Source organism: Cypionkella aquatica (genome assembly GCF_030161095.1).
Classification (GTDB): Bacteria; Pseudomonadota; Alphaproteobacteria; order Rhodobacterales; family Rhodobacteraceae; genus Cypionkella; species Cypionkella aquatica.
The window spans coordinates 1-42055 of the sequence record NZ_BSPP01000014.1; the positions used below are offsets into that span (position 1 = coordinate 1).

Below are 42055 nucleotides of genomic sequence, written 5' to 3' on the forward strand. Positions count from 1 at the left end.
CCCGACATTGGCATCTTTCGCGCTCATCAGATAGGCGGCCATCATCGGTGTGATCAGGCGTTTTTTTAATGATACGGCGACCACCGAGATCTACACCGTCAAGCCAAATTGTCGGAAATATTGCCCCGGAATCCCGCCCATGAACGACACCGGCATGAACACCGCGATGATGGTGGCGGTGGTCGCCATCACGGCCAGACCGATTTCATCCGCCGCTTCAATCGAGGCACGGTAGGGCGATTTGCCCATGCGAATATGTCGCGCAATATTTTCGATTTCCACAATCGCATCATCGACAAGGATGCCTGTCGCCAACGTCACCGCCAGAAACGACACAAGGTTCAGCGAGAACCCCAGCATATCCATCACCCAGAACGTCGGCACCGCCGAAAGCGGCAAGGCCACGGCCGTGATCAGGGTGGCACGCCAGTTGCGCAGGAAGGCCATCACCACCAGCACCGCCAGCAAAGCACCCTCGATCAGGGTGTGCAGCGCGGATTCGTAGTTGCCATAGGTGTAGAACACGGTCTCATCGACGATCTTGATGCCGACTTTGGGATAATCAGCGCGGATCTGGTCCAGCGTCTGGTTGACGGTCTCTGCCACCGAAACCTCAGACGCCCCTTTGGCGCGGAACACGGCGAATGTCACAACCTGCTCGCCGTTCAGCCGCGAAAAGCTGCGCAATTCCTTATAGCTGTCCTGCACATCGCCCAGATCGGTCAGCCGCACATGCCGCCCCGAAGGCAGCGCAATCGTGGTTTCTGCCAGCCCCTGCACGGTGCGGGCATCGCCCAGTGTGCGGATCGCCTGCTCGCCTGTGCCGATCTCGGACCGGCCCGAACCGAGATTGGTATTGGTTGCACGCAGCTGCGCATTCACCGCAGCGGCAGATATACCAAAGCTGTTCAGCTTGACCGGGTCCAGTGCCACCAGAATCTCACGATCCGCCCCGCCGTAACGGTCGATCTTGCCGACGCCGGGGCGACCCTGAAGGCCGCGCACCACCACATCATCAACGAACCACGACACCTCTTCGATGGTCATATCGGGGGCCGAGACCGCGAAGGTCATGATCGCATTGCCTTCAACGTCGATCTTGGTGATCTTCGGTGTTTCCACCGCAGCGGGCAGCTGACTGCGCACCCGGTCCACTGCGTCTTTCACATCCTGCAATGCCTTGTCGGTCGGCACTTCGATGCGAAACTCAACCGCCGTGGTCGATTGCCCATCCACCACGGTCGAGGTCACGTTCTTGACCCCGGTGATGCCCGCCACCGCATCTTCGACAATCTTAGTGACTTGGGTTTCCATCTCGGCAGGGGCGGTGCCAGCTTGCGTCACCGCAACCGCGATCACCGGCACGTCAATATTCGGAAACCTTGTGATCGGCAGCGCGTTAAACGATTGCCAGCCCAGCACCATCAGGATGAAAAACGCAAGGATCGGGCCCAGCGGATTGCGGATCGCCCAAGCAGAGATGTTCATGCCCAAAGCCCCTTAGTTGGTTTCAGCGGCAACTGCCGCAACCGGGTTGATGTGATCGCCTTCGCGCACAAAGGCGCCCGCTTTGGTCACGAGATCGTCGCCCAACTGCAAGCCGTCCAACACCTCGATCCAGCCGCCATCGCGCACGCCCGTCGTGATCAGCCGCTGCGACACCACACCTGCCTGCACCAACATCACCGAGCTTTCCGCGCCCGAAGATTTCACTGCTGTGATCGGCACAGCCGGGCTGTCGCCTTCATGCACCAGAATACTGGCCTCGACATACATGCCCGGACGCACTGCGCTTGCATCATCAATCGCAATCCGCACCCGTCCAAGCCGGGTCACGGCATCAATGCTGGGCTCCACCAATGAGATTTTGCCGCTCAGCGGTTTGCTCAGGCCAACAAGGTTTAGCGTTGCCGTCTGGCCAGCCATCAATCGGGTCAGATCGGCTTCGGCCACATCGGCGCGCAATTCCAACGCGCCATCGCGGATCAGGGTGAACATCGGCTGGCCCGCCGCCGAGGCAATCGCGCCAAGCTGGGCATTGCGCGCGGTGATTTCACCCGCGAACGGGGCTGTCACTTCGGTGCGCGACAATTGCAGATCGACATTGGCAAGCTGCGCTTCGACCAAGGCCTGTTGCGCCTTTGCGGCCTCTAGCGATTGCACCGCGACCAACACCCGCGCTTGCGCTGACACCGCACCCGCAAGGGCTGTGTCCGCCGCCGCTTGGCTAGCAGAGCCTTGCGCTTTCAGCTTGGTGGTGCGGTCTGACGTGCGCTTGGCTTCGTCTGCCGAGGATTGCGCTTCGATGTTTTGCGCTTCGGCCTGCGCAATCTGCGCTTTGGCGGCGGCAAGCGATGCCGCAAGCTGTGCCTTTTGCAAGGTCAGGGTCGAGGTTGACAGCCGTGCCAGCACTTGGCCCGCGGTCACCCGGTCGCCAATATCGGCAAGCAGGGCTTCAATCGGCTGGCCCTCGATCAGCGGGGCGACCTGAATGGTTTCTTGCGGGGCGACCAGACCCGAGGCCAGCACCACATCGCGCAAATGCCGGGTTTCCACTTTTGACACCGTGATGGCTGGCAGCACTTGGGTTGCGGCCGCGTCCTTGGCAGGTTCAGCGCCTTCGGCAAACGCCACGCCGACCGCCACGCTTTGCAGCGCCAGAAAAACCGCAATCACTTTAGACATAAACATAGATCAGCCTTTCGCGCCGCTGGCGGCAATTTCGTCCAAGGTTTGGTCAATAATACGCAAAATCATTGCGTTCAGATCATGGCGCAGCTGTTCATCCTTTTGCGGCATCATCGCCGAGGATTTCACCAGCATCACCATCAGGGCAGCATGGGCGGCAAAGCGCGTGCGGGCTTGCTCAAGACTGAATCCTGTGGCTGCCGCGAACGCCTGTATCAGATAGCCAGCAATGGTGGTTTCCATCAGCCCGCAGGCAAGGCCAATCTCGGGCTTGCGCAGGGCTGTCGCAGTAATCTCGGCCCAAAGCGCGCCGTCGTGGTTGCACTGGTGCTGCACCAGCCTGACGCGCACTTGCTGGCGCATCGCCTCAATCGGATCATCCGACGCAAAAACCGGCTCAAAATCACGAGCCATGTCCTCAATGTCCAGCGCGATCAGAGCTTGCACGATGGCAGCCTTTGACGGGAAATAGCGGTAGAAATTGCCAACGCTCATTCCCGCCGCACGCGCCAGATCCTGCATCGACGCGCCATCAAAGCCTTTTTCGGCAAAGGCTTGCCGCGCTGCCGCCAAAATCTCGCCGGTGCGGGCGTCAGCGGTTTCCGAGGCAGCGGCAGAAGACGATGACAGCACGGGTGCTAAACCTTTGGAATGAACGTTCATTCATTAGCATCGCTGCGCCTGCACGGTCAACATATTTCACATCGCAACCATTGCCGCCGCTTGGCGCTGCCTTGCCGCCCCGCAGCGGCTTAAGTTGCGCATGGGCTTGGGGCCGTGTATCACGCGGAAAACCACTGCGAGGGATATAGATGCGTCGGGTTGTTATCACGGGTCTGGGAATGGTCACGCCGCTGGCTTGCGGCGTCGAAGAAACGTGGAGCCGCCTGCTGGATGGCCAATCCGGGGCAGGGCCGATCACCCGCTTTGACGCTTCTGGCGTGATCACCCAATATGCCTGCGAAATCCCGTTTGGCGATGGCACCGACGGCACCTTCAACCCGGATGCGTGGATGGAGCCAAAAGACCGCCGCAAGGTCGATGATTTCATCCTCTATGGCATGACCGCCGCCGTGCAAGCGGTGCGCGATTCTGGCTGGGAACCCGTCACCGAAGAAGACCGCGAGCGCACAGGTGTGATGATCGGCTCTGGCATCGGAGGCCTTACCTCTATCGCCGAAACCGCCGTGCTGATCAAAGAAAAAGGCGCGCGCCGGGTGTCGCCGTTTTTTATTCCCGGATCATTGATCAACCTGATTTCTGGCCAAGTCTCGATTCGCTTTGGCTTCAAAGGGCCGAACCATGCGGTTGTTACCGCCTGTTCCACCGGCGCGCATGCCATCGGCGACGCGGCTCGGCTGATCCAATGGGGCGACGCCGATGTGATGCTGGCAGGCGGTGCCGAAGCGCCGATCAGTGAAATCGGCATCGCGGGCTTTAACGCCTGCAAGGCGCTGTCTACCAAACGCGCCGACGATCCCACCAAAGCCTCCCGCCCCTATGACGCCGACCGCGATGGCTTTGTGATGGGCGAAGGTGCTGGCGTGGTGGTGCTGGAGGAATACGAACACGCCAAGGCCCGCGGTGCGAAAATCTATGCCGAAGTCCTCGGCTATGGCCTCACCGGCGACGCCCACCACATCACCGCCCCGGCGGAAGATGGCGACGGCGGCTATCGCTCGATGAAAATGGCCCTGAAACGCGCCAATCTGGAACCCGCGTCCATCGACTATATCAACGCCCACGGCACCTCGACCATGGCCGACACCATCGAACTTGGTGCGGTGGAGCGCATGATGGGCGATGCCGCCGCCAATGCCACGATGTCGTCGACCAAATCCTCGATCGGCCATCTTTTGGGGGCAGCCGGCTCGGTAGAGGCGATTTTCTGTGTGCTGGCGATCCGCGACCAGATCGCACCGCCGACCATCAACCTTGATAACCCCGCCATCGCCCCGAAACTTGACCTTGCGCCAAACAAAGCGGTCAAACGCAAGATTGACATTGCGCTGTCGAACTCGTTCGGCTTTGGCGGCACCAACGCCAGCTTGGTGCTGGGCAAGGTCGCCAACTGATGTGGCGCTCTATCGCCTCCAACGCGCTGACCTTGTTCATCGTGGTGCTGATCCTCGCCTTTGGGCTGATCGCTTGGGGGCGGCAAGCCTTCACCGGGCCGGGGCCGCTCACGCAAGCGATCTGCTTCAAGGTCGATAAGGGCGCCAGCCTGTCGCAAGTCAGCCGGGGGCTGGAGGCAGAGGGTGCTGTCAGCGATGCCCGCATCTTCCGCATCGGTGCCGATTATTCCCAAGTCGGTAACAGCTTGAAATTCGGCTCTTATCTGATCCAACCGCAAAGCTCGATGGGCGATGTGCTGGCGGCGCTGACCGCGGGCGGCCAATCCACCTGTGGCCGCGAAGTGAACTTCCGCATCTCGGTTGCCACCGCCGAAGTGGTGCTGCGCGAGCTTGACCCGGCCACCAACCGCTATGTCGAGGTGGTGAAATTCGACCCCGCCAAAGACGCCGCCCCCACCGCCTATCTTGATGCTGCACAGGCGTCCGACATCCGCTGGCGCATCACTTTGGCCGAAGGTGTGACCTCGTGGCAAGTTGTCGATTCGCTGAAACGCGCTGATTTCCTGGCCGGTAACATCGACAAGCTGCCCGCCGAAGGCACGCTGTCGCCGGACAGTTATGAGGTCGAAAAGGGCTTTGACCGTCCGACCCTGATCGCCGATATGGAAGCCCGCCAAGCCAAAACCTTGGCCGAACTTTGGGCCACCCGCGCCGAGGGGCTGCCCTATGCGACCCCGAAAGAAGCCCTCGTGATGGCCTCGATTGTCGAGAAGGAAACCGGCATCCCGACCGAGCGTAAACAGGTCGCATCGGTGTTCATCAACCGTCTCGCCAAGGGCATGAAGCTGCAAACCGACCCGACGGTGATCTACGGCGTCACCAAAGGCGAGGGCGTCTTGGGCCGCGGCCTGCGTCAGTCTGAGCTAAAACGCGAAACCCCGTGGAACACCTATGTCATCAACGGCCTGCCGCCGACCCCCATCGCCAACCCCGGCCGCCTGAGTATTGAGGCGGCGCTCAACCCGGATACGACGCCGTTCCTGTATTTCGTCGCGGATGGGTCAGGGGGACATGCGTTTGCCGAGACTTTGGCACAGCACAATGAAAATGTGGTCAAATGGCGGGCGATTGAGGCGGCGAAGGGTGAAGAAGCGGCGGTTGGGGTGCAAGAATAACCACGCTTTTTTAGTTCCAAACCGAAAGAAAACGGGCGAGCCCCTGATCCACCCTTTGCCATCTTTCCCAGAACCGAAAGAAAACTCTGCGGGGCAGAGTTTTCCGGTTCATTGCGCATAAGGCGGCACGCCGTCGCGCAAGGGGCGCCGTGCCACAACCCAACGCATCAGAAATCGGGTCCCGCCTGACTGGGCTGGCGCAATTCGCGCCTGCCGGGGGCAGTCAGGCGCGCCCCGATTTGTTTGGAACATATCGGGCAACAACCCTGCGCCGTCGCGCTCAATTTCAAACCCGCTCAGCTCAACTGCGCCCCTCCAGCCCGGCCTGCGCGTCAGTATCAGCCCCCGGAACCCGCATCTCGAATGTGTCGCGGATGACTGCATAGTCGAAATAGCCCATGCGGGCGATGGGGGCGATCTGAGCTATGTCCAACCTGCCATCAGGACGGATTACCTGATCGTTAATATGGATCAGCTCTACCTGCGCGAACACAATATCCACCGTGCCTACAGCCGACGCTCCGCGCTGCGTGTGGGTGTTCAAATAGCGGCACTCAAATTTGCAGGGGCTTTCTGCCACCATCGGCACGCGGTAATTGTCGGCGTATTCGCGGGTCACTTGCAGATGATCAAATTCGCTTTCGTCTGGTGGCAGCGCCATCGCGCTTAGGTTCACTGCTTCGCGCAGCGCGTAGGTTGCCATGTTCCAGACAAACCAGCCGGTTTCTTCAGCGTTCAGCACCGTATCCTTGCGCCGCCCATCCGGGTAGCGGTTGGCGGCGAACATCACCATTGGCGGATCGAAGGTCAGGTTCTGCCACTGGCTGTATGGCGCGATATTTTCAACTCCAGTCGCACTGACGCTGGAAAGCCAGCCAATCGGGCGCGGAACGGTGCAGCTTTTGAACGGCGAGAACGGCAGCGGACAGGGTTCAAGATGCGGTGCGTATTTCATTGGTGGGGCCTTATCACGGGGGGGGGTATAAGATATACGGCCAATATATCGGTGGTGTGTCAAGCGGAATGTTTGTAAGATTGGCACCGAAAAGCCAGACAGGGCGGGATATGACCAAGACCGATCAAGCCATCGACCAGTTGCAGCGCATGATCGAACATGGCGATCTGAAACCCGGCTCGATGGTGTCGGAAAGCCAACTGGTCGAGATCATGGGGCTGGGCCGCACGCCGATCCGTGAAGCGATTCAACGGCTTGCCTCCAGCCGCATGATCCGGGTGCATCCCAGCAAGGGGCTCGAGATCCCCGCCATATCGGTGGAAGATCAACTCAGCGCGCTGGAACTGCGCCGCCCGATAGAGGTGCTGTCGGTGGAACTGGCGTCTGCCCGCGCCACTGTGTCTCAACGGGCTGCCATGCAAGATTTGGCGGGCGTGCTGGATGGCCCTTTTGCGCTGCGCGAATATACCGACACCGTGCGCAAAACCCACGCAATGATCATCGACGCATCGCAAAATCCGTATCTGAGTGCGGCGATGTTGCCGCTTCAGGCGCTGTCGCGGCGGTTCTGGATCACCTACATCCGCGATGAGGCGGACGAGATCAGGCGCGGTGGGGCGCTGCACCGCCAGATGTTGCTGGCCGTAGCTGCGGGCAATGCGGATGCCGCGCGCGCAGCGTCACTTGCGCTGAATGATTATCTTGTCGCTTACGCGCTTGCTGTGATTGCCCGTCGCACCGCCCCGCACTCTGGCGGGTGATGCGACCGCCACCTGTCGAATTGCGTGGCGCAGGCAGGGCCAAGCTTTAACACACCCTTGGATCCACCACACCCTCCCCTTGATATCACAAACATAAAAGAGGTCCCGACTTGGGACCGGCCCCGGAACCCCTCCTGGCCCCAGCGATTTCTTGACAGAAGGCCCCCCCAAGCCTAGCCTTCCTCTCATTGTATGCTCAAAGGCTTTGTCATGGTCGGATTTCCTGCAGCCCGTGTGACGGATATGCACACCTGCCCGATGTGTATGGGGGCGCTGTTGCCGATCATTCCGCCTGCGATGGTGACGGTTCTGGTGGGCTCTCTTCCTGCCGCGCGCATGACCGATCTGTGCGCCTGCATCGCCCCGATCCCGGTGCCTGTCGACGCGATCATCTTTGGCTCGCCCACGGTGTTGATCGGCGGTCTTCCCGCCGCCCGCCAGTTCGATCCGACGGTGAAGGGCGGGGCGATCATGTTGGGCTTGCCGACGGTTCTGATCGGCATCGTCGCCACCCCGGCGCCGGGGGAACCGGGGGCGCTGAATATCTGGGAGGAGGTGCTGCCTGATGGCACCACCGTCACCCATGTTGGCCCGAATATCACGATCGTCGGCACCAAAGCTTACCGCGACGCAGTGGTGCTGGATCTCAAGCGGCTGGACTCCACCCCGACCGGGCATGATCTGATCAGCAGCCTGAACGCGCCGGGCAAGGGGCCGGTGAAGATCGTGGCCTCGGCGGACGGGAACAGCGTCAACGGCACCGGGCCGGGCGCGAATTTGCGGCCTGACGGGACGGCGGGGCCGGGGTCTGGCAGCACGCTGAACTACAACCCGGATAAAACCCAGATCGGCGATGGATCTCAGCCCTATATGACCCGACCGCCGGCGGTGGGGCTTGGGCACGAATTGGTGCATTGCGAGCAGGCGCAGAACGGCACCTGGAGCGGCAACAAGACCGGCGGGGTCGAGAATGACGAGCTGGCTGCTGTGGGTCTGCCGCCCTATCAGAACAACCCGCATACCGAGAACAAAATCCGCTCGGAACTCGGCCAACCGCCGCGCACCGCTTACTAGATGCGCGGGCTGGCTTTGGCCTTTGGATTGATGACAATGAGTGCCGAGGCACAGGAGCAAACGATGGCTGAGCGAAGCGATGTCAGTGTCAGCGTGACGTGGGAGGCTGCACCTTCTGGGGTGGTCGGGCTTTACCGGGTGCAGAATGGCGGCAAGGCGGCGGTCTATGTGTTTGATCGGCTGTATCGGACTTCGGTGACCGGGTTTCGCACGGTTGACCCCGACTATGCCTGGCATTGGCTTGAGGCGGATGGGGTGTTTCGGGTGGCGAAATTTGTGCCGCAGGTGCCAGCTGGCATGAAGGTGGAAAGCCCCGAGGTCGCCTATGCGCGCCCGTTGGCGGCGGGGGGCGTGCTAGAGGGCAAGGTGCTGTTGCCGGGGCGGCTGGATCAGGATTTGCCTTATGGGGGCGCGCCACCCATGGCTGCGGTGGCCAATGTGCAATCCATTGTGTTTTCGCTGGGCTATGCCGCGCTGGACCCGGCGGTTGCCGCAAACCAGATCAAAGCCGGGGATGAGATCGTGTGGTCGCTGCCGTTCAGCTGGTTGATCGAACATCAGCGCATCATCAGCAGCGAAGTTTTCGCGCTACAATTGCCGATGCAGCCATAGGGGCGCGATCAGATTTGCGCATCTGACCTGCAGCGGCAGATGCTGTCCCCGCGGGGACAAAACCGTAAGGTAGAATCGGCTTTTGGGCGATGAGACCAGGCGCATTTGCCCCAACATTTGCGCGTGTTCTGCGTTGTCCCCGCGGGGACAGAGTGGTTTTGCCGCAGAAAACCCACAGCAATGCACCATATGTTGTGGTTTGACGCTGAAGGGCAGTTTTTCGCACCGCATGAATTCAGCCGTTTTGTCCCGGCTTTGGCGCGCGCTGCCGGAGGTGGAAGTGACCGCGACAGCGGCCGTGATTGCGCGCAAAAGTTAACGGATCGTAAACAGATAGGCCTGCAACTATCTGATATTAAACGGATTTATTGACTTTTCACGCAGTTTGATCTATTGATGTCTAATGCTGGATGAGGTGGGCGAACGGCCAAAGGTGTGTCCCTTTGCGTCGTTCTTTCATTTCACTTGTGCGGGGGCGGCATGAGAAGGCGGGCAAAACGAGCATGACAGTCAATTTCTCCATCGGAGAGTATCAGCCGCCAGATGATCTGCTGGCGGCAGCAGAGCAACATTATGAAACCGCGCTGAGCGATCTTTTGAACGCCGTCAATGCGGTGAAAGCGGGCCTGTTCGACAACACCAAAGCGCTGCCGCAAACGGTGCGCGATGTGCGGTTGGCGATGGATCTGATCCATACTGAAAGGGGACGTCTTGAAAAACTTCGCAAACAACTTGCCGGGTCTGTCGGAACCGGCATCCTCGACCTACACGCCGCACGCGATGAGATCGGGGGCAGATTGGCTCGCTTGCGCGACGCAAGCTGAAGTTGATGCGTTTCTGGATGACCTGAGCGAGAACGCGCTGTTGTCGCTGCCATGGTTGTTCGAGTTTTGGGCATTGCCGCATCAGTTGCCCCCCGCGGGGGCGTGGAAAACATGGGTGATCATGGGAGGGCGCGGCGCGGGGAAAACCCGTGCCGGCTCGGAATGGGTGCGGGCCGAGGTTGAGGGTGCGGGGCCGCTGGATCTTGGGCGCTCGCGCCGCGTGGCCTTGGTGGGCGAGACTGTGGATCAGGTGATCGCGGTGATGATCGAGGGTCAAAGCGGCATCCTTGCCTGCACACCGCCTGACCGGCGCCCGGACTGGCAGGCGACGAAAAAGCAGCTGGTCTGGCCAAATGGCGCGATTGCGCAGGTGTTTTCCGCGCATGATCCGAATTCCTTGCGCGGGCCGCAGTTTGATGCGGCTTGGGTGGACGAGCTGGCGAAATGGCCGAAAGCCGAAGCTGCTTGGGATCAGTTGCAGTTTGCGTTGCGGCTGGGCGAGAACCCGCGGCAGGTGGTGACGACGACGCCGCAGAATGTGGGCGTGTTGAAGGACATTCTGCGCAACCCCTCAACCGTGATGACGCATGCGCCGACCGAGGCGAACCGGGCTTATCGCCCGCCTGACCTGCCAAGCCGATGCCGCACACCGCTATGCCAAGCGTTTTGGCCGCGCGCATCCCGTCTGGGGCAACGGCAGCCTTATGGCGCGCGCACTTGCCGAGACTGGTCCGCGCTGCAGCAATCAAGGCTCCGCCGGTTTCCTGCAGGCCTTGGCGCTGGTCGCAAGCAGCCTTGCCGCACGCAAACAGGCTGCCTGCGCGAAATAGCAAAATCCCCCCTTGGCACTGTTGCAGACGCGCGCCATATGCTAATATCTCTGGCAGCAGGAGATTTAACATGGCCGAAACCAGCGCAAAAATCAGCTCTCTTGATCCTGTCTGGCGCCGTGTGCGCGAAGAGGCGTTCGATATGCTGCGGGCAGAACCGCTGCTGGGTGGCCTGATCCACTCTTCGCTGCTGCACCATTCCAGCCTCGAACGCGCTTTGGCCTATCGATTTTCGCTGAAACTTGCCAGCGGTGAGATGTCTGAACAGATCCTGCGCGAAATCGCGGATGAGGCTTATGCCTCGGACCCGGACCTTGGCCAAGCCGCCCGCGCCGATGTGACAGCGGTGTTTGATCGTGACCCGGCCTGCCTGCGCTTCATCCAGCCAATCCTGTTCTTCAAAGGCTATCAGGCCATCCAAGCCTATCGTATCGGCCATTGGCTTTGGCAAAATGGCCGCAAGGATATGTCGTATTTCGTACAAATGCGGGTGTCCGAGGTGTTTGGCGTCGATATTCACCCCAATGCCCGCATCGGTCGCGGCATCATGATCGACCACGCCCATTCCATCGTCATTGGTGAAACCGCTGTGGTCGGCGATAACGTGTCGATGCTGCATTCTGTCACGCTTGGCGGCACCGGCAAAGAAGATGGCGACCGCCACCCGAAGATCGGCGATGGCGTGATGATTGGGGCAGGGGCCAAGGTCCTTGGCAATATCCACGTCGGCCACTGCTCGCGCATCGCGGCAGGCTCGGTCGTGCTGCATGATGTGCCGCATAACACCACGGTCGCAGGCGTGCCCGCCCGCGTTGTGGGCGAGGCCGGCTGCGCGCAGCCCTCGGTTACGATGGATCAGTTGATCGCGGGCGAAATTTAACGCCTTAAAACCGCGTAAAACTTATCTAAAATTTATTTCATCTGTTTGGAAATATCCCACGGGGGTTCGGGGGTGTGAAACCCCCGCGCGGCATTCCCGCGCAAAACAACGCTTGATAGAAAAAGCCCGCCGAGATCACGCTCGGCGGGCTTTTCTGTGCCTCAGATCACGCCAGCATTGCCAGCGGATTCTCCAGATTGTCCTTGATCGCATTGACCAAAGTCGCCCCCAAAGCCCCGTCAATCACCCGGTGATCCACCGACAATGTCACCGACATCACCGTGCCAACCACCACAGCGCCATTCTTGACAATCGCCTTGGCAACCCCGGCCCCTACCGCCAAAATCGCGGCATGCGGCGGGTTGATGATCGCATCAAAGTTATCAATGCCGAACATGCCAAGGTTCGAGATCGCAAAACTGCCGCCCTGATATTCTGCCGGGGCCAATTTCCGATCCCGCGCGCGCTTGGCCAGATCCTTCATCTCGGCGGACAGTGCCGACAAGGATTTCGCCTCGGCATCGCGCAGCACTGGGGTGAACAAGCCGCCCTCAATCGCCACAGCCACGGCCACGTCAGACTTCTTGAACTGCAACACCCGGTCGCCAGCCCAAACCGCATTGGCCGCGGGCACCTGCTGCAACGCCAAAGCACAGGCCTTGATCACGAAATCATTGACCGACAGCTTGACACCCCGGCCTTCCAGCTTGGCGTTCAACTCGGCCCGGAACGCCATCAGCGCATCCAGCTCGATATCGCGGCGCAGGTAGAAATGCGGCACGGTCTGCTTGGCCTCAGTGAGACGCGCGGCAATGGTCTTGCGCATCCCGTCCAGCTTCACTTCGGTAAACGGGCGGTCTGCATAGGTTTTCAGCACCACTTCCGTCGACGGACCAGAGGCCATCGCCGGGGCAACAGCCGCCTTCGCCTCTGCCACAGGGGCCGCGACAGCCGCAACCGGCGCCGCAGCACCCGCCTTCGCCGCCTCAACATCGGCGCGCACGATCCGGCCGTGCGGGCCAGATCCCTGAACCGAGGCCAAATCCAAGCCTTTTTCCGCCGCAATACGCCGCGCCAAAGGTGACGCAAACACGCGCGCAGCCCCCGCCGCTTTCGGCGCAGCCACCGCTGCCGGAGCCGCCGCCGCAGCAGCCGGGGCCGCAGCCTTGGCCGGGGCAGGCGTCGCATCCGCAGACTCGCCATCCTCAAGCAACACCGCAATCGCCGTGTTCACCTTGACGCCCGCAGTGCCCTCCGCCACCAGAATCCGGCCAATCGTGCCTTCATCCACCGCCTCGAACTCCATCGTCGCCTTGTCGGTTTCAATCTCGGCCAGAATCTGACCCGATTTCACCACATCGCCTTCCTTCACCAACCATTTGGCAAGGGTGCCTTCCTCCATCGTCGGAGAAAGCGCGGGCATCAGAATTTCAATCGCCATCATCCCCTCCTTAACGGTAGCAAACAGATTTGACGGCAGCGACCACTTCCGCAGTCGTCACCAAAGCCAGCTTTTCAAGGTTGGCCGCATAAGGCATCGGCACATCCTTGCCCGTGCAGGTGATTACCGGCGCATCCAGATAATCAAACGCCCGCTGCATGATCGTGCTGGCCAGATGGTCGCCGATGGACCCAACCGGGAAGCCTTCTTCCACCGTCACACAGCGATTGGTTTTCTGCACCGAAGCCAGCACGGTATCGTAATCAATCGGGCGCAGGGTGCGCAGATCAATCACCTCGGCCGAGATGCCTTCTTTCGCAAGCAAATCAGCGGCTTCCAGCGCATACTTCATGCCAATGCTGAACGACACGATGGTCACATCCGTGCCCTCACGCCAGATGCGTGCCTTGCCGAATGGGATGGTGAAATCCGGCAGATCGGGCACTTCGAAAGACTGACCATACATGATCTCATTTTCAAGGAAGATCACCGGGTTACGATCCCGAATAGCCTGCTTCAACAAGCCCTTGGCATCCGCCGCCGAATAGGGCGACACCACTTTCAGGCCCGGAATTGCCGCATACCAAGCGGTGAAATCCTGACTGTGCTGCGCGCCAACCCGTGCCGCCGCACCATTGGCACCCCGGAACACGATCGGGCAACCCAACTGACCACCCGACATATAATTGGTCTTGGCGGCAGAATTGAGCAGATGATCAATGGCTTGCAGCGCAAAGTTAAACGTCATGAACTCCACAATCGGGTTCAAACCGCCCCAAGCCGCGCCCACTGCAATGCCGGTAAAGCCCATCTCGGTGATCGGCGTATCCACCACGCGCTTAGGCCCGAATTCGTCCAGCAAGCCTTGGGAAATCTTGTAAGCGCCCTGATACTCGCCAACTTCCTCGCCCATCAGCATCACAGCCGGATTGGCGCGCATTTCTTCTGCCATCGCCTCGCGCAAAGCCTCGCGCACGGTCATGGTCTTCATCGGGGTGCCTTCCGGCCAATCCGCGCTGGCTTTCGACACCACAGCCACCGGGGCCGCCGCTGCAGCAGCCGCAACAGGCGCCGCCGCAGCAGCAACAGGTGCCGCCGCCACGACCGGTGCCGCCGCAGGGGCAGGCGCCGCATCCGCCGACTCGCCCGCCTCAACCAACACCATGATTGCTGTGTTGACCTTCACGCCCGAAGTGCCTTCCGCGATCAGAATCCGGCCCACAATGCCCTCATCCACCGCCTCAAACTCCATCGTCGCCTTGTCGGTTTCAATCTCGGCAATGATCTGCCCGGATTTCACCACATCGCCTTCCTTGACCAACCACTTGGCCAAGGTGCCTTCCTCCATCGTCGGAGAAAGCGCCGGCATCAATACGTCTACTGCCATGGTTCTCTCCCCTCAGGCGTAAATATCGGTCCAAAGCTCGCTCAACGCGGGCTCCGGGCTGGCCTTGGCGAATTCAGCCGAGGCATTCACAACTTCCTTGATCGACTTATCAATCGCCTTCAGCTCTTCATCCGACGAAAGCCCAGCGTTCAACAGCAGATCGCGCACATGTTCGATGGCATCCTTCTCGGATTTCATCTTTTCAACCTCTTCGCGGGTGCGATATTTCGCCGGATCCGACATCGAATGGCCACGATAGCGATAGGTCATCATTTCAAGAATATACGGCCCCTTGCCAGCCCGGCAATGCGCCACGGCCTTCTCGCCCGCTTCCTTGACCGCCAGCACATCCATGCCGTCAACCTGCTCGCCGGGGATACCGTAAGCCAGACCACGGCCAAACAAAGTCTCGGATTTCGTAGACCGAGCCTGCGAAGTCCCCATTGCGTAGTGGTTGTTTTCAATCACAAAAATCACCGGCAGCGCCCAAAGCTCTGCCATGTTGTAGGTCTCATAAACCTGACCTTGGTTCGCCGCACCATCGCCGAAATAGGTAAAGGTCACATTGTCATTGCCCTTGTACTTATCGGCAAACGCAAGCCCCGCGCCCAGAGGCACCTGAGCGCCCACAATGCCATGCCCGCCGTAGAAATGCTTTTCGCGGCTGAACATATGCATACTGCCGCCCTTGCCGCGCGAATAGCCGCCCTCACGTCCGGTCAATTCGGCCATCACGCCATTGGCGTCCATCCCGCAAGCCAGCATATGGCCGTGATCGCGATACGAGGTGATCCGCTTGTCACCTTCCTTGGTGCAGGCCTCTAGCCCCACAACCACGGCTTCCTGGCCGATATACAAATGGCAAAAACCACCGATCAGACCCATGCCATAAAGCTGGCCGGCCTTTTCCTCGAATCGGCGGATCAGCAGCATCTCGCGGTAGAACTTCAGCAGTTCCTCCTTCGAGACGTTTGATTTCTCAGGGGCTTTCTTCGTTGCCAAAGCGGCGTCCTCCCGTAACGTTGCAAATATAGTTTAGTGTTAAACCATATATACCGCATCGGAGAAACAACGCAAAACGAAAAACGAATGCCGCAGAGAACCCCTGCAAACAATAGCGCACCGCCTCATACAGGCGCGCGCTCAGGTCATCCTCTCTGCTAAAATATCCCCGCCGGAGGCTTCACCAGCCCAACAGCCGTAGGGTGCGTGATATCCCGCACCATGTCTTACCGAATAACAACCTCATCGGCGCGCAAATAGCCCAAAACATCGCGCAACTGCTCGTCCAACAAGTCAACGTCCAGATAATCGTCCGACAGCCGCTTGGTCAGGTTGCGGGTGCGCGACAGCTCTGCCGCCAACTGATCCCGCTCGGCCCGCAAATCCGCCGCTTCCGCGTTGATCTGCACCCGGCGGAACACGCCGTAATCGCCTTGGATCGCCGCGAAGGCGAAATAACTGCCCAAGGTGAAGGTTGCCATCAAAAACAACATGCCGCCAAAGGCTGGCCGGGATTGGGTCTGGATCATCTGTCTCGCCTCAACGTTCGCCCCTCTGATCGGGGGCAATTCGTTTGGCCATCTTGCCACATAACCTGCAGCGATGAAATGAAAAAACGCAACGGCGCACAGCCTAAGGCGTTACCGCAACAGCGCTGCCCATCTGCACATCGGTCTCAAACTGCAGCGCAATCGTCTGGCATGATTTGAGCGGCCAATCCTGCGGACAGACCCGCGCCGTCAGCCGTCCCGTCACATGCCGCAGATAGCTGTTTTCGGGCAGTGGACCAATGCTTTCGACCACAATCTCGGCCCGTTGCCCCTTCGAGGTCAGCTTTGGCCCATCCACGTCAGACCCCTGCAACACCTCGACCAGCGGCATCTCTGCAGCACCAGTATGAAACGCCTTGCCGAAATCGCCCTGCGCCAACAGCCGGTTGCGGGTGTCATCGGGTTTGCCCGGCGCATAGCCCATCAAATGAAGCCGCACCGTGCCGCTGTTGTAATCGCGGTCCACCCAGGCCGAGGCATCAAACGCCCCGATTGAGAAATCGAAAAACTCCCAAGCGACCGATGTATCACCGAGTTGCCCCGCAGCACCGCCCAATTTCGGCGGATAGCCCGGTGGCAGGGCCTCGGTCTCTTGGGCGGCAGCGGCCCCCGCAACCCACAGCAGAACCGCAAGCGCAGGGGCCAAACGCATCAGGCTTTGCCCTTGTAGATATCGACCAGCTTCGACAGCATCGCCAAAGCATCCTCGCGCTTACGCTGGAAGCTGTTCCGCCCGATGATAGATCCATTGCCGCCGCCATCGCGGATCGCGCGGGCATCGTCATACACCGCATCCTCACCCTTGGCAGCGCCACCCGAGAACACCACAATCCGACGGCCCGCAAAGCTTGCATCCATGCAATGCTTCACCCGCGCGGCTTGGGTTGCCACGTCGATCTTCTGTGCTTCATAGACCTTCTTCGCCTCTGGCAGCATCAGATGATCGGTCGAAAGCTTGATCTTGATGATATGCGCGCCCAGCAGCGCCGCGATCTGCGCCGCATAAGCGGCCACATCAATCGCGGTTTCGCCGTCTTTGGTGATCGCCTCACCGCGCGGATACGACCAAATCACCGTCGCCACACCCTTGGCCGCAGCCTCTTTGCGCATGGCGACGATTTCTTCATACATATCCAGCTGCATGTCCGACCCCGGATAGATCGTAAAGCCAATCGCCGCACAGCCCAACCGCAACGCATCATCGACGCTTGCCGTCACCGCCTGATTCTTGCCCGCCGTATCGCTCATCAGGCTGTTGGCCGAGTTCACCTTCAAAATCGTCGGGATTTGCCCGGCAAAGGTGTCCGCGCCCGCTTCCAGCATCCCCAAGGGTGAGGCAAAAGCGTTCAAGCCCGCGTCAATCGCCAGCTGGTAGTGGTAATGCGGATCATAACCCGCCGGATTGACCGCGAAATTGCGCGCAGGCCCATGCTCAAAGCCCTGATCGACTGGCAGAATGATCATCTTGCCGGTGCCGCCCAGTTTACCCTCCATCAGCATCCGGCACAGATTGGCCTTCACGCCGGGGGTTTCGCCTTCGTAATTGGCAAGGATCTTCTGAACAGCTTTGGTCGCGCGCATCTTATACTCCATCCGGGAAAGGTTAGCTTCGTGGTAGAAAGGTTCGGGGCGTGGCGCAATATTGGTTGCGCTAACAGAGGCTTACCAGCGGCGTTTCAGGAAAACTCCCGCTGAAAAGGCCACCAGACGGCGGGGGGCAAGGCGCGGGAAAAACGCAAAGATCTTGTTGCTGATCCCCACCACTTTCACCCGCCGACCTTTGACCATCGCAGCCCAGCCCGCCTGTGCGACACTTGCGGCGGAGGGCATCGGCAACCGAGTGATCAGGGTTTTCTTCTCTGCCCCGTCGGACGCGAAAAACTGCGTCGCGGTCGGGCCGGGACACAGCGCTGTCACCGTCACAGCCGTGCCGCGCAATTCTTCAGACACCGCTTCTGATAGGCTAAGAAGATAGGCTTTGCTGGCGTGATACACCGCCATATGCGGCCCCGGCATGAACCCGGCAGTTGAGGCCACATTCAATATCCCGCCCGAGTTATGCGCCTTCATATGCGCCGCCGCCCGTTTCAAAAGGATCGTCGCGGCAATGATATTCACCGCGATACTATCGGCCTCGCGCGGCCAGCCCTCGGCCTCGGCCAGATCGCCATTGCGGCCCAGTCCGGCATTGTTCACCAAAATCCCGATCTGGCGGCCCGCGCTCGCCTGATCCCACAGCCGTTCCACCGCGACAGGATCGGTCAGATCGGCGGGGATGACCTCAACTGCAACATTATAGGCGCGGCGCAGGCTGGTGGCATGGGCTTCCAGTTTTTCGACCGAACGTGCGGTCAGAATGACATCAAAGCCATCCTTGGCCGCGAGCGTCGCAAACTCCCGCCCCAGGCCCTCCGAGGCCCCCGTCACCAAAGCCCAGATCGCCATAAACCACTCCCACAAACTTGGCCTGATCATGCAAAGCGGCGGTCAGATAAGCCAGAACTTTCAGCGCCCACTCTGAAACCGCGCGCCAAATGGCATCTGGCCCCCCGCGGGTGCCGCAGATGGTGCGCGCAAGGGCCAGGCGGCATCGCACGCGCAAGGGCAGGGCGCAGGGCTGCCAATCAATGGGTTAACAGGATATGAATGACCCCATGCTAACCCGTTGATTTGTCATAAACGCGGCCTGTGTCCGCGCGTGGACAGCTAGCCCAGCGCTGCAACCCCCGGCAAAGTCTTGCCCTCCATCCACTCCAGAAACGCGCCGCCGGCGGTCGAGATAAAGGTGAAATCCGCCGCAGCCCCGGCCTGATTTAACGCAGCAACCGTATCACCGCCGCCCGCGACCGAAACCAATTTCCCCTCGCGCGTCAGCCGTGCCGCAGCCATCGCCGCCGCATTGGTGGCCATATTGAACGGCTCAATCTCAAACGCCCCAAGCGGCCCGTTCCAGATCAGGGTCTTGCAGCCCTCAAAAACCTTAGTAAGCGCCGCGACAGTCTTCGGCCCCGCATCCAAAATCATCGCATCACTGGGGCAATCCTTGACGCCAACCGTCTCATTTGCAGCCCCCGCCTTGAATTCCCGCGCCACCACCACATCAACGGGCAGATGGATCACACAGCCCGAAGCCTTGGCCTTCTCAATGATCTCAAGCGCCGTCGCGGCCATATCCCGCTCGGCCAAGGATTTGCCGACCTCAATGCCTTGGGCGACCAAAAACGTATTGGCCATACCGCCACCGATCACCAGATGATCAACCTTGCCGACCAGATTGCCCAGCAGTTCCAGCTTGGTAGAGACCTTCGCCCCCCCAACAACAGCCACAACAGGCCGCACCGGATCGCCCAAAGCGGCCTCAAGCGCCTTCAACTCGGCCTCCATCAACCGCCCCGCAGCCGAGGGCAGCAAGGCCGCAATCCCAGCGGTCGACGCATGCGCGCGGTGTGCCGCCGAGAAGGCATCATTGACGAACATATCGCCCAAAGCCGCCATCTCTGCCGCCAGTTTTGAATCGTTCTTTTCTTCACCACCGTGAAAGCGGGTGTTCTCCAACAACACCACATCGCCCTGCGCCGCCTCGGCAATCGCGGCCTTCGCGGCATCGCCGATGCAATCGCTGGCAAACACCACGCGACGACCCAAAGCCGCCTCCAACGCGGGTTTCACATGGATCAGGCTCATCTCTGGCACGACCTTGCCCTTGGGCCGATCAAAATGCGCCAGCAGCACCACCTTCGCGCCGCGCGCGATCAAATCCTCGACCGTGGGAGCGATCTTCTCGATCCGCGTCGCATCGCTGACCTGACCGTTTTCCATCGGCACGTTGATATCCACACGGGTCAAAACGACCTTTCCCGCCAGCGCCATATCGTCGATAGTCTTCCAGGCCATTGATGCCTCCATAACTGTTTGCAACTGTTTCCGCCGATCTGACACATTCGTCAACCTAAAGCCCTTCCCCTTCTGCCCATGGATGGTTACTTTCCGCCCCAGATCAAAAGAAGGATGCGCCCTATGGCCGAGATCAAAGACCCGGAAAACACCATCATCATCACCCTGAAAGATGGCGAGGTCGTGCTGGAAATGCTGCCCGAGATCGCGCCGAAACATGTCGAGCGGATGAAAACCCTTGCCCGTGCGAAAGCCTATGACAACGTCTGCTTTCACCGCGTGATTGACGGCTTCATGGCGCAGACCGGCGATGTCGCCAATGGCAATATGGAAAGCGATTTCAACCTGCGCCGCGCAGGCACCGGCGGGTCAGAGCATCCTGATCTTCCGGCAGAATTTTCTGGCATCCCGCATGACCGTGGCACCATCGGTGCGGCACGCTCGTCCAGCCCGAATTCGGCCAACAGCCAGTTCTTCATCAACTTTTCCGACAACCACTTCCTGAACCGCCAATACACGGTTTATGGCCGCGTGATCAAAGGCATGGAGCATGTCGACAAAATCACCAAGGGCGAGCCGCCAGCAAACCCCGACCGTATGATCACCGTGCGGGTGGCTGCTGATGTTGCGTAACATCCTTGCGGCTTTGCTGCTGACCGCCGCCCCGGCTTTTGCCGAAGGCGACGGCCCGGGTCCGAATCTGGTGATCGAGGTTTCGGGTGCGGCCAAGGGCGAGATCGTGATTGATCTTGATACCAAAGACGCGCCGAAGCATGTGGCTCAGATCGTCGCTTTGGCGCAAAAAGGCGCATATGATGGCGTGGTGTTTCACCGCGTGATCGACGGCTTCATGGCGCAGACCGGCGATGTGCAATTTGGCAAAGCGGGTGGCGACACGGCGATGGCGGGCACGGGTGGTTCGGATATGGCCAACATTCCGGCCGAATTTTCCGATGTGCCGTTTGCGCGTGGCACGGTTGGCATGGCGCGGTCCTCTGACCCCGATTCTGCCAACAGCCAGTTCTTCATCATGTTCGCGCCGGGTGATTTCCTGAACGGCCAATACACTGTGGTTGGCAAAGTGATCAAAGGCATGGATGTCGTCGATGCGATCCAACGCGGCGAACCGCCATCGACCCCGGACGTGATGACCAAAGTCACCGTGCAGGAATAAGCTCGGCGTGATCATTGCCAGATAAACGCAAAAGGGGGCCAGTCCGGCCCCCTTTTTCTTGTCTGAAACCTGCCAAGCCTGTCTCTGCGCAGTTTCACATTGGCCTAAATATTCCCGCCGGAGGCATCCGCGGTAACGACAGGAGCCTCCGGCGGGAATATTTTTACCATTGTGAAATCATCGCCGCCCCAGAAACCTGGAGCCCCAAAAAGCTGGAGCCGCAGAGCCCTGATTTGGCCAAGACCCGCGAGGTCAAGGCCGCAGGGGTGGTTTAGTCAAGCAAGACCAAGGCATGCCGCTTTTTGCCCGCCGTCAGCTTCAGCGGCTCTGCCAACATGCCGGCGCCCACGCGCAGGCCGGCATCGGTGACGACCTCGTCATTCATCCGCGCGCCACCTTCCTGAATAAGGCGCTTGGCGTCTTTGCCGGTGGCGGCCAGTCCGGCGCGCACGAACAACTGCACGATGCCAAGCCCCTCGGTCAACTCGGACGCCGTGACCCGCAATGTTGGCAAATCATCGCCCACGCCACCCTTTTCAAACACTTCGCGCGCGGTGGCTTCTGCGGCCGCTGCCGCCTCGGCACCATGCAAAAGCGTGGTGGCAAGGTTAGCGAGGATGATCTTGCCCTCGTTGATCTCGGACCCCGACAGGCTGCCCAGACGGTCACATTCCTCTACCGGAAGCTCGGTGAAGATCTTCAGGAATTTGCCGACATCGGCATCGGTGGTGTTGCGCCAGAACTGCCAGAACTCGTAGGGCGACAGCATATCGCCGTTCAACCAGACAGCACCACTGGCCGATTTGCCCATCTTGCGCCCATCCGACGTCGTCAAAAGCGGCGTGGTCAGCCCGTAAATTTCATGGTCCAGCACGCGGCGGGTCAGATCAATACCGTTGATGATATTGCCCCATTGATCCGATCCACCCATCTGCAAGATGCAGCCATATCGGCGGTTTATTTCAAGAAAATCATAGGCTTGCAAGATCATGTAGTTGAATTCAAGGAAAGACAGCGACTGCTCGCGGTCCAGCCGGGATTTCACCGATTCAAACGACAACATGCGGTTGACGCTGAAATGCCGCCCGATGTCGCGCAAGAAATCAAGGTAATTCAGATGGTCCAGCCATTCGGCATTGTTCAGCATCACCGCATCGCTGGCCCCGTCGCCGTAGGACAGGTATTTCGCAAAAACCTTTTTCAGCCCGGCGATATTCTCGTCGATCTTGGCGGGCGTCAGCAACGGGCGCTCTTCTGCGCGGAAAGACGGATCACCGACCTTGGTGGTGCCGCCGCCCATCAGCGTGATCGGCTTGTGCCCGGTCTTTTGCAGCCAGCGCAGCACCATGATATTCATCAGATGCCCGACATGCAGACTGGCTGCCGTCGCGTCATAGCCGATATAAGCAGGCACCACGCCTTTGATCAAAGCCTCGTCAAGCGACTGATAATCCGTGCAATCGGCAACGAAGCCGCGCTCGAACATCACACGCATGAAATCAGATTTCGGATGGTAGGTCATGGCACACTCATGCTTTAAGGTTCGCAGGGTATAGCGGGCGAGGGGGCCAAGGGGAAGATGGCGAAACACGGGGCGATCTGGGTGCTTGGCACAATGTCGGGCACTTCGCTGGACGGTGTGGATGCCGCCATGCTGCGCACCGACGGTCATGTGATTGTCGAGTTCGGCCCCGACGCCTACCGCCCCTATTCAACCGCCGAGCAAACAACGATCCGCAAAGCTTTGGGGCAATGGCCGGGGGATCTGGCCGTGGCCGCCGCCGCCGAAGTGGTGGAAACCGCCCATGCCGAGGTGCTCAGCCGTTTTACAGGTGCCGAGATGATCGGCTTTCATGGCCAGACACTGGCGCATGATCCGGCGCATGGCCGCACGCATCAGGCTGGAAACGGCGCACTTCTGGCGCAAACGCTGAACCTGCCGGTGGTGTGGGATTTCCGCTCGAACGATGTGCAGATGGGCGGGCAGGGCGCGCCTTTGGCGCCGTTCTTTCACTTTGCCTGTGCCAAATGGATACAGGCCACCGAACCGCTGGCGATCCTGAACCTTGGCGGCGTCGGCAATGTCACCTGGATCGACCCCAGCCAGCCCAGCCCGGACTCCCCCGGCGCGTTGCTGGCGTTTGACACCGGCCCCGCCAATGCGCCGATCAATGATCTGATGCAGGTGCGCCTTGGTCTGGCGCAGGACGCGGGCGGTGCCTTGGCTGCGCATGGGCGGGTTGATGAGGCCTTGGTGAAAGCCTTTCTCGCGCAGGCTTATTTTCACAAGATCCCGCCAAAATCCTTGGATCGCAATGACTTCCACGCCTTCTTTAAGAAAACCCATAAACTCTCAAACGCCGATGCCGCAGCCACAATGACCGGGATTGCCGCAGCCTCTGTCGCCCGCGCCGCCGAGCATTTTCCGCAACCGATCACCCGTTTGCTGGTCGCGGGCGGTGGTCGCCACAATGCCGCGATGATGGCGCAGCTGGCCCAACGGATGCCGTGCAGGGTAGAGCCGATTGAGGCCGCAGGCCTGAACGGCGATATGCTAGAGGCGCAAGCCTTCGCCTATCTTGCCGCCCGCGTCGCCTACGGCCTGCCAACATCTTGCCCCAGCACGACGGGCGTTCCCGCAGCCGTCGGTGGTGGTCAGATCAGCCGACCGTAACCTTGCCCCATATTTAGTGGGTCTCCTTTTCAAAATCGCAACCTACAGAGATTTGTCCCAGCTGGGACAAAATCAGCCGCGATCAGCCGCCAAAAGAGCCGCGATTTACTTGCCCGCCGCCCGCGCTTGCTGCACCAAAGAGGTCGTATAGATCACCAAAGCCAGCCAGATCATGGGAAAGGCGATCATCTTGCCACGGCCAAATGGCTCGCCAAACACGAACACTGCCGTCAGAAAGATCATCGTGGGCGCAATGTATTGCATGATGCCGATGGTGGACAGCCGCAGCAGTTTCGCGCCATTGGCATAGATCATCAGCGGCACCGCCGTCACCAATCCACAGGCCAGCAGCAACACGGTGTCCGAGGTTACCCCCGCCATGAAATGGCTGCTTCCCGTCACCTCGGCCCAGATCACATAGCCAATCGCGAAGGGCAGCAGAATCAGAACCTCAAGAAAGAACCCTTGATTCGGCCCAATCGGCAGCGACTTCTTCAGGTAAGCATAAATGCCCCAAGTGACCGTGAGCCCCAAGGCCACGACCGGCAATCTGCCCGCCTCGATCGTCAACACCACCACCGCCAAAGCCGCCAGCGCAATCGCCCATTTCTGCGCCGCACTCAGGCGTTCGCCCAACAACATTGCCCCCAGAAACACCGAAAACAGCGGGTTGATGTAATAGCCCAAAGCCGCGTCCAGCGCATGCCCTGCGCCAATCGACCAGACATAAATCCCCCAGTTGACCGAGATCAGCGCCGCAGTCGCGAATCCCATCAGCAGCATTTTGGGCGTGCGCAACGCCCGCCACAGATCCGCCGTCCGCCCCGTCGCCCACAAAACTGCACCAGCAATCGGGATCGACCAAATCACCCGATGCGCGATCACCTCAGCCGGTGAGATATGCGCCACCGCCTTCATGAAGATCGGCAAAAACCCCCACAAAAGATAAGCAGTCAGCGCAAAGCCAAAGCCACGCAGCGAGTCTTCATTCTTGGGGGGCACGTTTTCCATGCGCCTTTGCTACCTTCACGCCAAGCCCCGCGCCACGGCTAACTTGTGTGGGTTACATTCGCCGCGTCAGATAAGCCTTGGTGAACGCCGCATAGCCTTGGCTCGTCACCCGCAATTCATCCTGCATGATCTGGTGCAACGCGGGCAATTGGTGGAACGGCACCGCCGGATAGACGTGATGCTCGGTATGATAGGGCATGTTCCACGCCAGAAACCGCATCGCGGCGGTTGTAAAGGTGGTACGGGTGTTCTCGAACATATTCGTCACCTGCGGGCAGTCGCCATGCTCGGCCAGCAGATACAGCCGCAGCGCAGGTTGGCCCAAAAGCACCGGCAACAGCCAGACCCAGAACAGCAGCGGGCTTATCAGCAATGACGCCAAAACCAGCGCATACCCCGCCAGCATCCAGCGCGCCTCGGCCACAATCCGGGGCAGGGCGCTGGCGGGCAGATATGCGCCCCCGGCCCGCCCGCGCGCCAGATCAATCAGCAGCCGCACCTCGGCACTCCAGTAGGGCAGACCCGAGACATGCCAGAGCCAAGCCGCAATCCGGTTCGGCTTTTCGCCCGCAAGTTCGGGGTCTTTGCCCGGTTGATTGGTCCAGCGGTGATGCGCCAGATGAAAATAGCGAAACCACTGAAACGGCAAAAGCAGCAGAAACCCGCACAGATGCCCGACGACCTCATTCAACCGCTCGGACGCAAACGGCGTCTTATGCGTCGCCTCATGCTCCAGCGTGAACAGAAACACGATCAACACGCCTTGAACGGGAAGCAAAAGCCACCAACCCGGCACACCCGAAGAAATCAGCGCGCCAACCCCCAGAATAGCGCCCAGATGCCCCGCCAAATGCCGCAAACCCGCCCGATCTGACCGCATCTGCAGACGCGCCTTCACCTCGGGCGCAAGATTAGAAACAAAGCTCTTGTGATTCATACCTGCAATCTGTCGCAGCGCCATTGCCCATGCAAGCCCCTTTCCCCCGCCCCAGCGCCGTGCCAATTTGCCACCAAAGGGGGGCCAGATGGCACAATCCGTCCTGATCATTGGCGCAGGCATCATCGGTGCCAGCCTTGCCTTTCACCTTGCCCGCCACGGCGCGCAAGTGACGGTGCTTGACGCCGCAACCCCCGCCAGCGCCGCCTCTGGCCGCAGCTTTGGCTGGATCAATGCGAGTTTTTACGAGAACCCGGCGCATCATCACTTGCGGGTGGCCGCAATGGCCGCGCATCACCGCCTTGCCCATCTGCTGCCCGATGCCGCGCCAAACTGGCAAGGCACCCTGTGGTTTGAGCAGCAAGGCGCGGATTTTGAGACCAAAGCCGCCGAACTTGCCGCGCTCGGCTATGCAGCCAAAGCCGTGACCCAAGCCGAAATCGCCACGTTAGAGCCTCGTGTCGCCAATCCCCCTGCGCAAGCCTTGCACATCGCCGCCGAAGGTTCGGTTGACCCCGCAGCGCTGACCCGCGCCTTGCTCGCAGCGTCTGGCGCAAAGGTTCTGAGTGGCATCGCCGCGAAATCGCTGATCGAGGCCGCAGGCCAGATCAAAGGCGCGCGCACAGCAATTGGCCCGTTCACCGCTGACCATACCGTTCTTGCCGCGGGCGTGGCGTCGCCCGCACTCTTGGCGCCGCTTGGCCTTGATCTGCCGATGCTGACCCGCCCCGGCATCATGGTCTACACCAAACCCGTCACATGGCGCATCAACCACATTCTGGTGACGCCGGATCAGGAAATCCGCCAAGACGCCAGCGGTGCCATCCTTGCCCCCGGCATCGTCAACCACCAAGCCGATGCATCCGAATCCATCGCCAACCCGCAGGCCATGGCAGACGCCACGCTGCACCGCCTGCGCGCCCGCTTTAACGCGCCCGATCTGGAATTGGACCGTTTCACCCTTGGCTTCCGCCCGGTGCCCGCCGACGGCCTGCCACTGATCGGGGCCGTGTTGCCGGGGCTGAGTTTAGCCGTGATGCACTCGGGTGTGACGCTTTCGGCCTTGGCGGGTGAGGCTTTGGCCGCCGAGATCACAGGGCAGGGCGATCACCCCCTGCTTGGCGATTTCCGCCCCAACCGTTTGCTGCGCACAATCTAGCGCCCGCCCGCGCGCTCTCCCCGCCGCCCCGGACTTGATCCGGGGCCTCACCTTACACCATGAGGCCCCGGATCAAGTCCGGGGCGGCTTGGGGACTGTGGCAGCGCATGAAAAAGCCACGCAAAGCATCGCCCTGCGTGGCCTGAAAGATCAGCGAAAAACCTTAGCCGCGCAGGATTGAACGTCCCGCAAACTCAGCGGTTTCGCCCAGCATTTCCTCAATCCGGATCAGTTGGTTATACTTCGCCATCCGGTCCGAGCGCGACAGCGACCCGGTTTTGATCTGGCCGCAGTTGGTCGCCACTGCCAGATCGGCGATGGTGTTGTCTTCGGTCTCGCCCGAGCGGTGCGACATCACATTGGTATAGCGCGCACGGTGCGCCATATCGACGGCTTGCAGCGTCTCGGTCAAAGTGCCGATCTGGTTGACCTTCACCAGCATCGAGTTGGCCACACCCTGCTTGATGCCCTCGGCCAGACGGCGCGGGTTGGTCACGAACAGATCGTCGCCCACCAGTTGGATCTTGCTGCCCAATTTGTCGGTCAGCAGCTTCCAGCCCGCCCAGTCATCCTCGGAACAGCCGTCTTCGATCGAGATGATCGGATAATCCGCCGCCAGACCAGCCAGAAAATCGACGTTTTCTTCGATGGACAGCGATTTGCCTTCGCCCTTCATCTCATAACGCCCACCCTTGAAGTATTCGGTGGCCGCGCAATCCAGCGCAAGGAACATATCCTCGCCGGGTTTGTAGCCGGCCTTCTCAATCGACTTCAGGATGAAATCCAAAGCGTCACGCGCCGAGCTCAGACCGGGCGCAAAGCCACCCTCATCACCCACGTTGGTGTTATGGCCCGCCGCAGACAGCTCTTTCTTCAGGGTGTGGAACACTTCCGAGCCCATCCGAATGGCCTCTTTCACGTTCGCAGCCCCAACCGGCATGATCATGAATTCTTGAATATCAATCGGGTTATCAGCATGTTCGCCGCCGTTGATGATGTTCATCATTGGCACTGGCAGCATCCGCGCCGAGGTGCCGCCGACATAGCGGAACAGCGGCTGGCCGGTGAATTCTGCCGCTGCCTTGGCCACAGCCAAAGACACGCCAAGAATGGCATTTGCGCCCAGACGCGATTTGTTCGGCGTGCCGTCCAATTCGATCATGGTGCGGTCGATGCCGACTTGCTCGGTTGCATCAAAGCCGACAATTTCTTCGGCCAACTCGCCGTTGACGGCGGCCACAGCCTCCAGCACACCCTTGCCCATGTAGCGCGATTTGTCGCCATCGCGGCGCTCATTCGCCTCGTGCGCGCCGGTCGAGGCACCCGATGGCACCGCCGCGCGGCCCATCGCGCCGCTTTCCAGCAGCACATCAACTTCTACAGTGGGGTTGCCGCGGCTGTCGAGAATCTCGCGGGCGTGGATATCAATGATCGTGCTCATGTCTGGCCTCCGAATGGGCGGAAATGGTGCTCTCTTGGGCGTCTTAGCCCAAGGGTGCGTTCAAGGAAAGCGCGCGTTTGCGGGCGCGCTCGCGTGCAAAGGAATAAAGCCCCGAGGCCACGATAAGCGCCGAGCCGCACAATGTTATGACATCGGGATATTCGGCGAAAACCAGCGCCCCGATCAGCACCGCAAACACCAGCCGCACATAGCGGAAGGGGGCTACGACCGAGACTTCGCCGATCCGGGTCGCCCCGATGATCGCCCAATAGCCCGCAGTGCCAAACACCAGCGCCCCGATCAAAGCATAGCTTTCCCAAAGCGTTGGCACAGCAACCTCACCCGAACCTGCCATCATCAGCGCGCCAAGCAAGGCCACCGACATCAGCCCCCAGGTCGAGATTTGTGCGGTTGAAGTGTCTGCGGGGATTTTGCGTGCCATCAAATCGCGCAGGGTCAGACCAATCACCGTGATCAGCACCCAAAGCGCCTCTGGGCGAAAGCCATCCAAGCCGGGCCTGATCACCAAAATCACCCCAGCAAATCCCACCGCAATTGCCACCCAGCGCCGCCAGCCGACTTTTTCCTGCATGAACAGCGCCGCAGCCATCGTCACCGCCAAAGGCAAGGCTTGCAGCACAGCCGACACCGTCGACAACGGCACGGTCGCAAGGGCTGTGATATAGGCAAATGTGCCGACCATTTCACCCAAGCCACGCGCCAAAACAGCCGGATGCAACGCAGCACGATTGAACACCGGCCGACCTTCATGCCAGGCCATCAGCGCGAAGATCACCACGCCAAACACGCCCGAGATAAAGATGATCTCGCCAATCGGCAGGCTTTCAGCCGCCATTTTCAGAAACATATCTTCAAGCCCGAACAGGGCCATCGACACCACCATGAACAGGATGCCGCGCAGGTTATCAGAGGCCAAAATCTATCCCTTCTTGACCGGTACGCCAAGCAATTCCAGCCGATGCCCGATCAGCCGATAGCCCAGCCGCGCCGCGATCCGCTCTTGCAAAGCCTCAATCTCGGGATCCACAAATTCAATGACTTGGCCCGTATTCACATCAATCAGATGGTCGTGATGGTCGCGCTCTGCATCTTCATAGCGCGCACGGCCATCGCCGAATTCCAGCCGCTCCAGCAGGCCCGCTTCCTCGAATATCTTGACGGTGCGATAAACCGTCGCCAGCGAGATTTTCGGATCAACCTGCACGGCACGCGCGTAAAGTTCTTCGACATCCGGGTGATCGTCGGCCACTGCAATCACCCGTGCAACAACGCGGCGCTGATCGGTCATCCGCAAGCCTTTTGCGACGCCGCGCGAGATCAGGTCGGTCATGGCAAAGCTCTCCCTCTGAATAGGCCCGCGTGTAAGGGAAAGCGCGCGGTGCTGCCAGCGATTTTGCGTGGCTTGACTTCGCAGCGGGTGCGCCAGAGGTTGACGCCAAAACGAGGATCAAGATGCGCAAAGAGCGACTGGACAGGGTAGGGCTTGCGGCCCTGATTGCGGTGACTTTGCTGCTGGCGGTCAATCAGATCGTGGTGAAAGAGGTCAATCGCGGCCTTCAACCCGTGTTTTTCGCTGGCGCACGCTCGGCTTTGGCGGTGGCGTTCGTGTTTGCATGGCTGCAATACCGTGGCTTGTGGCATCGGGTTCGCTGGGCAGATCTTGGACCCGGCCTTGCGATCGGTGCGGTGTTCGCGGCCGAGTTTCTTTGCCTTTTCATGGCTTTGGATCTGACAGCTGTTGGCCGTGCCTCGGTTATCTTTTACTCGATGCCGCTTTGGCTGGCGGTTGCCGCACATTTCTGGCTGCCGAACGAGCGGATCACCCCCAAGCGTGGGTTTGGGCTGGGCCTTGCCTTCATCGGCACGGCTTGGGCGATTCTGTCGAAAAGTCCATCAGGCCATGCCAGTGTTGCAGGCGATATCTTGGCGTTGGTTGGCGCTTGGGGCTGGGCAGGCACCGCGTTTTTGGCGCGCAAAACCCGGCTACGCGAGGCCGGACCAGAGGCGCAATTGTTCTGGATGGTGTTGATTTCAGGGCCAATCTTGTTGGCGGCCAGCCCGCTCTTCGGCCCGCTGATCCGCGATGTGCAAGCGATGCATTGGGTCTGGCTGGTGCTGCAGGCGGGCGTGGTGGTGGCGGGTGTATTCATCACTTGGCTGTGGCTGTTGTCGGTTTATCCAACCTCGACCGTCGCAAGCTTTTCGTTTCTGACACCGCTGTTTGCGATAATTTTGGGCTACTTCATTTTTGACGAAGCGTTGTCTTTTGGCCTCATGATGGCGGCCGGTTTTGTTGCTGCGGGAATCATTCTGATCAATCGACGCTAGGCTTGCGCTGGCTTTGCAGCCTGTGGAGGAATCATCCCGCTGCAACACGATCTGAACCAAACCGCGCAAAGGTGCAGCACGGCTTGGGTTTTTGCGGCTGTTAAGATTTCACATGAAGCACAAGGCGCATGCGCTCTGACACATCTTCTCACATCGGCGTGATGGCACGGCTAGACATTGGGTTTAGGTCAAGCACAAAATCTTGTGGGTAGGTGCAATAAATCCGTTGATGCCTGTTCGGATTTACGACAAGTTGATGACGCGCCGTTACTGGCCACAAGATGTAGTGTGCCAGTGTATTTCCAAAGCTCACCGTCGCGCCCCGAAATATAGGGATGCACAGCCAAACTTCGGCTGCGGTGAGATGGAAAAAGCCAAGGCGAAAGACTTTGACAAGGACGCGGCTCAGCAGAATCCGCGCCGAAACATGGGACAGGCAGATGAAAATCGAGCGGAAGTTTACCACCGAAGCAACCGGTGCATACGGCGCGATGGCGTTCTCGACGACGGTGTCGGAAATCCGCAATCCGGATGGCACCGTGGTGTTTCGCAACGAAGCCGTAGAGGTGCCTCAGGGCTGGAGCCAGGTGGCATCGGACGTTCTGGCGCAGAAATACTTCCGCAAAGCAGGTATCCCGGCGGCGCTTAAGCGTGTGAGAGAACGTGATATTCCCAAATTCCTGTGGCGTTCGGTTCCTGACGAGGATGCTTTGGCCAAACTGCCGCCCGAGCAGCGTCTGGTTGGCGAAACCTCGGCCAAACAAGTGTTCGACCGCTTGGCTGGTGCATGGGTCTATTGGGGCTGGAAGGGCGGCTATTTCACGACCGAAGGCGATGCAAAGGCCTATTATGATGAGATGCGCTTTATGCTGGCGCGGCAGATGGCGGCGCCCAACAGCCCGCAATGGTTCAACACCGGGCTGCACTGGGCTTACGGCATTGATGGGCCAAGCCAAGGCCACTACTATGTTGATCACGTCACGGGCGAGCTTACTAAATCTAGTAGCGCTTACGAGCATCCCCAGCCGCATGCTTGCTTCATCCAATCGGTAAAGGATGATCTGGTCGGCGACGGCGGCATCATGGATCTGTGGGTGCGTGAGGCGCGGCTGTTCAAATATGGCTCTGGCACTGGCACCAACTTTTCCAGCTTGCGCGGTGAAGGCGAAAAGTTGTCGGGTGGTGGTAAATCTTCGGGCCTGATGGGCTTTTTGAAGATCGGCGACCGTGCGGCAGGGGCGATCAAATCGGGCGGCACCACGCGGCGCGCGGCCAAAATGGTGATCTGCGACATGGATCACCCCGATGTCGAAGCCTTTGTGAACTGGAAAGTCATTGAGGAACAAAAGGTTGCAAGCCTCGTCGCAGGCTCCAAGGCGCATGAGCTGAAACTGAACGAGATTTTCACCGCGATCCGCCAATGGGATGGCTCGGCCGAGGATTCGGTTGATCCGGTCAAGAATCCGGCCCTGAAAGCTGCGATCCGTTCGGCCAAAAAGGCCATGATCCCTGACACTTACACCAACCGCATCCTGCAATATGCGCGCCAAGGTTTCACATCCATCGAATTCCCCACCTATGACGTGGATTGGGATTCCGAGGCTTACATCACCGTCTCCGGTCAAAACTCGAACAACTCGGTCCGCGTCACCGATGCTTTCCTGACCGCTGTGAAGGACGATGCCGATTGGGCGCTGATCCGCCGCACCGACGGCAAAACCGCCAAGACCTTGAAAGCCCGTGATCTTTGGGATCAGGTTGGCCATGCCGCTTGGGCCTGCGCCGATCCGGGCATCCAGTTCCATGACACTGTGAACGCTTGGCATACCTGCCCGGAAGACGGTGCCATTCGCGGCTCGAACCCGTGCTCGGAATACATGTTTCTTGACGACACCGCCTGTAACTTGGCCTCGATGAACCTTCTGACCTTCTTCAAGGATGGAAAATTCGACGCCGACGCCTATATCCACGCGACGCGCCTTTGGACGCTGACACTGGAAATCTCGGTCACGATGGCGCAGTTTCCCTCGAAAGAGATCGCGCAATTGTCCTATGATTTCCGCACCTTGGGTCTGGGCTATGCCAATATCGGCGGGCTTTTGATGAACATGGGTCTGGGATATGACTCCACCGAGGGCCGCGCTTTCTGTGGCGCTTTGACCGCGCTGATGACCGGGGTTTCCTATGCAACCTCGGCGGAAATGGCGGGCGAACTGGGCGCCTTCAGCGGCTATGCCCGCAACGCTCAGCATATGCTTCGGGTGATCCGCAATCACCGCGCGGCGGCTTACGGCAAAACATCGGGCTACGAGGCGGTAAACGTCAATCCTGTGGCCTTGGATGCCGCCAACTGTCCGGATCAGACGCTGGTGACACTGGCGAAATCGGCGTGGGACGAGGCGCTGACCTTGGGCCAAGCCCATGGGTTCCGCAACGCACAGACCACCGTGATTGCCCCCACCGGCACCATCGGTCTGGTGATGGATTGCGACACCACCGGCATCGAGCCTGACTTTGCACTGGTCAAGTTCAAGAAACTGGCGGGCGGCGGCTATTTCAAGATCATCAACCAATCGGTGCCAGCCGCTTTGGAAAAGCTGGGCTATTCCACCTCTCAGGCCGCTGAAATCGTGGCTTATGCGGTCGGTCATGGCTCGATCGGCAATTGCCCCGGCATCAACACCACCGCTTTGGTCGGCCACGGCTTTGGCGCGCGCGAGTTGGAAAAGATCGAAGCCGCGTTGCCTTCGGCTTTCGACATCCGCTTTGTGTTCAATCAGTGGACGATTGGCGAAGATTTCTGCAAGAAAACCCTCGGCATCCCGGCGGAAAAACTGGTGGACCCCAGCTTTGATCTGCTGCGCCATCTGGGCTTTACCAAGGCGCAGATTGATGCCGCGAACGACCATGTTTGCGGCACGATGACGCTGGAAGGCGCTCCGTTCCTGAAGCCCGCGCATTATTCTGTGTTCGATTGCGCCAATCCTTGCGGTAAAACCGGCAAGCGCTATCTGTCGGTGGAAAGCCATATTCACATGATGGCCGCCGCGCAGTCGTTCATCTCAGGCGCAATCTCCAAGACCATCAACATGCCGAATTCGGCCACCATTGCCGAGACTTTGGCAGCCTATGAACTCAGCCATTCGCTGGGGATCAAAGCAAACGCACTTTACCGCGATGGCTCGAAACTGTCGCAACCCTTGGCTTCGGCTTTGGTGGAAGATGATGAAGAGGCAGAAGAAATTCTCGCCACCGGTTCGGCGCAAGAAAAAGCTGCCGTGCTGGCCGAGAAGATCGTCGAGAAAATCATCTACAAAGATATCATCCGCACCAACCGCGACAAGCTGCCGGAGCGCCGCAAGGGCTACACCCAAAAAGCCATCGTCGGCGGCCATAAGGTCTATCTGCGCACCGGCGAATACAGCGACGGCACCTTGGGCGAGATTTTCATCGACATGCACAAGGAAGGCGCAGGCTTCCGCGCCATGATGAACAACTTCGCCATCGCGGTCTCGGTTGGTCTGCAATACGGCGTGCCTCTGGAAGAGTTTGTCGAGGCCTTCACCTTCACCAAATTCGAGCCTGCGGGCATGGTGCAGGGCAATGATTCTGTGAAAAACGCCACCTCTATTCTGGACTACATCTTCCGCGAGCTGGCGATTTCCTATCTGGATCGTACCGATCTCGCCCATGTCAAACCCACCGGGGCGTCGTTTGACGATCTGGGTCGCGGCGAAGACGAGGGCAAGCGCAACATCTCCGAGCTTTCGGACCAAGCCGCCACGCGCGGGCTGGAAGTGCTGAAGCAAATCTCGTCCACCGGCTATCTGCGCAAGCGCCTGCCGTCGGAACTGGTGGCGCTGCAAGGCGGCATGGGGGCGATGGCTTTGGCGAATGGCACCGATCCGGTGTCGGCGCTGAACATGCTGATCCCTGAAACCGCACGCTCCCTGAGCGGCGCTGGGGCGACAGCCCTTGCCAGCGGCACCGTGACAATGGACGCGCGGGTGAAAGCGAAAATGCAAGGCTACGAGGGCGATCCCTGCGGCGAATGTGGCAACTACACGCTGGTGCGAAACGGCACCTGCATGAAGTGCAACACTTGCGGCGGCACGAGCGGGTGCAGCTGAGTTTGTAAGAAACTGTCTGTAAATTGGGGCATAGTTAGCGCAAATCGGCTGACTATGCCTTGGGTCCGACCTTCGGGAACCGCAGAAAAGCCCATGGAAACATGGGCTTTTTCTTTGTTTTGCAACAAGTGCCGAAGCTGGCCGAAACCGATAGGCTTTCTGCCCTTCCGCCCTGCCAACTGCTGATCATAAAGCCTCCCTGCGGCACAAAGAGGCGCAGGCTCGCTTTCGGGCTGAAATGGCGGACAGGCTGCGCGCTTCGAGGGCAGATGCCGAGAGGTCAATCCCCGATCCGCGCAAGACTGACGGTGAAGTTCGTGCAGAAGGCAGGCGATGCATTGCCGCTCTATTAACTATCACTTCTGAAAAGCTGATGGCGCAGGACAACCACCTTTGTCACGTTATTTGGCCCCATATTCCTGATTTTGGCCGAATCTCGCTATTCTCGATTTGCTCGAGTTCGATGATCAGGAACCAATTCCCTCTGACATCGTTTTCAGACGTAGCCGCATTGTGATCCAACCTTGCTCGTTACCCGCGTCTCATCTTCAATGCCAATTCTTGCGGCTTGTCGCGGCTCAGCACCCAGTCAGAAAGGCAGCAAAATGGCGCGTCCTATGTACAATACCGAAATCGGAAATGCAGGCGAAACCCAGCAAAAGGGCGGGGAAGCTTTGACGACCAACAGCGGCATGCCGATTTCTGACAACCAGAACAGCCTGCGTGCGGGTCACCGCGGCCCGACCCTGTTGGAAGATTTCATCCTGCGGGAAAAGATTTTCCACTTTGACCACGAACGCATCCCCGAGCGTATCGTGCACGCCCGCGGCTCGGCAGCGCATGGCTATTTTGAATGTACTGATCCGATCCCAGAACTGAGTCGAGCTGCGCTGTTTGCCGAAAAAGGTAAGAAGACACCGCTGTTCACGCGGTTTTCAACCGTGGCTGGCGGGGCAGGGTCGGTTGACACCCCCCGCGACGTGCGTGGCTTTGCGGTCAAATTCTACACCGAGGAAGGCAATTGGGATCTGGTCGGCAACAACATCCCGGTGTTCTTCATCCAAGACGCGATCAAATTCCCAGACCTGATCCACTCGGTCAAGATGGAGGCCGACAAAGGCTATCCGCAAGCCGGTTCGGCGCATGACACGTTCTGGGATTTTGTCTCGCTGATGCCAGAAACCATGCACACCGTGATGTGGGCGATGTCTGACCGTGCCATCCCGCGCTCGCTGCGGATGATGGAAGGCTTTGGCGTGCATACGTTCAAGCTGGTGAATGCCAAAGGCGCTGCAAGCTTTGTGAAATTCCACTGGCGCCCGCGTTTGGGCACGCAATCCCTTGTCTGGGATGAAAGCGCCAAGCTGCAAGGCGCCGACAACGACTACCACCGTCGCGACCTGCACGAGGCCATCGCTGCAGGTGATTTCCCGGAATGGGATTTCGCGGTGCAGGTGTTCGATCAGGCACTGGCTGACAGCCTGCCCTATGATGTGCTCGACCCCACCAAGATCATCCCAGAAGAGATCGTGCCGCTGCGGGTGATTGGTCGCATGGTGCTGGATCGCAACCCCGACAACCACTTTGCCGAGAATGAGCAAGCTGCGTTTCTGCCCTCTAACATTGTGCCGGGCATCGACTTTTCCGATGATCCGCTGCTGCAAGGGCGGCTGTTTTCCTATCTCGACACGCAGAAATCCCGGCTGGGGACGACCAATTTCCATCAGATCCCGATCAACGCGCCGAAATGCCCCTACGCCAACATGATGCGCGATGGTCTGATGCAGACCGCCGTGCCAAAGGGGCGCGCGAATTACGAGCCGAACAGTCTGGACCTTGCCGCTGAAGATCCCGGCCCACGCGCCAGTGCCTCGGGCTTTATGACCGCACCGCAAGAGGTTGCCGGAGAAAAGCTGCGCATCCGCGCCGAAACCTTTGGCGATCACTACAGCCAGCCGCGCATGTTCTGGCACTCGCAAACCGAAAACGAGCAAGCCCATATCGCTTCGGCTTTTGTGTTCGAGTTGTCGAAGGTCGGGTTGGACCATATTCGCAGCCGCGTTCTGGCCAATCTGCAAAACGTCGATCCGGGGCTTGCGCAGCGGGTTGCGGATGGCATCGGGATGGATTTGCCCGCAGCAGCGAAACCGTTCCGTGCACCCGTAGAACTTGCACCATCGGATGCGCTTTCGATCCAGAAGAACTGGAAGCCGACGCTGCAAGGCCGCAAGATCGGCCTGCTGTTTGGCGAAGGCTCGGACAAGGCCGAGATTGACAAGCTGATCGCGGCGATCAAGGCCGAAGGTGGCAGCGTTTTCACTGTGGCACCCAAAGTGGGAATGCTGAAGCTGAAAGGCGGAGAGATGAAGGCCGACGGCCAACTGGCAGGCTCGCCTTCGATGCTGTTTGATGCGATCGCGATGATCCTGGCACCCGATGTGGCTGAGAAGCTGGCCAAGGATTCTGCAGCCGTGGGCTTTGTCAACGAGGCTTTCGTCCACCTGAAGGCGATCGGGCATTGCAACGGATCGAAGGTAATTCTGGCGCGGGCTGGTATCGAACCAGATGCGGGCGTTGGCCATTACAGCAAACTGCCCGAAACCGCCAAGCACCGCTACTGGGCGCGCGAGGCGACGATCCGCGATCTGGCCTGAACCTGCGCGCCCTGCTTCGGTCTAGAGCAGGGCGCGATAATTGGTTGATAAAGCAACCGGTCGATAAAGCATATGTGCCGGTGGTGTTCAGATCAGTTGATCTGCATGCCCCGGCATATTTTATTTATGGTCTTGAAACTGACGCACAAACGAAATTTATCTGCCTGAACTTTGCATCGTAATAGGCAATAATCCGCTATATATTATCTTCGGTTGTATAACTAGGCAATCGCCCGGAACTTAATCACCGCCACTGTGTTTTCCTATCACCTGAGCAGTCGCAATTCATCATTGCGCCAATCATTCCAAGGAGGAACATCATGCGTGGATTTCAAGCAAGTATGCTGAGCGCGGCCTTTGTCGTCACACTGGGCGGCACCGCATTTGCACAGACCGAAACAGTGGCACCCGCCACGGCGCCTACGGCAGATTGCGATGCGCAATTCACCGCTTTGGATGCTGATGCAAACGGCTACCTGACCGATGCCGAAGCGCCGCGCGAATTCGCCCGTGCGCGCGTTGACGCGATGACCCCGGAAGCCAGCGGCATCAGCAAAGCCGCCTTCCTCGAGATGTGCGGCTCGGAAAACTGGGCGCAGAACACCCCGGAAGAAGGCGCACCCTTTGAAGGTGCCAACAGCTTTACCGAAGAGCAGGCGCGTGACCGTGCGGTGGCTTGGAACGTCACCGAAGTCTCGGCCTTGACGCTGGACGACAAAGGCATCTGGCGCGGCATCGGCAAGGTGGACGGCGCCGAAGTCTCAGTTGCCGTGGACTACAAAGGCAACGTCGTCACCACGCCGAAAGCCTAAGCGCGCGCAATAAACATCAGAATTGGAGAAAATTATGGCTGTAACAACAAAAGTCTATGACGACTACGCCACCGCACAAGCTGCGATGTCGAATGTAAATGCGCTTGGCCTGCCGGGCGTTGACGTGTCGCTGATCGGTGACGAAGGCTTTCGTGATTACGATCAGGGCCTGATTCAGCGTGATGCGGTGACTGGTCGTGTCGTAACTGTCAACACCGATGCCGATGCCTCGGGCACCGCGACCGGTGCGGGCATTGGGGCCGTGATTGGCGGCAGCGGCGGTCTGCTTGCCGGTCTGGGCTTGCTTGCCATTCCGGGCGTGGGCCCGGTGGTTGCGGCGGGCTGGCTGGCTGCGACCGCAGTGGGTGCCATCGGTGGCGCGCTGGCGGGTGGCGCTGTTGGTGCGATTGTCGATCTGGGCCTGTCCGAGGAAGATGCTCCGGTGTTTTCCGAGGCCATTCGTCGGGGTGGCGTGGCCGTCAGCGTCCGCTTCCCGGAAGAGCATCGCAACGCCGTTGTAACGGCGCTGGACAACACCCCGACGCGCTCGCTTGAAGATCGTCGTATCGGGTATGAGGCTGAAGGCTGGCGCTCGGAAGAAACCGAGGAAGAACGCCAGATCCGTTTGCGCGCTACCCGGCCACTTGATCCACCGATGGGTTTCTAAGCACATCGGATCGGTGTTAAAAAAATCCTTGGGGCCACGCCAATGTGGCCCCAAGCTCATGGCAGTCATATTTTATTCAGAAGAGCAATTATTATGGATCAAAGATCAGCATAATATACGTGGAACGATGATATATTAAAGTATCTTTGATTTTCCGTCCAAAAATCGAATATTTCTTTTAGCTAAAAAGCCAATTATGGCAGTTTTAGATCCCATGTTCGTGTGGAAATATGAATTGCTCCCGCAGCAGCATCGCGCGGCATGGTCTCAGCACTGCTGTGTGTTCTCCTGCGCAGTCTTGCACTGTGGGTGACGCCTGAAAGAGCTGCGGTCCGGTGGCTATGATCGGATTTCAATGAGTGCGAAAAGCACACCGTCTCGCGAGAAACACGCATCTGGTCGCGTTCAGGCATAGATCAGCAGCACCAAGGAATAGCGGCTGAGGATCAGCATTGTCCGAGTATGTCCGCGCCAAGACGCAGGCCCTTCAGGCGATCACGCGGGACGGTTACTGCGTTCAAAGACCGTCACCGACTGCCAATCCACCTCTACCGCGGTTTCCACGACCTCATCCATACCCACCGGAGTTTGCGTGGTGTCGATCCGCTTGGTCCATCCGCCTTCTGGCAGCGTTATGATAATTCGGTCGGCGGCGTTAAGGCAGATCAGCAGATCAGGTTGCTCGGGGCGCGCCAGCCGCAGCATGACGCAGGACGCGCCTTCCGCCTGCCAATCTTGTTCGGTCATCGCGCCACCACGCGGATGCAGCCACTCTGCAACCATCGCATCCTGCGCTGCACCATCGCCCAGTGCAAAGGCTGCCCGCGACAGTCCGATCTCTTTGCGGAACGCCAGCAGGTCGCTGACCGCCGTGATCAGATCCTGATCTGCCTTTTCCCAGCCAAGCCATGTCGTCTCGTTATCCTGACAATAGGCGTTGTTGTTGCCGCCCTGCGTCTGGCCAAATTCATCGCCCGCAAGGATCATCGGCACGCCCTGCGACAGCGCCAGAGTGGCCAACATCCCACGCACCCGGCGGCGACGCGCCTCTAGGATGCCCGCATCCTCGGTCGGCCCCTCTGCACCCAGGTTGTGCGACAGGTTGTTGGAATGGCCATCCGCGCCATTTTCGCCATTCGCCGCATTGTGCTTGTCGTCATAGGCCACAGTGTCCGCCAGTGTGAAACCGTCATGGGCCGCCAGAAAGTTCACCGAGGATGTCGCAGGGCGGTTCGAATGATTGAACTGCGTGGGTGACCCCAGCAAGCGTTGCGAGATTTGCGGTGCCATCCCGCTGTCGCGCCGCCAGAACGCCCGCATATCGTCGCGCGCCTTGTCGTTCCATTCGCGGAACGGCCACGGAAAACCGCCCACCTGATAGCCACCCTCGCCAATATCCCACGGCTCGGCGATCAGTTTCACCTTTGACAGCACCGGGTCTTGCCGGATCGCATTAAAGAACGCGCCTTCGCGTTCAAAGCCTGACGGCTCGCGCCCAAGCGTCGAGGCGAGATCAAAGCGGAAACCATCGACATGCATCGCCTCCACCCAATAGCGCAGGCTGTCGAGCACCATGCGCAGCACCATCGGATGCGCGATGTTCAGCGTGTTCCCGGTGCCCGTGGTGTCAAAGCCGTGGCGTGGATTTTCCGGCGACAGCAGATAATAGCTGGCGTTGTCAATGCCGCGGAACGACAGTGTCGGCCCAAGCTCGTTGCCTTCGGCGGTGTGATTGTAGACCACATCCAGAATAACCTCGATGCCTGCGGCGTGAAAGCGGCGGATCGCCTGCTTTACCTCGCGGATATAACCGGATTTCAGATAGGGCCGGTTCGGGGCAAAGAAGGAAATCGTGTTGTAACCCCAATAGTTTGACAGGCCCTTCTCCACCAGATGACGGTCCTGCACAAAGCCGTGGATCGGCAGCAATTCTATCGCTGTAGCGCCAATCCGGTGCAGATGCGCGATCACCGCGTCGCTGGCCAGCCCGGCAAAGGTGCCACGATCGGCCTCGGGCACCTCGGGATGCAGTTGTGTCAGACCTTTGACATGCGCCTCATAAACCACCGTATCTTCCCAAGCATGGTTCAGTGCCTTTTCGGCATCCCAATCAAAGCTCGGGTCTGCCACCACGCATTTTGGCATGAAAGGCGCCGAGTCGCGATCGTCCAACTGGGTATCTGACCCGCCAACCGGATAGCCGAACAGCGCATCGTCCCAAACCAGATCGCCGGTCAGTTCATTTGCATAGGGGTCCAGCACCAATTTGGCGGGGTTAAAGCGGTGACCCTGCTCTGGCGCGAAAGGGCCATGCACACGGTAGCCATAAGCTTGTCCCGGCCCGATGCCCGGCAGATAGCCATACCAAATGCCGCCCTCCATCTTGGGAAGGTCAAGCCGCTGGATCTCCACCTGACCTGAGGCATCGTAAAGGCAAAGCTCTACCCGCGTCGCATGTTCCGAAAACAGCGCGAAATTTGTGCCCTGCGCATCGGCAACCGCGCCAAGCGTGTCACTGCGCCCGGCAGACATATCGAACGCGGCAATCTGCTTCGGCTGATCCAGCATGGCGGTGGTGTCCTTTGTGAATAATGCGATCATCAAACGCGCCCCACCGCGCCCGGTTCCGCTGCGTTGCAGAAAGATATCCGACCCGACTAAGCAGCCCCGCCATGATCACGCGGCCGCAGCATTGCCCACCCCGCCACCCGCACTTGCGGCAGCGATTGGGGCACTTCTGCCAACGAACGCCCCATGCTCCGCCAAAACCACGAATAACGGCAGGCCAGCAAACCCGCGCCTAAGCCTTTGACCGCAAATAAGAACGCGCAGCGACCGTGACCTGCCACGGGATTTTTCCTCCATCTGCGACTAGAGTCCTCCCCAAGGAAGGGACGG

34 protein-coding genes and 1 pseudogene are annotated in these 42055 nt (G+C 59.5%); 17 read left to right on the top strand and 18 right to left on the bottom strand.

The genetic code is table 11. The features are described 5' to 3' along the window. Positions 1-1500: 1500 nt before the first annotated feature. Entirely contained in the window at positions 1501-2691 is a 1191-nt protein-coding gene (locus QQJ98_RS17870) for an efflux RND transporter periplasmic adaptor subunit (protein WP_284325538.1), read from the bottom strand. A 3-nt stretch (positions 2692-2694) separates the two neighbouring features. Continuing rightward, on the bottom strand, positions 2695-3351 hold the full coding sequence (locus tag QQJ98_RS17875) for a TetR/AcrR family transcriptional regulator (protein ID WP_284325539.1): 657 nt from the start codon (positions 3349-3351) through the stop codon (positions 2695-2697). Between the two features lie 149 nt (positions 3352-3500). Between QQJ98_RS17875 and fabF the strand changes: the two genes are divergently transcribed. Beyond that, positions 3501-4763, top strand: a complete 1263-nt coding sequence (gene fabF, locus QQJ98_RS17880; protein ID WP_284325540.1) for a beta-ketoacyl-ACP synthase II — start codon at positions 3501-3503, stop codon at positions 4761-4763. Continuing rightward, positions 4763-5938 (top strand): endolytic transglycosylase MltG, encoded by a 1176-nt coding sequence (gene mltG / locus QQJ98_RS17885; protein WP_284325541.1) that lies wholly within the window; start codon positions 4763-4765, stop codon positions 5936-5938. Before fabF ends, mltG begins: the two co-directional genes overlap by 1 nt. A 301-nt stretch (positions 5939-6239) precedes the next feature. Here mltG and QQJ98_RS17890 read toward each other — a convergent pair whose 3' ends face one another. Further along, positions 6240-6893: a flavin reductase family protein gene (locus QQJ98_RS17890; protein ID WP_284325542.1), complete on the bottom strand. Its 654-nt coding sequence runs from the start codon at positions 6891-6893 to the stop codon at positions 6240-6242. A 110-nt stretch (positions 6894-7003) separates the two neighbouring features. Between QQJ98_RS17890 and QQJ98_RS17895 the strand changes: the two genes are divergently transcribed. The 6 genes and pseudogenes from QQJ98_RS17895 (at position 7004) to cysE (ending at position 11874) form a co-directional block, all read left to right on the top strand. Continuing rightward, positions 7004-7654 carry a GntR family transcriptional regulator gene (locus QQJ98_RS17895; RefSeq protein WP_284325543.1) on the top strand — a complete coding sequence of 217 codons (651 nt, stop codon included), beginning with the start codon at positions 7004-7006 and terminating at the stop codon, positions 7652-7654. A gap of 210 nt (positions 7655-7864) precedes the next feature. Continuing rightward, positions 7865-8728 (top strand): M91 family zinc metallopeptidase, encoded by an 864-nt coding sequence (locus QQJ98_RS19820; protein ID WP_348523133.1) that lies wholly within the window; start codon positions 7865-7867, stop codon positions 8726-8728. Positions 8729-8791: 63 nt separating this feature from the next. Further along, positions 8792-9340, top strand: coding sequence for a hypothetical protein (locus QQJ98_RS17910; protein WP_284325544.1), 549 nt, complete (start codon positions 8792-8794; stop codon positions 9338-9340). Between the two features lie 503 nt (positions 9341-9843). Beyond that, positions 9844-10164 carry a hypothetical protein gene (locus QQJ98_RS17915; RefSeq protein ID WP_284325545.1) on the top strand — a complete coding sequence of 107 codons (321 nt, stop codon included), beginning with the start codon at positions 9844-9846 and terminating at the stop codon, positions 10162-10164. Beyond that, positions 10121-10780, top strand: a pseudogene (locus QQJ98_RS17920) (terminase large subunit domain-containing protein); the annotation flags it as partial. The gene QQJ98_RS17915 and the pseudogene QQJ98_RS17920, both read left to right, overlap by 44 nt. A 284-nt stretch (positions 10781-11064) precedes the next feature. Then, positions 11065-11874 carry a serine O-acetyltransferase gene (gene cysE, locus QQJ98_RS17925; protein ID WP_284325546.1) on the top strand — a complete coding sequence of 270 codons (810 nt, stop codon included), beginning with the start codon at positions 11065-11067 and terminating at the stop codon, positions 11872-11874. A gap of 166 nt (positions 11875-12040) precedes the next feature. Here the strand turns inward: cysE and QQJ98_RS17930 are convergent, their stop codons facing one another. The 8 genes from QQJ98_RS17930 to QQJ98_RS17965 form a co-directional block, all read right to left on the bottom strand. Further along, entirely contained in the window at positions 12041-13315 is a 1275-nt protein-coding gene (locus tag QQJ98_RS17930) for a 2-oxo acid dehydrogenase subunit E2 (protein WP_284325547.1), read from the bottom strand. A gap of 10 nt (positions 13316-13325) precedes the next feature. After that, entirely contained in the window at positions 13326-14702 is a 1377-nt protein-coding gene (locus QQJ98_RS17935; RefSeq protein WP_284325548.1) for a pyruvate dehydrogenase complex E1 component subunit beta, read from the bottom strand. A 12-nt stretch (positions 14703-14714) separates the two neighbouring features. Beyond that, complete coding sequence (gene pdhA, locus QQJ98_RS17940) at positions 14715-15704, bottom strand: pyruvate dehydrogenase (acetyl-transferring) E1 component subunit alpha (protein WP_284325549.1); 990 nt, start codon at positions 15702-15704, stop codon at positions 14715-14717. Between the two features lie 227 nt (positions 15705-15931). Beyond that, entirely contained in the window at positions 15932-16234 is a 303-nt protein-coding gene (locus QQJ98_RS17945; RefSeq protein ID WP_284325550.1) for an FtsB family cell division protein, read from the bottom strand. A 103-nt stretch (positions 16235-16337) separates the two neighbouring features. After that, positions 16338-16907, bottom strand: coding sequence for a hypothetical protein (locus QQJ98_RS17950; RefSeq protein ID WP_284325551.1), 570 nt, complete (start codon positions 16905-16907; stop codon positions 16338-16340). After that, positions 16907-17836, bottom strand: coding sequence for a class I fructose-bisphosphate aldolase (locus tag QQJ98_RS17955; RefSeq protein ID WP_284325552.1), 930 nt, complete (start codon positions 17834-17836; stop codon positions 16907-16909). Before QQJ98_RS17955 ends, QQJ98_RS17950 begins: the two co-directional genes overlap by 1 nt. A gap of 81 nt (positions 17837-17917) precedes the next feature. Next, positions 17918-18700 carry an SDR family NAD(P)-dependent oxidoreductase gene (locus QQJ98_RS17960; protein WP_284325553.1) on the bottom strand — a complete coding sequence of 261 codons (783 nt, stop codon included), beginning with the start codon at positions 18698-18700 and terminating at the stop codon, positions 17918-17920. A gap of 261 nt (positions 18701-18961) precedes the next feature. Beyond that, positions 18962-20149, bottom strand: coding sequence for a phosphoglycerate kinase (locus QQJ98_RS17965; RefSeq protein ID WP_284325554.1), 1188 nt, complete (start codon positions 20147-20149; stop codon positions 18962-18964). Between the two features lie 123 nt (positions 20150-20272). On the opposite strand from QQJ98_RS17965, the gene QQJ98_RS17970 reads away from it, so the two are divergent. Both QQJ98_RS17970 and QQJ98_RS17975 read left to right on the top strand, forming a co-directional pair. After that, the gene (locus QQJ98_RS17970) at positions 20273-20782 is read left to right on the top strand and encodes a peptidylprolyl isomerase (protein WP_054008635.1); all 510 of its coding nucleotides are present in this window, start codon (positions 20273-20275) and stop codon (positions 20780-20782) included. After that, positions 20772-21323 (top strand): peptidylprolyl isomerase, encoded by a 552-nt coding sequence (locus tag QQJ98_RS17975; protein WP_284325555.1) that lies wholly within the window; start codon positions 20772-20774, stop codon positions 21321-21323. The genes QQJ98_RS17970 and QQJ98_RS17975 overlap by 11 nt, the downstream gene beginning before the upstream one ends. A 271-nt stretch (positions 21324-21594) precedes the next feature. On the opposite strand, the gene tyrS is transcribed toward QQJ98_RS17975, so the two are convergent. Next, complete coding sequence (gene tyrS, locus QQJ98_RS17980) at positions 21595-22845, bottom strand: tyrosine--tRNA ligase (RefSeq protein WP_284325556.1); 1251 nt, start codon at positions 22843-22845, stop codon at positions 21595-21597. A 57-nt stretch (positions 22846-22902) separates the two neighbouring features. On the opposite strand from tyrS, the gene QQJ98_RS17985 reads away from it, so the two are divergent. Next, a complete protein-coding gene (locus tag QQJ98_RS17985; protein ID WP_284325557.1) occupies positions 22903-23997 on the top strand; it encodes an anhydro-N-acetylmuramic acid kinase in 1095 nt (364 codons plus the stop codon). Between the two features lie 105 nt (positions 23998-24102). Here QQJ98_RS17985 and rarD read toward each other — a convergent pair whose 3' ends face one another. After that, positions 24103-25008 (bottom strand): EamA family transporter RarD, encoded by a 906-nt coding sequence (rarD, locus tag QQJ98_RS17990; protein WP_284325558.1) that lies wholly within the window; start codon positions 25006-25008, stop codon positions 24103-24105. Positions 25009-25060: 52 nt separating this feature from the next. Then, positions 25061-25945, bottom strand: a complete 885-nt coding sequence (locus tag QQJ98_RS17995; protein WP_284325559.1) for a fatty acid desaturase — start codon at positions 25943-25945, stop codon at positions 25061-25063. 88 nt (positions 25946-26033) lie between these two features. Here QQJ98_RS17995 and QQJ98_RS18000 point away from each other — a divergent pair, with 88 nt between their 5' ends. Then, positions 26034-27104 carry an NAD(P)/FAD-dependent oxidoreductase gene (locus tag QQJ98_RS18000; protein ID WP_284325560.1) on the top strand — a complete coding sequence of 357 codons (1071 nt, stop codon included), beginning with the start codon at positions 26034-26036 and terminating at the stop codon, positions 27102-27104. Between the two features lie 163 nt (positions 27105-27267). On the opposite strand, the gene eno is transcribed toward QQJ98_RS18000, so the two are convergent. The 3 genes from eno to QQJ98_RS18015 are packed head-to-tail and all read right to left on the bottom strand — an operon-like array spanning position 27268 to position 29896. Then, positions 27268-28545: a phosphopyruvate hydratase gene (eno, locus tag QQJ98_RS18005; RefSeq protein ID WP_284325561.1), complete on the bottom strand. Its 1278-nt coding sequence runs from the start codon at positions 28543-28545 to the stop codon at positions 27268-27270. Positions 28546-28588: 43 nt separating this feature from the next. After that, complete coding sequence (locus tag QQJ98_RS18010; protein WP_284325562.1) at positions 28589-29482, bottom strand: DMT family transporter; 894 nt, start codon at positions 29480-29482, stop codon at positions 28589-28591. Between the two features lie 3 nt (positions 29483-29485). Beyond that, entirely contained in the window at positions 29486-29896 is a 411-nt protein-coding gene (locus QQJ98_RS18015; protein WP_284325563.1) for a Fur family transcriptional regulator, read from the bottom strand. A 122-nt stretch (positions 29897-30018) separates the two neighbouring features. Here QQJ98_RS18015 and QQJ98_RS18020 point away from each other — a divergent pair, with 122 nt between their 5' ends. The 5 genes from QQJ98_RS18020 to QQJ98_RS18040 all read left to right on the top strand — a co-directional run bounded on the left by QQJ98_RS18020 (position 30019) and on the right by QQJ98_RS18040 (position 39157). Further along, on the top strand, positions 30019-30894 hold the full coding sequence (locus QQJ98_RS18020) for a DMT family transporter (RefSeq protein ID WP_284325564.1): 876 nt from the start codon (positions 30019-30021) through the stop codon (positions 30892-30894). 440 nt (positions 30895-31334) lie between these two features. Next, positions 31335-35024: a vitamin B12-dependent ribonucleotide reductase gene (locus QQJ98_RS18025; RefSeq protein ID WP_284325565.1), complete on the top strand. Its 3690-nt coding sequence runs from the start codon at positions 31335-31337 to the stop codon at positions 35022-35024. Between the two features lie 617 nt (positions 35025-35641). Further along, positions 35642-37678, top strand: a complete 2037-nt coding sequence (locus QQJ98_RS18030; protein ID WP_284325566.1) for a catalase — start codon at positions 35642-35644, stop codon at positions 37676-37678. 320 nt (positions 37679-37998) lie between these two features. Then, complete coding sequence (locus tag QQJ98_RS18035) at positions 37999-38490, top strand: hypothetical protein (protein WP_284325567.1); 492 nt, start codon at positions 37999-38001, stop codon at positions 38488-38490. 34 nt (positions 38491-38524) lie between these two features. Continuing rightward, positions 38525-39157 (top strand): hypothetical protein, encoded by a 633-nt coding sequence (locus tag QQJ98_RS18040; RefSeq protein ID WP_284325568.1) that lies wholly within the window; start codon positions 38525-38527, stop codon positions 39155-39157. Positions 39158-39652: 495 nt separating this feature from the next. Here the strand turns inward: QQJ98_RS18040 and glgX are convergent, their stop codons facing one another. Beyond that, on the bottom strand, positions 39653-41725 hold the full coding sequence (glgX, locus tag QQJ98_RS18045; RefSeq protein WP_284325597.1) for a glycogen debranching protein GlgX: 2073 nt from the start codon (positions 41723-41725) through the stop codon (positions 39653-39655). Positions 41726-42055 lie beyond the last annotated feature (330 nt).

Coding starts and splice junctions, on each gene's coding strand:
- QQJ98_RS18030 (WP_284325566.1), top strand. CDS start 35,642: ATGTACAATACCGAAATCGGAAATGCAGGCGAAACCCAGCAAAAGGGC.
- QQJ98_RS17950 (WP_284325551.1), bottom strand. CDS start 16,907: ATGCGTTTGGCCCCTGCGCTTGCGGTTCTGCTGTGGGTTGCGGGGGCC.
- QQJ98_RS17930 (WP_284325547.1), bottom strand. CDS start 13,315: ATGGCGATTGAAATTCTGATGCCCGCGCTTTCTCCGACGATGGAGGAA.
- QQJ98_RS17910 (WP_284325544.1), top strand. CDS start 8,792: ATGGCTGAGCGAAGCGATGTCAGTGTCAGCGTGACGTGGGAGGCTGCA.
- tyrS (WP_284325556.1), bottom strand. CDS start 22,845: ATGACCTACCATCCGAAATCTGATTTCATGCGTGTGATGTTCGAGCGC.
- QQJ98_RS17915 (WP_284325545.1), top strand. CDS start 9,844: ATGACAGTCAATTTCTCCATCGGAGAGTATCAGCCGCCAGATGATCTG.
- eno (WP_284325561.1), bottom strand. CDS start 28,545: ATGAGCACGATCATTGATATCCACGCCCGCGAGATTCTCGACAGCCGC.
- QQJ98_RS18025 (WP_284325565.1), top strand. CDS start 31,335: ATGAAAATCGAGCGGAAGTTTACCACCGAAGCAACCGGTGCATACGGC.
- QQJ98_RS17890 (WP_284325542.1), bottom strand. CDS start 6,893: ATGAAATACGCACCGCATCTTGAACCCTGTCCGCTGCCGTTCTCGCCG.
- QQJ98_RS18040 (WP_284325568.1), top strand. CDS start 38,525: ATGGCTGTAACAACAAAAGTCTATGACGACTACGCCACCGCACAAGCT.
- QQJ98_RS17870 (WP_284325538.1), bottom strand. CDS start 2,691: ATGTTTATGTCTAAAGTGATTGCGGTTTTTCTGGCGCTGCAAAGCGTG.
- QQJ98_RS17875 (WP_284325539.1), bottom strand. CDS start 3,351: ATGAACGTTCATTCCAAAGGTTTAGCACCCGTGCTGTCATCGTCTTCT.
- QQJ98_RS17975 (WP_284325555.1), top strand. CDS start 20,772: ATGTTGCGTAACATCCTTGCGGCTTTGCTGCTGACCGCCGCCCCGGCT.
- QQJ98_RS18000 (WP_284325560.1), top strand. CDS start 26,034: ATGGCACAATCCGTCCTGATCATTGGCGCAGGCATCATCGGTGCCAGC.
- QQJ98_RS17995 (WP_284325559.1), bottom strand. CDS start 25,945: ATGAATCACAAGAGCTTTGTTTCTAATCTTGCGCCCGAGGTGAAGGCG.
- QQJ98_RS18035 (WP_284325567.1), top strand. CDS start 37,999: ATGCGTGGATTTCAAGCAAGTATGCTGAGCGCGGCCTTTGTCGTCACA.
- cysE (WP_284325546.1), top strand. CDS start 11,065: ATGGCCGAAACCAGCGCAAAAATCAGCTCTCTTGATCCTGTCTGGCGC.
- QQJ98_RS17895 (WP_284325543.1), top strand. CDS start 7,004: ATGACCAAGACCGATCAAGCCATCGACCAGTTGCAGCGCATGATCGAA.
- rarD (WP_284325558.1), bottom strand. CDS start 25,008: ATGGAAAACGTGCCCCCCAAGAATGAAGACTCGCTGCGTGGCTTTGGC.
- QQJ98_RS19820 (WP_348523133.1), top strand. CDS start 7,865: ATGGTCGGATTTCCTGCAGCCCGTGTGACGGATATGCACACCTGCCCG.
- QQJ98_RS17965 (WP_284325554.1), bottom strand. CDS start 20,149: ATGGCCTGGAAGACTATCGACGATATGGCGCTGGCGGGAAAGGTCGTT.
- QQJ98_RS18020 (WP_284325564.1), top strand. CDS start 30,019: ATGCGCAAAGAGCGACTGGACAGGGTAGGGCTTGCGGCCCTGATTGCG.
- QQJ98_RS18015 (WP_284325563.1), bottom strand. CDS start 29,896: ATGACCGACCTGATCTCGCGCGGCGTCGCAAAAGGCTTGCGGATGACC.
- QQJ98_RS17960 (WP_284325553.1), bottom strand. CDS start 18,700: ATGGCGATCTGGGCTTTGGTGACGGGGGCCTCGGAGGGCCTGGGGCGG.
- QQJ98_RS17935 (WP_284325548.1), bottom strand. CDS start 14,702: ATGGCAGTAGACGTATTGATGCCGGCGCTTTCTCCGACGATGGAGGAA.
- glgX (WP_284325597.1), bottom strand. CDS start 41,725: ATGCTGGATCAGCCGAAGCAGATTGCCGCGTTCGATATGTCTGCCGGG.
- QQJ98_RS17985 (WP_284325557.1), top strand. CDS start 22,903: ATGGCGAAACACGGGGCGATCTGGGTGCTTGGCACAATGTCGGGCACT.
- QQJ98_RS17945 (WP_284325550.1), bottom strand. CDS start 16,234: ATGATCCAGACCCAATCCCGGCCAGCCTTTGGCGGCATGTTGTTTTTG.
- QQJ98_RS17955 (WP_284325552.1), bottom strand. CDS start 17,836: ATGCGCGCGACCAAAGCTGTTCAGAAGATCCTTGCCAATTACGAAGGC.
- mltG (WP_284325541.1), top strand. CDS start 4,763: ATGTGGCGCTCTATCGCCTCCAACGCGCTGACCTTGTTCATCGTGGTG.
- fabF (WP_284325540.1), top strand. CDS start 3,501: ATGCGTCGGGTTGTTATCACGGGTCTGGGAATGGTCACGCCGCTGGCT.
- QQJ98_RS17970 (WP_054008635.1), top strand. CDS start 20,273: ATGGCCGAGATCAAAGACCCGGAAAACACCATCATCATCACCCTGAAA.